The organism is Azospirillum sp. UENF 211521 (assembly GCF_058780535.1).
Window position 1 is genome coordinate 1,076,683 of the sequence record NZ_JBSNCF010000002.1, and the last position, 55,228, is coordinate 1,131,910.

A 55,228-nucleotide genomic window follows, 5' to 3' on the forward strand; every position below is an offset into this window, starting at 1 on the left:
GCGAGGACTGGCCGATCGACGGCACCACCGGCTACGAGTTCGCCAACCTGATGGGCGGCCTGTTCGTCGACCCGAAGGGGGAGGAGGCGTTCACCCGCCTCTACGCCGACTTCACCGGGCGGCGCGAGAGCTTCGACGAGGTGGTGCGGACGAGCAAGATCCGCATCATGGAAAGCGAGATGGCCAGCGAGCTGCACGTGCTGGCCCGGCAGGCCTCGCGCATCGCCCGCGCCAACCCTCGCACCGCCGACTTCACCGCCAACATCCTGCATCAGGCGCTGAAGGAGACCATCGCCCGCTTCCCGGTCTACCGCACCTATGTGGACTGGCGCGGCGTCAGCGAGCTGGACCGGCGGAGCATCGACTGGGCGATCACCCAGGCGCGCAAGGCCGATCCGAACACCGACGGCTCCGCCTACGACTTCCTGCACAGGCTGCTGACCACCGATCTGGTGGCCCAGCCGCGCAGCGGCTACAGCCGCCAGCAGGTGCTGCGCTTCGCCATGCGCTTCCAGCAGTACAGCGGCCCGGTGATGGCCAAGGGGCTGGAGGACACCGCCTTCTACCGCTACAACCGGCTGGCCGCGCTGAACGAGGTGGGTGGGCACCCGGAGCATTTCGGGGTCGGCACCACCAACTTCCACCACGCCAACGCCGAGCGGGCGGAACGCTGGCCCCACGCCATGCTGGGCAGCACCACCCACGACACCAAGCGCGGCGAGGACACCCGCGCCCGCCTCTACGCCCTGTCGGAGATGCCGGAGGAGTGGGAGCGGCAGATCCAGACCTGGAGCCGCCTGCTGCGCGCCCGCCGCGGCGACGTGGAGGGCACCGCCCCGCCCGACCGCAACGACGAGTATCTGTTCTACCAGCTCCTCGTCGGCGCCTGGCCGGCGGAGCTGACCGGCGCGGACCCCGCCAGCCTCGACCCGCAGGCGATGACGGAGTTCGCGGAGCGCCTCGCCGGCGCCATGACCAAGTCGATGCGCGAGGCCAAGGTGCACAGCACCTGGGCCGCCCCCGACGAAGCGTACGAAAGCGCCATGACCAGCTTCGTCCACGACGCGCTGGACGTGTCGCGCAGCACCGCCTTCTTCGACGCCTTCCTGCCCTTCCAGGCACGGCTCGCCCGCATCGGCATGGTCAACGGGCTGACCCAGACCCTGCTGAAGCTGACCAGCCCCGGCGTGCCGGACATCTACCAGGGCTGCGAGCTGTGGAACTTCAGCCTCGTCGATCCCGACAATCGGCGCCCGGTGGACTACGACGCCCGCCGCCGCCTGCTCGACGAGGTCGAGGGGGCGGAGATCGGCAGCCTGCTGAACCGCTGGCAGGACGGCGCTGTGAAGCTGTCGCTGACCCGGCGCGCCCTGGCCCTGCGGACGGCCATGCCCGACCTCTTCGCCAAGGGCGAGTACCTGCCGCTGGAAGCGACGGGTGAGCGGGCGGAGCATGTGGTGGCCTTCGCCCGACGCCTCGGCGACGACACCGTCGTGGTCGCCGCCCCGCGTCTGGTGGGCGCGCTGGGCGAGACCCCGGAGTGGGGCGACACCTCCGTCCCGCTGCCGCGCGGGCAGCGCTGGCGCAACGCGCTGACCGACGGGACGCTGGAGGCCGCCGACGCGGTGACCGCCGCCGACCTGTTCCGGGACTTCCCCGTCGCCCTGCTGGTGCGGGAGGGGTGAGTTCCATGGACCGCAACCCACCGCCGCGCCGGACGCTCGTTCCCATCGAACAGCGGCTGATCGGGGAACACCCCGGCAAGCCCGCCGTCTTCGGGACCGTGCTGTCCGGCGACCCTCAGGAAACTTTCCTGAACCTCTACGACGGCGGCGGGGGGCGGTTCTCCTGCGGGGTCTGGCAATGCACCCCCGGGACCATCGCCATGGCCGACTGGCCCTACGAGGAGTTCTGCGTGCTGCTGGCCGGGCGGGTGGTCATCACCCCCCGGGACGGCGCGCCGCAGGAGCATGCGGAGGGTGACGCCTTCGTCATTCCCAGGGGCTTCACCGGCGTCTGGGAGGTGCAGGAGACGATCCGCAAATATTACGCGATCGAGAAACCGCTCGGCCCCCGCGCCGCCGTGAAGCGGATGCTGCGCGCCCCGCTGTCGCTGGCCCGGCGGCTGTTGCGGCGGGGCGAGCCGGCCCTGGCCCGCGGCGGTTTTTAAAAAGAGCCCCCTTGACGGGGTTGCCTCACAAAATACCCGATTTCTTCGCTCGGGATTGATCGAATCCCTTCGCCACGCGTTATTCCGATGGACAGGTGCCCGAACCGGCAAACGAGAGGCACCTCATCGGACCATTCCTGCACGACGACCTGCACCACGGGACGCGACCACAGACGGACGGGAGACAAGTCATGAGCGATCATCGCCAGTGGGTCGAGCTGGACCCCAGCAACGGCTCCGAAACCACCAAGCCGCAGGACGGTCAGTCCGTCGCGGCACCTGCGCAGAATTCCGCCCAGCCGGCGGAAGCCCCCGCGCCGAGCGGTCCGGAAGGCACTCCGGACCGCTGACGGTCACTGCGCAAGGTCACGGATTCGAAACAGCGGAAAAACGGCAGGGCGGGGCCTCAGGGTCTCAGCCCTGCCGCCGCATGGGCTGCTGCACGGGTTGCGGCGACGATTGGGGTGCCGATCCCGGAGCGGCGGACAGGCGCTCGGGCCGCCCGAACAGTTCGAGCGCCGGCGGGATGGAGGACGGGCGCAGGCCCGCCAGGATTTCCCCGACGGCGCCGACCGCGTCGACCAGAGCGTCGGGCATCACCGGCTTGCGCAGCAGGCCGACCGCGAAATCGCGCGCCTCCTCGCCGCGGTGGTCGAAACCGGTGATCAGCAGGGAGGGGATGTTGTGTTCCTCCCACAGCTTGCGGGCCAGCGTCAGCCCGTTCTCACCTCCGGCCAGATAGACGTCCACCAGGGCAAGATCCGGCTGTTCCCGGACCCCCAGCCGCGTCGCCTTGGCGGCGTCGCGCAGGGGGCCGACGACCGTGTATCCGGCATTCTCCATCACGGCCTTGATGGCGGGCCCGATCAACGGATCGTCTTCGACGACGAGCAACTTCACGGCATCTGTTCCTTGTTGGCGGACGGCGCGGACCGACGTGGCCCGCAGCGCCCATGTTTGTCGATGCGGTGCATCAATCAAGGGGCTGATTGCGCGCAATGAGCGAACCGGTGCGGGACCGAACGGGCAGTGCCATCCGGAGATGCGAACCCGCCGCCCTCTTTGCGTGTTGGAGACAGTCCAAGCGTGATGCAACCTCCGTGGGAGTCCTGCATGAAGTTCATCGAATTTACCGACCACACCGGGGCGCCGGTTCTGATCAACGCCACGGGCGTCCTGTACCTGCGCGGCACCGAAGGGGAGCGGACCGAGATCACCTTCGCCGGGCGCTCCGAACCGCTGGTGGTCGCCGCCCCACTGGATGAGGTGGCCAGGACGCTGGAAGACGCCACGCCGATGCCGCCCGACCCCACCCTGGCGCTCGTCTCGTGACGGGCCGGCCCTACACGTCGTAGATCGGGCCGGGGGTGGCTTTGTTGGCGCCGCCGCGCTTCTGCTCCTCCTTCTCGGTCAGTTCGGCTTCGCCGCCCCGGTCGGGCTTGACCGTACCCTCCTGGGCCTCGTCGATCCGGTCGTCCTTGCGCTGGGGCTGGGTGGCGGGAGTCCGGTCGTCGCTCATGACGGTCCTCATGCTGATTGTCGGTTCACCGTATTCAACATTTCGAGGGCCGCGACGTTGCGCCCGTCGCCTGCCCCTTCCGGAGGGCTGATGCGCGCGCGGCGCGGGTTGCCTGGAGCCGCGCGCTCCATCACTTTTCGGGGCGCAGACAAACCGGAAGGACCGCCATGATCGACCTTCATTACTGGCCGACCCCCAACGGGCACAAGATCACCCTGTTCCTTGAGGAAGCCGGGCTGGACTACATCGTCCATCCCGTGGACATCTCGGCCGGGGACCAGTTCAAGCCGGACTTCCTGGCGATGTCCCCGAACAACCGCATGCCGGCGATCGTCGACCGCGCCCCGGCCGACGGCGGGGAGCCGGTGTCGGTCTTCGAATCGGGCGCGATCCTGACCTATCTGGCGGAGAAGACCGGCAAATTCCTGCCCGCCGACCTGCGGGGCCGCAAGACGGTTCTGGAGTGGCTGTTCTGGCAGGTGGGAGGCCTCGGCCCGATGGCCGGGCAGAACCACCATTTCGTGCAGTACGCGCCCGAACATATCCCTTACGCCATCGACCGCTATGTGAAGGAAACCAACCGGCTCTACGGCGTCCTGAACAAGCGTCTGGCCGGCCGCGCCTTCATCGCCGGGGACGAGCTGACCATCGCCGACATGGCCTGCTACCCGTGGATCGTCCCGCACGAGCGGCAGCGCCAGAACCTCGCCGACTTCCCCGAGTTGAAGCGCTGGTTCGAGGCCATCCAGGCGCGCCCGGCGACCGTCCGCGCCTATGAGAAGGGCGCGGAACTGGCCAAGCGTCCGTCGGTCACCGACGAGGGGAAGAAGATCCTGTTCGGCCAGACCGCCGCCAACGTCCAGAAGTAGGGTCCGGTCGGTATCCGCGAACCGGAGCGGGTCAAGGGCTCCGTGCCCTACTCGGAGTCCTTGACCTGGATGCGCCCCTCGACGGCCGGCGTGCCCGTTCCGTCGGCCCGGAGCAGCACCGTCTCGGCCGACGCGGGAAAGACGCCGGTCAGGGCGGTCACGACCACCTGATGGGTGACCAGCACGACCGGGCCGCCATCGGCCGGCAGCCCGGCCAGGAACCGGCGCAGCGTCGCGATCTGCGCCTCCTGCTCCTGCCGCCGCTCGAAGAAGGAGTTGAGCGCCGGAAGCTCCTGCACCGGCCCGGCGCCGAGAAGCCGGGCCGTCTCCAGGCAGCGGCACCACTGGCTCGAATGAACGGCGGTCGGCCGGCCAGCGGCGATCCTGCGCAGCAGGTCCCCGGTGCGGCGGGCCTGCTCGCGGCCGTTGGCGTCCAAATTGCGCTGGGTCGCGCAGTCGCGGAGCTGGAAGTTCGGCGGATCGCCGACTCCGGGCGCCTCCGCGTGCCTCATCAGGAGGATCAGCCCCTTCGGATCGATCCTGTCCGGAGGCGCCGCCCACCCCGGCGGAGCGGAGCGGACGATCGCCACGGCGGCGAGCGCGGCGACCAGCGACCTGCGGCGGACAACCCTCGGCATCGGACCACGGCGGTTGGTGACGGGACGACAGCGATATTGATCGCGCAGGCCGAAGGCCAAGCCCGCCTTACGGCCGGGTACGGCGCTCAACACCCGGCCAGCTGCCCCACCCCGTCACCGCCCGTTCCCACCGTGACCGTCCGGTCGTGATGCGCCGGCAGGCTGGACCGGTGGCCGACGCTGACCACCGTCGTGCCCGGCAGGCGCTCGGCCAGCAGCCCGTAGAGCCGCGCCTCCGTCGCCGGATCGCAGGCGGACGTCGCCTCGTCCAGGAACAGCCAGCCGGGCCGGTGCAGCAGGGCGCGGGCGAAGGCGACGCGCTGCTGCTCGCCGCCGGACAGGCGCTGCGCCCAATGGTCCTCCTCGTCCAGGCGTTCGGCGAAGGCGCTCATCCCCACGGCGTCCAGGGCGGCGCGCACCGCCTCCGCCTCGAAAGCCTCCGGCGCCGAGGGGTAGGCGACGGCGGCGCGCAGGCTGCCGATGGGCATGTAAGGCTTCTGCGGCAGGTGCATGGAGTCGCCCCCAACAGGCAGGCCGATGCGCCCGCGCCCGAACGGCCAGAGACCGGCCAGCGCGCGGAACAGCGTGCTCTTGCCCGAACCGGACGGGCCGTTGATCAGCACCCGCTCCCCCGGCCGGATCGTCAGGTCGGCGCGCAGCAGCGGCGCCCCGCCCCGCGGCAGAGCCAACTCCACCCCCTCCACCCGCAGGGCGCCGTCCGGCCCGACGGAGCGGTCGATCCGCGGGGTCGCCTGAGCCGACTGCCGGACCTCCCGCACCGCCTCGTGGAAGCCGACGAGGCGGCTGGTCGTGGCGTGCCAGTCGGTCAGATTCACATAGGCGTCGATGAACCAGGACAGGGCGCCCTGCACCTGCCCGAAGGCCTGCGCGGTCTGCATCAGGGCGCCCAGCGGAACCGCCCCGGAGAAGTAGCGCGGCGCGGCGACCAGCAGAGGAAAGATGATCGCCACCTGCTCATAGGCGGAAGTGAACCACACCAGCCGCTTCTGCGTGCGCATGATCGCCCACCAATTGTCCACCACGCGGGCGAAGCGGCGGGCGAAGCCGCGCTGCTCCTGCGTCTCGCCACCCTGCAGAGCCACACTCTCCGCGTTCTCGCGCAAGCGGACGAGCGCGAAGCGGAAGTCGGCCTCGTATTTCTGCTGGTCGAAGCTCAGTCGGGCGAGCGGGCGGCCGATCCGGTGGGTCAGCCACGTCCCGACCACCGCGTAGGCCAGCGCCACCCACACCATGTAGCCGGGGATCGTCAGCTCCACGCCGAACACAGCCACGGTCATCGTCCCCGACAGGCTCCACAGCATCGCCAGGAAGGACGCCAGCGTGACGAGGTTGGTCAGGAAGCCCAGCGACAGGCTCAGCGTCAATTGGACGAAGCCGCGCAGATCCTCGGCGATGCGCTGGTCCGGGTTGTCGGCCGGGGTGGCGGCGAACTGGAGCCGGTAATAGGTCCGCCCCTCCATCCAGTCGCCCAGGCAGCGCTCGGTCAGCCAGCGCCGCCAGCGGATCTGCAGCATCTGGTTCAGGTAGAGCCGGTAGACGGCGACCGCGATGTAGATCAGCGCCAGCCCGCCGAACAGCAGGAGTTGGTCGACGAAGGCGCCCTGGTCCTTGTCCTGGAGCGCGGTGAAGATGGCGCCGTTGACCTCGGTCAGCTCGACGGTGATGAACACCACGCCCAGATTCAGCGCGACGATGGCGGCCAGCAGCCCCCGCGCCGCCCAGCGCTCTTCCGACGACCAGTAGGGACGGGTCAGCGTCCAGACGTCCCGCAGGAAGCGGAACAGCGCGGCGGCACGAATCGAAGCGGCCTGAGTTGGATTGCCCTGGATCGGCATGGCGGGATGGTCCGGCAAGGAAGGAACCGCCCTTGCCGAATAGCACCGCGCCGCATGAAAAGCCTATGAATTCGCTGTCACCGTCCAGGCGCGGTTGCCCTAGCGGTCGGCGCGCAGGACGTCGCGGCTGGCCAGCACGGCGCCGCCCATGATCAGCGCGCAGGCGGCCCAGACGGTCCAGCCTCCCGCCGCCTGCCCGAACAGGATCAGCAGCAGCGTGGAGGCCAGCGGCGTGGCATAGGACAGCACGCCCAGCGCCCGGATGTCGCCGCGCTTCACCCCATGGTCCCACACGAAGAAGGCCGCGCCGACCGGGCCGATCCCCATGGCGAGCACCGCCAGCCACTCGCCGCCGGACGGCGCCACCGTCGTCTCGAACATCAAGTGCGACAGCCCGGCCAGCACCGCCGTGGAGAGGCAGAAGCCGCCGACCGCCTCGGTCGGGACATCGCCGAAGCGGCGCGACAGCACCGAATAGGACGCCCAGAGCACCGCCGCGGCCATCGCCGACAGGTAGCCCGGCGTGTCCCCGGCGTCGAGCGACAGGCCACGCCCGCTGCCGGTCACGATCAGCACCGTCCCGGCCAACCCGCACAGCGCGCCCATCACGTGGCCGCGCTTCAGCCGCTCCCCCGGCAGCAGGGCGGAGAACAGGACGATCAGCAGCGGCCAGAGATAGTTCAGCAGGTTGACCTCGACCGCCGCCCCAGGAGCGAGGCGGAAGGCCAGGAAATAGAAGAAATGGTAGCCGAACAGCCCAGCGACGCCGAGCAGCCAGACCCGCCAGGGCTGGCGCAGCACGCCGATCACGTCCTTGCCCCACGCCGCGCCCGCCGCCGTCCCGACGATGAAGGCGACGCCGAAGGACATCGCCACCAGTTGGAACGGCGGGATGGTTCCCGACAGCGCGGTCAGCAGCGCCAGCGTGGACCACATCACGATGGCCAGACCGCCAATGGCGGTGGCGCGGCGGACGGCCGCCGGAGCGGGCGCCGCGGCGGTCGGACGGCTCTGGGCCGGAGAATTCTGGGCCGGAAGGCTATCGGTCGACATGGCGAACGCTTAGCGCAAAGAAGGACGCTGGGCAATTGACCTGTCCGGCACCGAACCTGTGCGTGTATCCTGCCGTCCCTCCGTCCGCATCGTCCACTCCCCCGACCACGGTTTTCCCCTCTTGCCCACCGAAGCCCTTCTCGCCGTCCTGGCCGGCGCCCTCCTCCATGCCGGCTGGAACACCGCGCTGAAGGCCGGCGGCGGCAGCGCGTCCGACGCCGTCCTGGTCGTCGCCGGGTCCGCCTTCATCGCCCTGCTGATGCTTCCCGTAGTTCCGGCGCCGTCGCTCGCCAGCGCGCCCTATCTCTGCGTGACGGCGGTGCTGCACGTCGCCTACTTCCGGCTGCTCGCCGCCGCCTACCGCAGCGGGGCGATGAGCCACGCCTATCCGCTGATGCGCGGCACGCCGCCGCTGCTCGTGGCGATGTGCAGCGGCGTGCTGCTGGGCGAGGGGCTGTCGACCGGCGCCTGGATGGGAACGCTGCTGGTCTGCGGCGGAATCCTCGGGCTGACCCTGCTGGGGCGGGGATCGGGCCCATCGGGCGCGTCAAGCTCGTGGCGGGGCACCGCCTGCGCACTCGCCAACGCGCTGGTGATCGCCGCCTATACGGTGGTGGACGGCATCGGCGTGCGGCTGTCCGGGTCGGCGGCCGGCTACACGCTGTGGTGCTTCCTGCTGTTGAGCGTGCCCATGGTGGGCGGGGCTCTGCTGCGCGACGCCCGGGGGTTCCTGAGCCACGCCCGCCGGCGCTGGATGGTCGCGCTGGCCGGCGGGGCGGCCAGCATCGCCTCCTACGGGCTCGCGCTCTGGGCGATGACCCTGGCGCCGGTCGCCGTGGTGGCGGCACTGCGCGAAACCTCGATCCTGTTCGCCATGGCGCTGGCCGCGCTGGTGCTCAAGGAGCGGGTCGGCCCGGTGCGCCTCGCCTCCGGCGTGGTCATCGTGCTTGGCGCCGCATCGCTGCGCCTCGCCGCCTGATGGTCGTCAGACGGTGGCCCTATTGGCGGATGGCGAGGAAGTTCTGGTACGCAAAGATCTCGTCGAATTCGGAATAGCCGGACAGCCGGTACAGCCCGTCCTTGACGATCTTGCAGACGGCGAAGCCGTGCAACCGGCTCCAGAAGTCGCGCAGGAAGGTGCGGGAGTCGAGATTGCAGCCACCGAACTCGAATTGGACAAAGTCCACGGCGCGCCGCTCCAGCAGGCCGCGCGCGCCGTCCAGAACGGCGATCTCGTGCCCCTCCACGTCGATCTTGAGGAAATGGATGCGGTCGACGCCGGCCTCCGCGCAGAACCCGTCCAGGGTCGCGAGACGAACGGCTTCGCCGCTTCCACCCTCCTGAATTTCCCGGATCGCGCGGTCGTGGAGGGACGCCAGGGTCGAGCCGGGCTTGTCGGCGCGCAGGGTCGCCGCGCCCGCCCGGTCGGACAGGCCGAGGTTCACGGGCCGGCACCGGCCGGGATAACGCGCGGCCGTCCCTTGCAGCGCGCGGAAGGCCGTCGGCGACGGTTCGAAGGACCAGACGGTCGCGGCCGGGAAGCGGTCGAGCGCCGCCGCCGTGTAGACGCCGACGTTGGCGCCGGCGTCGACGATCACGACGTCTGAGTCCGCGACGCCGCGCCGCGACAGCTCGCCCTGGATGTAGCGGAGGACACCGGCCTCACCCGTGGCCTGGATGTCGGCGTCGTTGACCAGACCCATCCCTTCAGGGCCTGCCGATGGATCGCCCGGAAGAAATCCTGCTGGCCGGCCTTTCCCTGATGCTCCGCGACATAGTCGGCGACGGCGCGGAACAGCTCTTCAGGCGTCATGGCGGTGTGGTCTCCGGAACCGGCGGACCGGCAGTGTAGCGGCCGCCGGCCTCTCGCGCCTCAGAAAAGCCCGTTCAGCAGAGACCCGCGCCCGCTGTAGCCGCTGCTTCCCCCGGTGAGGATGCCCAGCGCCCCGGAACTGGTCGTCGTGCCACCGGTCAGCAGGGAGGTCAGGCGCTGGAGCTGCGGCGTCTGCTGGAGCGGGTTGTCGCCCTTGGCCGGCTGCTTGGCGATGGTGTCGTAGTCCTTGCTGTAGTCGCCCATGCGGAGCTGGAGGCCGTAGTTCTTCTCCTCCTTGGCCGCCACGCCCTTGTCGCGCGAGACGCGCAGCGTGTAGTCGCCACGGTCGAGCGACAGGGTGCCCGCCTCGAACTTCTTGTAGGTGTCGTAGGTGGCGCCGGCCTCGCTGTTGCTGTCGGCGACGATCTTTCCCTGCTTGTCCATCAGCTGGACGCGCACGCCGGTGTCGCCGACACGGCCGAGGGCGACCTCGCCGGGCGTCGCCAGGTTGAATTTGTAGAAGTCCGCCGGATCGTTGGCGGCCAGCGTGCTCAGCACGTTGAGGCGGCTGGTGTCCTTGATCAGCGTGCCGACGTTGGTGGCGAAAGGCGCGGCGTTCAGGGCCGACTTGCGGACGGTCTGCTCATACTCCTGGACATTGCCGCTGGGCTTGGCGTCGGTCGCCTGCTTGGCCTGCTCCTGGACGCGCTTCATCGCCGCGTCGATGGACGTCTGGATGCTCTGCGCCAAGCCGCTGATGTCGCTCATTCCAACCATGGCACGCCTCTCCGACCGGCATTCTTCGTGTTTGTCGGGCCGGTCCTTGCAGACGGCGGGCCAAAAGGCTTTTCATGATTTTCAAAGGGTTGAGCTGCTGCCCCCGCCGAGGGGGCCGGCAAGATCCGCACCCCGTCCGGCAGGAATTGCCGGGGTCACGCTTCGACCAGCGCGAATTTGTCGACGTCCACCATCCCGCGATCGGTGATCTTCAGGTGCGGGATCACCGGCAGCGGCAGGAAGGCCAGTTGCAGGAAGGGCTCGGCCAGCGGGCAGCCCATCTCCTTCACCGAGGCGCGCAGGCTGCGCAGATGGCGCTCCACCGTCTCGAAGGGCTCCAGGCTCATCAGCCCGGCCAGCGGCAGGGCCAGTTCACCCACGACCTTGCCATTGCGCACCGCGACGAAGCCGCCCTGAAGCTCGATCAGGCGGTTGACGGCGATCGCCATGTCCTCGTCCGACGCCCCGACCACGCAGATGTTGTGGCTGTCGTGTCCGACCGAGGAGGCCAGCGCGCCCTCGCGGAACTGGAAGCCGCTGGCGAAGCCGCGCCCGACATTCTGGTTGGAGCCGTGGCGGGCGAAGACGCAGATCTTCAGGATGTCACGGTCGGGGTCGGCCACCAGCTTGCCGTCCCTGGCCGGCACCTCCAGCCGCAGATGGGCGGTGATGATCTTGCCGGGCAGAACCCCGATCACCGACTGGACGGAGCCGCGGGCGGGCACCGCGAAATCCGCCGCCGTCACCGGATGGAGCTTGACCGAGCGCAGCCCCACCGGGCTGACCGCCGGACGCCCGGCGAAGGTTTCCGGGGTCACCACCCGCCCGTTGCGGATGACCCGGTTGACCGCACAGTCCTCCAGATCGTCCAGCAGGACGAGATCGGCGCGCTGCCCCGGCGCGATCAGCCCGCGGTCGAACAGGCCGAAGCCGCGCGCCGCCGACCATGTGGCGGCGCGGTAGACATGGGCCATCGGGGCGCCGAGCCGGATCGCGCTGCGGATCAGATGGTCCATGTGCCCCTCCTCGGCGATGTCGAGGGGGTTGCGGTCGTCGGTGCAGAAGCCGAGGAAGGGCGAGGTTTCCGGCTGGATCACCGGGGCCAGCGCGTGCACGTCCTTCGACACCGACCCGTCGCGGATCAGCACCTGCATGCCCTTGCGCAGCTTCTCCATCGCCTCCGGGGCGCTGGTCGTCTCGTGGCAGTTGCGGATGCCGCAGGACAGATAGGCGTTCAGCTCCCGCCCGCTGAGCAGCGGGGCGTGGCCGTCGATGTGGCGCCCGTCGAAGGCGGCCAGCTTGTCGAGCACCCCGTCCACCTTGTGGAAGACGCCGGGGAAGTTCATGAACTCCGCCAGCCCCAGCACCTTCGGGTGGTCCTTGTGGCGCAACAGGTCCGCCGCCTCCAGCCGCGCGCCGGAGGTTTCCAGCTCGGTTGCCGGCACGCAGGAGGACAGCTGCACCCGCAGGTCCAGCGCCGTGCCCTCGGCGCAGTCGAGGAAGTAGCGGAGCCCCTTCTCGCCCAGCACGTTGCAGATCTCATGCGGGTCGCAGATGGCCGTGGTGGTGCCGCGCGGCAGAACGCAGCGGTTGAACTCCATCGGCGTGACGCAGGTGGATTCGCAATGGACGTGGGTGTCGATGAATCCCGGCACGACGGTCAGTCCGGAGCCGTCGATCTCCTCCGCCCCGTCGTACGATTCATAGGTGCCGACGATCCGGTCGCCGCACAGGGCGATGTCGCCCGCGGCGGTCTCACCGGTGACGACGTTGAGGAATTGGGTGTTCTTGATGACCAGATCGGCCTTGGTCTCGCCCAGGGCCTGACCGATGCGCGTCTTCAGTTCGTCCCGGGTCACCGCCATCGCTCCGCCTCGTCCTGCCCGTTCCACGTTATCTTTAGGTAAACGGCCGGACGGGGCCCTTCAATCGGATTTTCCGTAACGCCGAACCGCGCGGTCAGTCGACCGGACGACTCGCCAGTTCGATCGCCGGCCCGGTGCCGCGGTAGTCCGGGTAGTTCCAGTAGCTGCGCGGCTCCAGCCGGTAGGCCGGAAAGCCGAGGCCCAGCGAATAGACCGGCCCGCTTACGCCGTAGCCGACCGCGTAGCCGTTCCCTTGCGGAGCGTCGCCGTTTCCACAGCCGGCCAGAGCCAGAAGAAGAGCGGCAAGGGAAAATCGCGTGATCGTTCCGATGAGGGCTGCGATGGGTTTCATGATGCGCCACCCCGGTCCGACGCGTTGCGCCTCTTCAAAGACAAACACACCGGAGCCTTTACTATTCCGCTGAAAATTTGTTCGTTAGAAAAACAATATGCGTTTCGTCCAGTACTGACCAAAAGTTGAGCTGGCCCATTAGCTGGCGCGGCAACGTGTCATGGAACGATTTAACGCTTCGGAAACCAATGGGTGCCTCATTATCAAAGGACGCAGAGGCGGCAAAAGACCGCCGTAATAGGGACGTCCAGGCATGCTGAAAACGCTTAGAAATCTAAGGATCGGACCGAAGGTCTATCTTCTCGTCGGGCTGCAGGCGGCGGTGGCCGCGGTGACCGGCCTGATGGGGCTGGCCGCCATGCAGGATCTGTCCGGCAAGTCCGAGTCCATCGAACGGGCGTCGGACCGCCAGGTGTTGGGCGAGCAGCTCAACGGCCTCGTCCTGGCCGTCGTCATGGACTCGCGCGGCGTCTACATGGCCCGCGACCGCGCCGAGGTGGACAAGTTCGGCAAGCCCCTGCTGGACAATCTGAACACCCTCGGCGAGCGGCTCGGCACCCTGAAGCGCCTCACCCCGGCGGAGGGACAGGCCACGCTGACCCCGGTGGCGACGAAGGCCGAGGAGTTCATCCGCTTCCGCACCGAAACGGTCCGCCTCGCCCGCGAGAAGAGCCCGGCGGACGCCCGGGCCTACGGCGACAACGACGCCAACCGCAGCAACCGGCAGGCGCTCAACGCCGCGATCCAGACGCTCAGCGCCGATCAGGACGCCATGATCGACCGCCTGCACGACGAATTGGAGTCGGCCCGGAGCCACTGGACCACCCTGATGCTCGCCATCGGCGTCGGCGGCGTGCTCTTCGGCATCCTGCTGGCCGTCCTGGTCGCCCGCGACATGATCGCGCGCCCCATCGCCCGCATGACCGCGGCGATGAAGACCATCGCCGCCGGCAACACCGGGGCCGAGGTGCCCGGCACCGGCCAGGGCGACGAGGTCGGCGACATGGCCGAGGCCGTGCTGGTCTTCCGCGACGGGCTGCGCCGCGCCAACGACTTGGCCGAGCAGGAGCGCCGCGAGATCGACGTGCGCCGCCAGCGCCAGGAGCGGCTGGAGACCCTGACACACGGCTTCACCCAGAAGATCGAGGGGCTGTGCCGCACCCTGAACGGCGAGGCCGACAGCATCCGCAGCAGCGCCGAATCGCTGACCCATTCGGCCGCCGACGCCTCGCGCCGCAGCTCGACCGTCGCCGCGGCGGCGGAGCAGGCCACCGGCAACGTCCAGACCGTGGCCGCCGCGACCGAGGAGCTGTCCACCTCCATCGGCTCGATCAGCCAGCGCCTCGGCGAGGCCGCCCGCATCGCCAGCGAGGCGGAGCGGGAGGCCCAGCGCACCAACAGCACCATCCAGGGCCTCGCCCAGGCGGCGGAGAAGATCGGCGCGGTGGTCAACCTCATCACCGAGATCGCCAGCCAGACCAACCTGCTGGCGCTGAACGCGACCATCGAGGCGGCGCGGGCCGGCGAGGCCGGCAAGGGCTTCGCCGTGGTCGCGCAGGAGGTGAAGAGCCTCGCCAACCAGACCGCCCGCGCCACGGAGGAGATCTCCGCCCAGATCGTCGCCATCCAGAACGAGACCCAGCAGGCGGTCGGCGCGATCAGCGGCATCGTCGGCACCATCGAGCGGATCAGCGACATCAGCACCAACGTCGCCGCCGCGGTGGAGCAGCAGGGTTCCGCCACCCAGGAAATCGCCCGCAACGTGCAGGAGGCCGCGATCGGCACGCAGGAAGTCTCCTCGACCATCTCCGGCGTGTCGCAGTCGGCCGACCACACCGGCGAGGCGGCCGGCGGCCTGCTGAGCGCCGCCAAGGGCCTGTCGGTGCACGCGCGCACCCTGCAGAGCGACGTGGACGACTTCACCCGCCAGATGAAGGCGGTCTGACCCTTCCCCTCCTCCCCGGATTTCATGCCGGGGAGGAGGCTTTTCCCGACGCATCCTTTCCACGAATGCGCCCAGGGCGTTCGAAGCTTACCCGCAAGTTACCCCATTTGATGTAGATCAATGCCGCGCCCGCATCGAAACTGGTGCAATGCCGGCGAGCGTTTCGCGCCCAAATACCCCTACAATCGATAGGGATTACGCCGTGCCGTGGGTTTCCCGCTTCGGGTTTCCCAGGACGCGCCGTGGCGTGCTGCGCATCCGGCGTCCGGCAACCGGGCGGCCAGCGGATCAATGCAAAAGGGTCTTTGGGGGAAATCATGCCCGACGGACATGTGGATCTCGACGCCGAGCACATCGGCGATCTCGACGAGTATGAGGGTGCGCTGGCCGGCCTGTCCCGCCGGGAATTCCTCGCCTACTGCACGGGCGTGGCCGCCACGCTGGGCCTCTCCCCCGCCTTCGGCGTGAAGATCGCCAACGCCGCCGTGGCAGCACCACGCCCGACGGTGATCTGGCTGTCGGGCCAGGCCTGCACCGGCTGCACCGAATCGCTGCTGCGCACCCACCACCCGTCGCTCGAGACGCTGATCCTCGACACCATCTCGCTGGACTACAACGAGACGCTGATGACCGGTTCCGGCCACCAGGCCGAGAACTGGAAGCAGCAGGCGATGAAGGACAATTGGGGCAAGTACCTGATGGTCACCGACGGCTCCATCCCGACGAAGGACGGGGGCGTCTACTGCAAGGTCGCCGGCAAGACCTACAAGGACGCCGTGCTGGAGTGCGCCAAGGGGGCGGCTGCGGTCATCTCCATGGGGTCCTGCTCCTCCTGGGGCGGCTGGCCGTCGACTGGCGTCAACCCCACGGGCGCCGTCGGGCTGAACGAGATCATCAAGGACAAGCCGGTCGTCTCCGTCCCCGGCTGCCCGCCCAACCCCTACAATTTCCTGTCGCTGGTCCTGCATTTCGTCGCCTTCGGCAAGCTGCCGGAGCTGGACGACAAGATGCGCCCGAAGTTCGCCTTCGGCCGGCTGATTCACGAGAACTGCGAGCGCCGCCCGCATTTCGACGCCGGGCGCTTCGCCATGGAGTTCGGCGACTACGGCCACCGCCAGGGCTACTGCCTCTACAAGCTCGGCTGCAAGGGGCCGGAGACCTACGCGAACTGTCCGTCCATCGGCTTCAACGACGTCGGCCAGGGCACCTGGCCGGTGGGCACCGGGCATCCCTGCTTCGGCTGCACCGAGAAGGGCGTCGGCTTCACCAAGAGCATCCACGAGCTGGCCTCGCTGAAGTCGGTGGCGCCGCCCAACACCTACCCGGCGGTCGCCGTCGAGAAGGGCGAGGGCATGTCGGCCGGGGCCGCGGCGGTGGTCGCCGGCATCGCCGGCGCGGCGGTCGGCGCCGGCGCAGTCATCTCCAGCCGGCTCGGCAAGCAGGACGCGAAGACCGAATCCTCCTCCACCGCCGCCGAGTGAGGTGACGCCATGTCGAAAAGCATGATGTCAAAGAACAAGACATCGGTCTCGCGGCGCGGCTTCCTGCGCAACGCGGTCAAGGGCAGCGCTGCGGCGGCCGCGGCCGCCTGCACCACCGTGGTCGCCGCCCCGCCGGAGGCCAACGCGCTGCAGCGCCCGCCCAAGCCGCTGCCGCCCGACGCGGTCGGCCTGCTCTACGACAGCACGCTGTGCATCGGCTGCAAGGCCTGCGTGACCGCCTGCAAGGAGGTCAACCACATGCCGCCCGACGTCGGCCCGGCCCAGCAGGGCTGGAACGCCGGCGGCGGTGACAAGCCGATCTACGACAGCCCGGTGGAGCTGTCGGCCAGGACGCTGAACGTCATCAAGGCCTACAGCCACGGCACCGGCGCCACCAAGGACGCGGCGGAGAACGGCTTCGCCTTCATCAAGCGGCAGTGCCTGCACTGCGCCGATCCGTCCTGCGTGTCGGTCTGCCCGGTGTCGGCAATGACCAAGGACGCCAAGACCGGCATCGTGAACCACGACCCGAGCGCCTGCATCGGCTGCCGCTACTGCGTGCTGTCCTGCCCGTTCGGCGTGCCGAAGTACGACTACAACGACGCCTTCGGCGAAATCAAAAAGTGCCAGCTCTGCAAGCAGCAGCTCGCCAAGAACGAGCTTCCGGGCTGCGCCGACGTCTGCCCGACCGGGGCGACCCTGTTCGGCCGCACGGAGGACCTCAAGGCGGAGGCCAAGCGCCGCACCGCGCTGAAGGTGGGCGAGCACACCCACTACCCGCGCGGCGACATCGCCGGCAAGGTCGGCGGCCCGCGCTCCGGCCATGAGAAGCTCGTCGAGGCGGCCTATCAGACGCACATCTACGGCGAGAAGGAGCTGGGCGGCACCCAGTGCCTCGCGGTGTCCGCCGTGCCGTTCGACAAGCTGAACCTGCCCACCAACGTGCCGGAGAACGGCTATCCGACCCTGTCGGAAGGCATCCAGCACACGCTCTACGCGGGCATGATCGCCCCCGCCACGGTGTTCGCCGGTCTCGCCTATCTGGCGCACCGCAACACCAAGAACCACACCGACGAGTGAGGGGGCCACGCCATGTCTTCGCACGCTCATGAGCATCAACCGCTTGGCGGACGGGTCCTCACCCTTCCTTTCCTGATCTGCGCCGCGCTGGTCGCCGTCGCCGGCGTCATCCTGTTCCAGCGCTACACCCAGGGTCTGGGGGCGGCGTCGAACCTGAACGACGGCTATCCCTGGGGCATCTGGGTGGCCATCGACGTGGTGATCGGCTCGGCCTTCGGCTGCGCCGGCTACGTCATCGCGCTGCTCTGCTACATCCTGAACCGCGGCGAGTACCACCCGCTGGTCCGCCCGGCGGTGCTGGCCAGCCTGTTCGGCTACGGCCTCGCCGGTCTGGCGGTGCTGGTCGATCTCGGCCGCTACTGGAACTTCTACCACATGATGCTGCCGTGGTACGCGCAGCCCAACTCCGTGATGCTGGAGGTCGGCCTGTGCGTGGCGACCTACACGCTGGTGCTGGTGGTGGAGTTCGCCCCGGCCTTCCTGGAGCGGTTCGGCATCGAGGGGCTGCGCGCCAAGCTGAACAAGGTGCTGTGGGTTTTCATCGCGCTGGGCGTCCTGCTTCCGACGATGCACCAGTCGTCGCTCGGCACCATGATGGTCATCGTCGGGCACAAGCTGTCGCCGCTGTGGCAGTCGCAGATGCTACCGGTCTTCTTCCTGCTGACCGCCATCCTGATGGGCTTCGCCATCGTGGTCTGGGAATCGGTGATGGCCTCGCTGAACTTCCGCCGCCCGATGGAGACGCCGGTGCTGTCGAAGCTGGCCGGGCTGATGCTGGTCGTCGCCTCGCTGTTCGTCGTGCTGCGCTTCGTCGACCTGATCGTCCGCGGCCAGATCGGCCAGATCTTCGGCGGGCCGCAGTCTGGCTGGTTCGTGGCGGAGATGGCGCTGATGATCTCCGGCCTTGCGCTGCTGATCCCCAAGGCCAACCGCAACCGGTCGCGGGCGCTGTTCCTGTCGGCCTCGCTCCTGCTGGCGGCGGGCATCCTCTACCGCCTGAACGTCTATCTCATCGGCTTCACGCCGGCGGTCGGTCCTTGGCACTACTTCCCCTCGGTCAAGGAAATCATGGTCACCGTCGGCGTCTTCGCGCTGGAGATCGCACTGTATCTCCTCTTCGTGAAGAAGCTGCCCGTCATGCACGCCGTCCATCCCGAGCACGGCTGAGTTTAGGAGAGTTTCATTATGGCTCAGCGAGTTGTTGTAGATCCGGTCACCCGCATCGAGGGTCACCTGCGGGTCGATTGTGAAGTGGACGGCGGCAAGGTCACCAACGCCTGGGCGTCGGGCCAGATGTGGCGCGGCATCGAGCTGATCCTCCAGGGCAAGGACCCGCGCGACGCCTGGGTCTTCGCCCAGCGCATCTGCGGCGTCTGCACCACGGTGCACGCCATCACCTCCGTCCGCGCGGTGGAGAACGCGCTGAAGCTGGAGGTGCCGCTCAACGCCCAGTACATCCGCAACATGATCCAGGGCGCCCACAACGTCCACGATCACATCGTCCATTTCTATCACCTGTCCGCGCTCGACTTCGTGGACATCGTCTCGGCGCTGAAGGCCGACCCGGCGGCGACCGCGAAGCTGGCCCAGTCGATCTCCGGCTGGCCGAAGAACAGCACGCAGGAATTCGCCACCGCGCAGAAGAAGCTGCAGGCCTTCATCAATTCCGGCCAGCTCGGCATCTTCGGCTCGGGCTACTGGGGCCATCCGGCGATGAAGCTGACGCCGGAAGCCAACCTGATGGCGGCGTCCCACTACCTCCAGGCGCTCGACTACCAGCGGCGCATGAACAAGGTGGTGGCGATCCTCGGCTCCAAGACCCCGCACATCCAGAACATGGCGGTGGGCGGCGTCACCAACCCGATCAACATGGACAGCCAGTCCACCCTGACGCTCGAAAAGCTGATGTACATCAAGCAGCTGATCGACGAGGTGGGCGACTTCATCACCCAGGTCTACATCCCCGACGTGGCGGCCATCGGGGCCTTCTACGCCGACTGGACGCAGTATGGCCGCGGCGTGGTGAACTACCTGTCCATCCCGGACATGCCGCTGGACACCAAGGGCACCACCTTCGCCCTGCCCGCCGGCTACATCGACGGCGGGGACCTCACCAAGTTCACCCCGATCAAGGACTTCCACGACCCCTACTTCGAGAAGGGCGTGAAGGAAAGCGTGAAGCATTCCTGGTACCAGGGCGGCAAGGGTCCCCTGCACCCCTACGACGGCGAGACGATCCCGAACTTCACCGACTGGCAGGACGACGGCAAGTACAGCTGGATCAAGTCGCCGACCTTCTACGACAAGCGCGCCCAGGTCGGCCCGCTGGCCAACGTGCTGGGCATGTACGCCTCGGGCCACCAGCGCACGCAGTTCTGGGTCAACGCGGTGCTCGACGCGGTGTCGGGCCATCTCGGCAGCAAGGTCGGCGTCGACGCGCTGCACTCCACCATCGGCCGCCACGCCGCCCGCGCGGTGCGCTGCGTGGTCCTGCACGAGGAGTTGCAGAACCAGTGGAAACTGCTGATGGAGAACATCGCGAAGGGCGACACCAAGACCTTCAACAAGCCGGTGTTCCCGAAGGGCGAGATCCGCGGCTTCGGCTTCCACGAGGCGCCGCGCGGCATGCTCTCGCACTGGGTCGTGATCGAGAACGGCAAGATCAAGAACTACCAGGCGGTCGTGCCGACCACCTGGAACGCCGGCCCGCGCGACGAGGACGGGAACATTTCGGCCTACGAGGCGGCCCTGATCGACAACCCGGTGGCGGTGGCCGACCAGCCGCTGGAGATCATCCGCACCCTGCACAGCTTCGACCCGTGCCTGGCCTGCGCCGTGCACCTGACCGACACGGAAACGAAGTCGCACTATCAGGTGAAGGTCGTTTGATCCAAGCCTTCTGACCGGCCGAAAGCCCCTCTTCCCCGCGGAGGAGGGGCTTTTCGCGTCCCCCACGCCGGGTGATTGATCCAGTTCACGGCGCCCGGCGCCGGTCCCGTTTCATCCTGCTGTTTCAAAATCCCTTCTGTTTCAAAATCGTCGAACGGAGCGCATGTCCCATGTCCATCCTCGTCCTCGGCCTCGGCAACATCCTCCTGATGGACGAAGGGGTGGGCGTGCGCGCCATGGAGGCGTTCGACGCCGCCTGGAGCGTGCCCGATCACGTCAGCGTCGTCGACGGCGGCACCTGCGGCATGGACATGCTGGACCTGATCGCCAGCCACAAGCACCTGATCGCGGTGGACGCGGTGAAGACCGGCGCGCCGCCGGCCAGCCTGACCGTGCTGCGCGGCGATGAGGTTCCGGCCTATTTCAAGGGCAAGCTGTCGCCTCACCAACTCGGCCTCAGCGACCTGCTGGCCTCGCTGCGCCTGCAGGACGAGGCGCCGGAGAGCGTGACGGTGGTCGGCTGCGTGCCGATGGCACTGGGCACCGGCCTGATGATGTCGCCGGAGATCGAGGCGGTGATCCCGCAGATGGTGACGATGATCGTCGAGGAACTGGCCCGCCTCGGCGTGACCGCCACGCCCCGAAACTGAGCGTGGCGGCGCCGTTCACATCACGTCAGCGGTCGGCGCGGATCGGCCCGAACTCCACCGGGACCCAGGCGTAGCCCTTACCCTCGGTCCGGACATGGCCGATGCCGGGGAAAGGCAGATGGGCGCCAGCCACCCACAGCTTCTGCGCCGCGGCGTCGGCGAAGAGCTTCTTGCGGGAGGCGACGGCCTGCTCCTTGTCGGCGTCGAACTCGATGACGACCTCCGGGCGGGCGAACTGCACGGAGTGGCTGTGCACGACGTCGCCCCACATCAGGATGCTGCGCTCCCCCGATGTGAACAGATAGCCGCTGTGGCCGGGCGTGTGGCCATAGGCCGCCACCGATTCCACGCCGGGAACCAGGCTGTCACCGGGCTGGTAGGGCTTCAGCTTGCCCGCCGCCGCGTAGGGCGCCACCGCCGCGCGGGCCATGGCGAAGAAGGGCTGGCTGTCCGCCGGAGCCTTGGCCGCCACCTCCTCGCTCAGCCAGAAGTCGGCGTCGGCCTTGGCGACCTGGACCGTCGCATTGGGGAACAGCATGGCGCCGTCCGGACGCAGCAGGCCGTTGGCGTGGTCCGGGTGCAGGTGGGTCAGCAGCACCGTGTCGACCTGTTCCGGGTTGTAGCCGGCGGCGCGGATGTTGTCGGCGATGAAGCCCAGCGCCGGACCGAAGGCCTTGGCCGTTCCGGTGTCCACCAGGACGAGGTTCGCGCCGGTGTGCACGAGGAAGGCGTTCACCGCCGTCTGGACACCCGGCGTGTCGGCCAGGAACATCCGGGCGAGCAGGCTCTGGATGTCGTCCGCGCTGGCGCCGCTGAGGATCTTGCGATCGAGGTCGATGAAGCCGTCATACAGCGCGGTGACCTCGAAATCGCCGATGGCCATGCGGTAGAAACCCGGCGCCTGGGTCCGCTGCTGGCCCGGCACCTCCGCCAGGGCCGGCGCCGCCGGCACCAGGGCGGCGCCGACGGGAAGGGCGACGGTCAGGGCAAGCAGGGCGTTGCGCAGAGAGGCGAAGATCGGCGGTGTCATCGGCGTGGTTCCCCTTCAGGACGGTCGGCGCCCAGCATGGCCGTCCCGAACGCGCCGGGGAAGTGTCCCGGGAGAGATGCGCCAACCTATTGGAATAATTGTGAAATTCTGCGACTGGCACACACGCGCAAGCGGCCCGGTGGAGTATCCCGCGGAGCCTTGACGCCGAATCGGGCCGCTCAGCGGTCGCTGCGGATCGGGCCGAACTCCACGGGAACCCAGGCGTAGCCGTCCCCTTCGGTGCGGACATGGCCAATGCCGGGGAAGGGCAGATGGGCGCCGCCCACCCACAGCTTCTGCGCCGCCGCCTCGGCCAGCAGCCGTCGGCGCGAGGCGATGGTCTCGTCCTTGTCGACGTCGAACTCGATGACGACCTCCGGACGGGCGAACTGAAGGGCGTGGCTGTGCACGGTGTCTCCCCACAGCAGGATGCTCTGCTCCTTCGAGCGGAACAGGTAGCCGCTGTGCCCCGGTGTATGGCCGTAAGCTGCCACCGACTCCACGCCGGGCAGGAGGCCGTCGCCGGGCTGGTAGGGCTTCAGCTTGCCCGCCGCCTCGTAGGGGGCCACCGCCGCGCGGGCCATGGCGAAGAAGGGTTTGAGCGGAGCCGGGGCCTTGGCCACCGCCTCCCCGCCCAGCCAGAAATCGAATTCGGCCTTGGCGACCCGAACCTCGGCGTTGGGAAACAGGATGGTTCCGTCCGGGCGCAGCAGGCCGTTGGCGTGGTCCGGATGCAGATGGGTCATCAGGACGGTGTCGATCTGGTCCGGGCTGTAGCCGGCGGCGCGGATGTTGTCGGCGATGAAGCCGAGCGTCGGCCCCAGCGACTTGGCCGCTCCGGCGTCCACCAGGACCAGATTCGCGCCGGTGTGCACCAGATAGGCGTTCACCGCCGTCTGGATTTCCGGCCGCTCCGCCAGGAACATGCGGTCGAGCAGGCCGATGATGTCCTCGGATTTGGCGCCGACGAAATACTTGCGGTCGCGGTCGATGAAGCCATCGAACAGCGCGGTGATCTCGAAATCGCCGATGGCCATGCGGTAGAAGCCCGGCGCCTGGGTCCGCTGCTGTCCCGGCACCTCCGCCAGCGCCGGGGCCGCCGGAAGCAGGGCGGCGCCGACAGGAAGGGCGAGGGCCAGCGCGCGGAGGGCTTTGCGCAGGGTGGCAAAGGTTGGCGGGATCATCGGCAACGCACGACTCCTGATTGGAATTCCGCCAAAACCGGCAACCAAATATAGGAGCGGCGGCAAAACAGAGCAGCAGGAAAAAAGCGTATTTTCGTTAAATTTTCCAAAACCCATAAAAAAAGGCCCGGCGAACCGCGTCGCCGAGCCTTCCCATGGGAATGGCCGCCCAGCCACCCCCTCTCATTTTTTCGACGATCAGCCCAGCGCGAGCAGCGCCACGCCGGCCAGACCGACCACGGCACCCGTGCCGCGCAGCGCCAGGGCGCCCTTGCGGCCCTCGACCAGACGACGCAGCGACAGGGCGGCGCCGATGCCGGCACCGTGCAGCAGGGCGGTGGACAGGGCGAAGCCCAGGCCGTAGAGCAGCGGCTGCGCCGCCTCCGGCATCTCGGCGCCGTGGGCGTGGCCGTGGAACACGGCGAACAGGGCGACGACGCCGGCGGAGGCCAGCAGCGGCAGGCGGGACTGCAGGGCGATCAGGGCGCCCAGGGCGACCACGGACAGGACGATGCCAAGCTCCACCTGCGGCAGGTCGATGCCGGCCAGCCCCAGCAGGCCGCCGCCGATCATCGCACCGACGAAAGCCGCCGGCAGCGCCCACAGGGCCTTGCCGCCGCGCTGCGCGGCCCACAGGCCGACGGCGACCATCGCCAGCAGGTGATCCCAGCCGCCGACCGGGTGCAGGAAACCATGGACGAGGCCGGCGTCGTGGGCGCCGAAGGTGTGGGCGAGCGCCGCGTTGGGCAGAGCGGCCAGAACTGCCGCCGCGGTGGCCGACGCGAGAGCGAAACGTTTCATCCGTAAAAACCCCTGCTGTATCGTTGAGCGGCGCACGACCGACCCCTACCCCATCGCGCGCGAAGCGGTCGCCACTGTAGCAGAACCGCTCCGATTGGAAATGGCGGAGCGCAATGAAACTACGCCGGACCGCATGTTTGACGCACATCAATGTGCGGTTTCACCCCCCGGTCAAGATGACGCAGTTGCACTGATCGTTTCACGCCGGCCGCCTCGCGACGACCGGGTTCCCCGGGTGAGGGCGCGCGCATGTGTCTCGGCATTCCGATGCGGGTCCTGGAGACCGACGGCTTCACCGCGCGCTGCGCCGGCCGCGGCGAGGAACGGCGCGTCAACGTCATGCTGATCGATGAGGTGCCGGAAGGCGGCTGGGTGCTGGTCCATCTCGACCGCGCCGTCCGCGCTCTGGAAACGGAGGAGGTGGAGCCGCTGAACCGTGCGCTCGACGCCATTCTGCTGGCCGCGCGCGGGGAGAATGTGGACCACCTGTTCACCGACCTCATCGAAAAGGCCAGCGCATGACCTCCGGCGCCCCCGAGGCGGGCTTCGCCGCCGACGCGCGCCCCTCCTGCGGGGCCTGCGGCGCCGTCTACGACCCGACGGCGGGCGATCCGGGACGGGAGGTGCCGCCAGGAACACCCTTCGGCGGGTTGCCGGACTATTGGCGCTGCACGGGTTGCGGCGGCCCCCAGCACGGCTTCACCGTCGTCGCGCCGCCGGGCGGCGACGCCATGGCGGCGCGGGTCGCCGCCCTGACCGCCAGCTACCGCCTGATCGCGGAGCGCGACATGGCCGACGTTCCCATCTGCAACGCCGCACTGGCGGTGGAGGCGGTGGGCTTCCGCGCCCATGGGCCGGGCTGGATCGGCTGCGTCATCGCCCCCTGGTTCCTGAACGCCGTGCTGATCCCGCGCGATCCCGCCCTGTGGGCGGACCGGCGCGACGGCGACAAGACGGAGATCGCCCTGCCCTCCGGCGCCTACCGCTTCACCGCGGCGCGGGTGGGCGTCCTGGGAACGCTGGCGGTGATCCCGCTCGCCTCGGCGATGAACGTGTTTGTCGACCAGGGAGAGGCCCGCGCCGCCGCCGTCCTGGGGCTCGACCATCTGATGCGGGAGCCACACCCGGCGCCGCAGACCGAGCCGCCACCGGCAAAGGCTGAGGACGCGGCGAGGCCCGCCTTGTCCCGCCGCTCCCTGTTCGGGGGGGGGCGGCGATGAGCGGCACGGGCGCCGGGCTGGAAGGCACTGGGCTGGAGGGCAGCGTGTCGGTGCGGCTGACGGCCGCCGCCGGGCGGGTGCGCGCCGTGTCGGTGCAGGTCCGCCGCCCCGCCGCCGCCCGCGCCCTGTGCGGACGCACGCCCGACGAGGCGATGCGCCTCGTGCCGCTGCTGTTCAGCCTGTGCGGCACCGCCCAGTCGCTGGCCGCGGTGGGGGCGTTGGAGGACGCGCTCGGCCTCGACGCCCGGCCGCACGCCGCCGCACGCGCCCTGCTGGCCGACGCGGAAGCCGCGACGAACCACGCGTGGCAGATCCTGATGGACTGGCCGGCGCGGCTGGGCGAGGCGCCGCAGCCCAGGGAACTGGCGGGCCTGCGCGCCGCGGCGGCGGCGATTCATCCCGCGCTCTACCCGGCCCGCGACGGGCTGCGTCCGGGCGGTGGCTCCCTGCAACCCGACCGTGCCGCCCTGGCCGCCGCTGTCGCGGCCCTGCGCGACGGGCTGGAGCGCGCCGTCTTCGCCGCCCCTCCCCCCGCCGACGCCGTGGAGTTGGAGCGCTGGACCGTCGTCGGTGCAACCCCGGCGGCGCGGCTGATGCGGCTCCTGCTGGCGCCGGGCATGGCGGGCTTCGGCGCCTGCGGCGTGCCGGCGCTGGAGCCGCATCCGGCCCGCTGGTTCGGCGAGCGGCTGGCCGCCGACGCGGCCTTTTCCGAAACCCCCCGACAGGACGGCGCCCCAGCCCACACCGGCCCGCTGGCCCGCCAAGGTGCGCACCCTCTGGTCGCCGGGCTGCTGTCGGCCCACGGCTCCGGCCTCGCCGCCCACGCCGCCGCCCGGCTCGCGGAGTTGGCGGAGTTGGCGGGGAGGCTGGCGTCCTGGGCCGACCGCCTGGAAGACGCCGAACCGGTTCAGGACCCCTGCGGCGGACTGCCCGGCGCGGGAAGCGGCGCCGTCGAGACGGCCCGCGGGCGCCTCGCCCACTGGCTGCGGCTTGAAAACGGCCGCGTCGCCGATTGCCGCATCGTCGCGCCGACCGAATGGAACTTCGCCGCGGACGGGCCGCTGGCCCAGGGCTTGGCCGGCGCCGCGTCCGACGCGGGTCTGGCCGAGCGCGCCGGCCTGCTGGTGGCCGCGCTCGACCCCTGCGTGGCCTCCTCCATTACGATCCAGGACGAGGACTGACCCATGCACGAGCTGGCGCTCAGCCAGGGCATCATCGACGTGATCCGCGATCAGGCGGCGGCCCGGGGATTCACCAGGGTGAAGACGGTGCGGCTGGTCATCGGGACCCTGTCGCATGTCGAACCGCAGGCCATCGCCTTCGGCTTCGACGCGGTCAGCCGCGGCACCATCGCGGAGGGTGCGGTACTGGACATCGAACGCCCGCCGGGTCAGGCCTTCTGCCTGTCCTGCGAGAAGCCGGTCCCGCTGCCCGAGCGGTCGGACCCCTGCCCCGAGTGCGACGGCCACCAGCTCATGGTGACCGGCGGCGAGGAAATGCGCGTCAAGGAATTGGAGGTGGAGTGATGTGCACGGTCTGCGGTTGCGCCAATGGCGAAACGAAAATCGAGGCCGGCCATGGGCACGGCCATCATCACCACCATGGTCACGACGATCATCATCACGACCATGATCATGACCACCACCATGATCATCACAGCCACGAGCATGTCGGACCGGACGGCAAGGTCTACCGCCACACCCACGGCGACGATCATGGGCATCATCGCGGGCACAGGCACGGGCACGAGCATGGCCACGACCATGGGCATGACCACGGCACCATCGACCTCGGCCGCGGCCCGGCGGGAACCGAGGTGCCGGGCATGTCCCAGACCCGGCTGATCGCCATCGAACAGGACATTCTCGCCAAGAACGACAGCTTCGCCGCGGTGAACCGCCAGTTCTTCGCGGCGAAGGGCGTGTTCGTGCTGAACCTGATGTCCAGCCCCGGGTCGGGCAAGACGACCCTGCTGACCCGCACGCTGACCGACCTGAAGGGCCGCTTCCCGATGGCGGTGATCGAGGGCGACCAGCAAACCAGCTTCGACGCCGACCGCATCCGCGCCACCGGCACGCCGGCCATCCAGGTCAACACCGGCAAGGGCTGCCATCTCGACGCCCAGATGGTCACCCAGGCGGTCGGGCGCCTGCCGGTGGCGACGGGCAGCGTGCTGTTCATCGAGAATGTCGGCAACCTCGTCTGCCCGGCCGGCTTCGACCTCGGCGAGGCGCACAAGGTCGTCGTGCTCTCGGTAACGGAGGGGGAGGACAAGCCCCTGAAATACCCGGCGATGTTCGCCGGCGCCGACCTGCTGCTGGTCAACAAGGTGGACCTGCTGCCGCACCTGACCTTCGATGTGGCGCGCATGATCGCCTACGCACGGCAACTCAAGCCCAACCTGCGCGTGATCGAGGTGTCCGCGACCACCGGCCAGGGGCTTGAGGACTGGTACGGCTGGATCGAGGAGGGGCTTGCGAAGGCGGTCGCCGCGCGGTGAGGCGGTTGCGGGTTCGGGTCCGCGGGCAGGTGCAGGGGGTCGGCTTCCGGCCCTTCCTGTATGGCTTGGCGCACCGCCTCGCCCTGACCGGCTGGGTGCTCAACGACGGGGACGGCGTGCTGGCGGAAGTGCAGGGCGATGCCCTTGAGCGCTTTCTGACCGCGCTCGCGGAAAAGGCCCCGCCGTTGGCGCGGATCGACGCGGTCGAAACGAACGAGGTTCCCTCCCAACCCGGAGAAACGGGCTTCGCCATCCTGGCCTCGCAGCGCGGGGCGGTGACCACCGGGATCGCCCCCGATGCCGCCGTCTGCCCGGCCTGTCTGGCCGAACTGTTCGACCCGGCGGACCGGCGCTACCGCTATCCGTTCCTCAACTGCACCCATTGCGGACCGCGCTTCACCATCACGCGCGCCCTGCCCTACGACCGGCCGCAGACCGCCATGGCGGGCTTTCCCCTCTGCCCGGACTGCGCCGCCGAATACGCCGACCCCGCCGATCGCCGCTTCCACGCCCAGCCGACCGCCTGCCCGGCCTGCGGTCCGCGCCTGTCCCACCCCATCGAGGAGGTGCTGGACGCGCTGCGCGGCGGCCGGATCGTCGCCATCAAGGGGCTGGGCGGCTTCCATCTCGCCTGTGACGCGTTCGACGCGGCGGCGGTGGAACGGCTGCGCGCCCGCAAGCAGCGCAACGGCAAGCCCTTCGCCCTGATGGTTGCCAACACCGCGTCCGCCGATCGGTTTGGGGCGGTCGGAGCGGCGGAGCGGGCACTGTTGGAGGGGGTGGCCCGGCCGGTGGTGCTGTTGCGGCGGCGGGACGACGCCCCCACCCTTCCCGACGCCATCGCCCCCGGTCTCGCCTGGTTGGGCATGATGCTGCCCTACACGCCGATCCATCATCTGCTGTTCCACGAGGCCGCCGGACGGCCCGACGGCACGGCTTGGCTGGAGCGGCCGCAGGACCTCACCCTGGTCATGACCTCCGCCAACCCCAGTGGCGAACCGCTCGCCATCGGCAACGCCGAAGCGCGGCGACGGCTGGACGGCATCGCCGACCTGATCGTCGACCACGACCGCGACATCCTGATCCGCGCCGACGACAGCGTGATGCGGGTGGTGGCGGGGGCGCCGGCTTTCCTGCGGCGGGGGCGCGGCCATGCGCCGGCCTCCATCCGCCTGCCGCGCTCCGGCCCGCCGGTGCTGGCGGTCGGCGCGCACCAGAAGGCCACCGTCTGTCTGACCCGCGGCAACGAAGCCTTCCTCAGCCAGCACATCGGCGATCTCGACAACGCCGCGACCCTGGAATTCCTGGAGGAGAGCGTCGCCCATCTGCGCCGCATCCTGGCGGTGGAGCCGGTGGCCGTCGCCCACGACCTCCACCCCGATTTCCAGAGCACCCGCTTCGCCGAATCGCTCGGCCTGCCGACGCTGCCGATGCAGCACCACCACGCCCACATCGCGGCGGTGCTGGCCGAACAGGGCGAGGCCGGGCCGCCGCTTGGCCCGACGCTCGGACTGGCGCTGGACGGCTTCGGGCTGGGGGCGGACGGCGGGTCCTGGGGCGGAGAAATGCTGCTGGTGGACGGCACCGGCTTCACCCGCCTCGGCCATCTGGCGCCGCTGGCCCAGCCGGGCGGCGACGTGGCGGCGCGCCAGCCCTGGCGCATGGCGGCGGCGGCGCTGGCCCGCATGGGCCGCGGCGCGGAGATCGCGGAGCGCTTCGCCGGCTGCGGCCCGGCGGACGGCGTGCGGCGGATGATCGAGGCCGGTATCAACGCACCGCCCACCAGTTCCTGCGGGCGCTGGTTCGACGCCGCCTGCGGGCTGCTGGGAGTCCGTGCCTTCAGCCCCGGAGGCGCCGGCTTCGAGGGCGAAGCGCCGATGGCCCTGGAGTCGTTGGTCCGCCGCCCCACGGTGCTGGAGGACGGCTGGCGGATCGACGGCGGCGTTCTGGACCTCACCCCCCTTCTGGAAAGTTTGTTGCAGATCAATGCGCGGGAGGGGGCGGAGCGGTTCCATGGAACCCTCGCCGCGGCGCTGGTCGCGTGGGCCATGCCCGAGCTGGCGGCGCGCGGGCTCGACCGCGTCGTCCTGTCCGGCGGCTGCCTGATGAACGCCGTCCTGGCCGAAGGGCTGAGCGCCGGGTTCGCGGCGCGCGGCGTCACCGCCCTGCTGCCCCGCCGGGCGCCGGCCAATGACGGCGGGCTCAGCCTGGGACAGGCCTGGATCGCCGTGCAGAGTTTGCTTCAGGAAGGACCGCCCCCATGTGCCTCGCCGTTCCCGCCCGCGTGATCGAGCTTCTGGAAGAGGCCCGCGCCACCGTCAGCCTGGGCGGGGTGAAGGTCGCCTGTTCCCTGGCGCTGGTCGAGGGGGTGGCGGTGGGCGACTACGTCATCGTGCATGTCGGCTACGCCCTGTCCAAGCTCGACCCGGAGGAGGCGGAGCGCACGCTCGCCCTGCTCGCCGAAACCGGCACCCTGACTCCCGCCGCCTGATCCGCCGCCCGACCTTGTGGACCCCGCCATGACCGACCGCCGTCTCTTCACCCGCAAGCTCGACCTCGCCCGCGGCGCCGTGGACATGAGCCACGGGTCGGGCGGCAAGGCCATGGCCCAGCTGGTGCGGGAGCTGTTCGCCGCCGCCTTCGCCAACCCGCTGCTCGACCAGGGCAACGATCAGGCGGCCTTCGACGCGCCCGCCGGGCGCATGGTGGTGACGACCGACGGTTTCGTCGTCTCGCCCCTGTTCTTTCCCGGCGGCGACATCGGGTCGCTGGCCGTGCACGGCACGGTGAACGACGTCGCCATGGCCGGGGCCGTGCCCCTCTACCTGACCGCCGGCTTCATCCTGGAGGAAGGCTTCCCGCTGGCCGACCTGAAGCGGCTGGTCGACAGCATGGCCCGCGCCGCGCGCGAGGCCGGCGTGTCCATCGTCACCGGCGACACCAAGGTGGTGGAGCGCGGCAAGGGCGACGGCGTCTTCATCACCACCACCGGCATCGGCGTGGTGCCCCCCGGCGTCGCCCCGTCCGGCGAGCGGGCGCGGCCCGGCGACGCGATCCTGGTCAGCGGCACCATGGGCGACCACGGCGTCGCCATCATGTCCACCCGCGAGAATCTCAGCTTCGAGACCGACATCCGCTCGGACAGCGCGGCATTGCACGGGCTGGTCGCCGGCATGGTCGCGGCGGTGCCGGACGTGCACGTCCTGCGCGACCCGACCCGCGGCGGTCTGGCGACGACCCTGAACGAGATCGCCCACCAGTCGGGGGTCGGCATGCTGCTGCGCGAGGCCGACATCCCGCTGCGGGCGGAGGTCGCGGCGGCCTGCGAACTGCTCGGGCTCGACCCGCTCTACGTCGCCAACGAGGGCAAGCTGATCGCCATCTGCGCGGCGGAGGACGCCGACCGCCTGCTGGCGGCCATGCGCGCCCATCCGCTGGGGGCCGAAGCGGCCGTCGTCGGCACGGTGGTCGAGGATTCCCACCGCTTCGTGCAGATGGAGACGCGCTTCGGCGGCAAGCGCATCGTCGACTGGCTGTCCGGCGAGCAGCTTCCCCGCATCTGCTGAGCCCGCGCTTCCACCGGAAGTGGCACCCCGTTGGCCCCGCCATCGCCGGCCGGCGTACCGCGATGGAACTGCGGCGGATCATCCCGGCCGGGGGACCCCGGACGCGCCTCACGCGTTGCCTCCCCCGGAAGGCGGTCGTGTTTCCGCCAGCCGAATTGTGAGTACGGGGGATCGATGGGTATTCCGCAGTCCATCCAGTTGGGTGCTGCACCGCTGGAACCGGCGACGCTCGCCGGCACGGCGTCCGCCGCGGAACTGGTCGCGCGCTTGCCGGCCATGGAACCGCTGCACCGCAACCGGGTGAAACGGGCCTTCGACCTCGTCGGTGCGGTCGGGCTGATTCTGTTCTTCGGGCCGCTGATGCTGATCGTCGGGCTGCTCATCACCTTGGACGGCGGCCCCGCGGTGTTCGGCCATCGGCGCATCGGGACCGAGGGCCGGGACTTCACCTGCTTGAAATTCCGCTCGATGGTCGTCAACGCGCCGGAGGTCTTCGAGAAGCACATCGAGTCCGACCCGGAGGCCCGCGCCGAGTGGGAGGCCACGCGCAAGCTGCGCAACGATCCCCGCATCACCTGGATCGGCCGCTTCCTGCGCCGCACCAGCCTGGACGAGTTGCCGCAGCTCTTCAACGTCCTGACCGGCGACATGAGCTTGGTCGGCCCGCGCCCCATCGTGCAGGAGGAGGTGGCGCGCTATCACGTCTGTTTCCCCTTCTACACGCTCTGCCGCCCCGGCCTGACCGGGCTGTGGCAGGTCAGCGGCCGCAACGACGTGGACTATGGTCAGCGCGTCCAGCTCGACACCGCTTATCTGCTGGGTTGGAGCTTCTGGGGCGATTTCCGCATCCTGCTGCGGACGGTCGGCGTGATGCTCAGCGGAAAAGGTGCCTATTAAGGCGTAGAATCCCCGCGCCGGCCCTCTCCCCCGCCCGGAGAGTGGCGGCGCGACGGGTGGAGACATATATCCTATCCTGAGCGGGGCGACGGGTCCCGCGGCACCAGGGGGCAGGATTTGAGATTGCCCGGTCAACGTGCTAGGTTGCGAATGGACGACCGGCGGGACCGGCCGGAAGGCCATGTTCCGCTGCACAGACGCACACATGCACCGGCCTTGGGCGTCCGGCAGGCGAAACCCCTGGTACAATAAGGCTTGCAGTCGCGTTGATGGCTTTGATTCCACCGGCCGGGCCGGTCAGTCAAGAGGGGCGCAGGATGGCGAAACTGCTGGCGGCGCTGTTGCTGCTGATGGTGGCGATGGGACCCGCCTGCGCGGTGGTGCCCGCCTCCCGTGCCGACACCAGCATCGCGCTGGACCATTACCGGCAGGAGTTCGCGAAGGCCAAGGGCACCTCCTCCCTCCCGTCCCCGGCGGACCGCAACTACCTCCTCTTCTCCGACGTCCTGCGCCGCGTGCTGGCCGAGCATGTGAAGCCGGGCACGCCGCAGGCGCTGGTCGAAAAGGCCGTCGCCGGCCTCCAGAAGAAGAAGAAAGAGGAGCCGGGGGCCACCGACCGGGTCCTGACCGAGGCGGCGCTGGATGCGATGCTGACCTCGCTCGACCCCTATTCGGCCTTCCTCGATTCGGAGCATTTCCGCTACATGCGGGAGCAGACCCAGGGGGAGTTCGGCGGGCTTGGGATCGAGGTGACGATGGACGACGACAGCGGCCTGATCCGCGTCGTGTCCCCCATCGACGGCTCCCCCGCCGCCCGCGCCGGGCTGCGCACCGGCGACCTGATCGCCCGGATCGACGAGGCCCAGGTCAAGGGCATGAATCTGCGCGATGCGGTGGCCCGCATGCGCGGTCCGGTCGGCACCTCCGTCGCCCTGACCATGCGCCGCAACGGCGGGACCAACGGAAACGGCGGCCCCGACGCTCCGTTCCGCGTGTCGCTGACCCGCGCCATCGTGAAGATCCAGCCCGTCCGCTACCGGCTGGAGGGCGACGTCGCCTACATCCGCATCGCCGCCTTCAACCAGCAGACCTCCCACGCGCTGGACGAGGCGGTGGAGGAAATGCGCCGGCAGGCCCACGGCCGGCTGGCCGGCGCGGTGCTGGACCTGCGCAACAACCCCGGCGGCCTGCTCGATCAGGCGGTGAACGTCGCCGACCGCTTCCTAGAGGCGGTGGACATCGTGTCGGTGCGTGGCCGTGATCCGGACGAGAACCGCCGCTACACCGGCACGCCGGGCGACCTGCTGGCCGGGCTGCCCATCGTCCTGCTGATCAACAGCGGGTCGGCCTCGGCGTCGGAGATCGTCGCGGGCGCCCTGCAGGACCACAGCCGGGCGCTGCTGTTCGGCACGCGCAGCTACGGCAAGGGATCGGTGCAGACCATCTCGTCGCTGTCCGGCGACATCGGCATCCGCCTGACCACGGCGCGTTACTTCCGCCCGTCGGGCGGGCTGGTCGACTGCTTCGGCGTGTCGCCGAACCTGGAGATCAAGCCGGCCAACGACAACAGCGAGGAAACGCATCCGGACCCGGCGACCTGCGACCCGCACGCCACCCCGCCGCCGCCGCCGCGCGCTTGGCGGATCGAGGACCTCTGCCCGGACGTCGCCGCCGCCCCGTCGAAGCCGGACGCCGACCGCCCGCTGGACTGCGCCGTCGCGGCCATCCGCACCCGCCTGATGGGCACGCTGATCGGGCGGCCGTAAAAACCGTCCTTTTCCCAGGATCAGGCAAAGCGGGATCAAACAAAAAAGCCCGCCGTTCCATTGGAACGGCGGGCTTTTTCTTTGTGCCCCGCGCACCGTTTCAGACCCTATGGGTGGATCGTGACGGTGATGGGAATGGTGCTGCTTCCGCGACCGGGTGTGTGGGGATGGGTCCGCCCCGCCCCCTCACAGCCGGCTGTTCGACGTCAGACCACTTCGACGCGCTGCGCTTCCGGACCCTTGACGCCCTGGCGGACGGTCACCCGCACCTGCTCGCCGTCGGCGAGCACGTCCAGGCCCGAACGCTCCAGAGCGCGGATGTGGACGAAGATGTCCTTGCCGCCGGTCGACGGGGCAATGAAGCCGAAGCCCTTCGACACGTTGAACCACTTCACGGTGCCGTCGACCGTCTCCTCGGCGCCGCCGGCGCCACCGCCGTAGCTGCTGCCGCCGCCGTAGCCGCCGCCGTAGCTGTCGCTGCGCGGAGCGCGCGCCGCCGGGCGCGGGGACTCGCTGGCGGTCGAGGTGTCGACGTCGTGGATGGTGGCGACCTGCGGGCCCTTCGGGCCGCGGGACAGGTCACAGGTGATGGTGGCACCTTCGGGCAGGCTGTCGTGTCCGCAGAACTGCAGAACCGTGGAATGCAGGAAGGCATCCGGCGAGCCGTCTTCGGGCGTGACGAAGCCGAAGCCCTTGGTCGCGTTGAACCACTTGACGGTGGCGCGGATGTTGCGCTGGGTGATCTCGGGAGCGCGGAAGCTGTTGCGCTGCGGACGGTCGAACATACGTGGTCTCATCTGTCGTGATAGGCCATGCCCCAACCGGCGGAACATGGCCCCCCGAAGATGATCCGTTCCGCCGCGCTTTTCAATTGAGAACGCGCGTGGCGGAAAGAAAGATTCGGCCAAAACCCGGCCGAACGCCGCCCGGCGGTCACCGGGCGACCAAAAATATCGCAATTGCTGCGAGAATCGGCGGATTGCCGGTCAAGAACAGCCCCTCAAGACCGCATCTGGAGCGGGCCGTCAGGCCGCTCCGCAGCACTTCTTGTACTTCTTGCCGCTGCCGCAGGTGCAGGGATCGTTCCGGCCGACCTTGGGGCCGCTGCGCGGGCGGGCGCCCAGCGTGCCGTCCACATAGTACCAGCGGCCGTCACGCTTGGCGAAGCGGCTGGTCTCGTGGTGCTTCTGCGGCTTGCCGTTCATGGTGAAGTGGGCGACGAACTCGACCACGCCCTCCTCGTCCTCCGCCCGGCCGGCCTCGGTGGCGCGGACTTCCAGGCCGGTCCACTGGCTGTTGGCGGCCCAGGTCTCGATCTCCTTGCGGTCGAAGTCCTCGCGGGTCTCCGGCAGCAGCGTCTCCTGGAGATAGTCGATCTTCCCGCAGGCGAAGGCCGAATAGCGCGACCGCATCAGCGCTTCGGCGGTGGGCGCCGGCGCGCTGCCGTCCAGATAGGGGCCGCAGCAGGCGTCCAGGGGCTTGCCGGAACGGCAGGGGCATTCGGTGGTGGCGGTGGTGGTCATGACTTCCGGCCTCTCGATTTGAGGGCGCCATGCATAGCGCAGCCGGCGCGCCCCGCCAAGCCTCACGGCCAACCCCTTGACCACGTGGATTGATCTCGCGACGGGGCGACGCGAATTGGCCGCCGCAAATTCGCCTGAACCGGAGCGGTATTCGCGCTAATCTCCATGGAACGCGGGCGGCCGGCCCGGAGCGATGGAACCGGTGATGACCAGACGCGGACCCGACCTTCCCACGCGGCGCATCGCCGCCGACACCGTGCTGATCCGCCAGGGCGAGGCCGGGGACTGCGCATGGCTGATCCAGTCGGGCGAGCTTGAGGTCCTGCTGGACGGCCCGGATGGCCCGCGCCGCCTGGGCACCGTCGGCGCCAACGCCATCGTCGGCGAGATGGCGCTGCTGGACGACGGGCTGCGCAGCGCCACGGTGCGCGCCCTCACCGCGGTCGAGGCGGTGGAACTGTCGCGCGACACCTTCCGCGCGCTGCGCGGGCGCTGCCCGCCGCTGGCCTCCTACCTGCTGGAGAGCCTCGTCGCCGCAATCCGCCGCAGCTATGGCCTGTGCCAGCCGGAACGGCAGGAGGGGGGGGCCGCGATCCGCTCCTCCGATTCCTTCGCCACGGTGGCGGACCGCCGCATGTTCCGCAACGGCCACAGTTTCTTCCGCCAGGGGGATGAGGGAACGGCGGCTTACCTGATCCAGTCCGGCTCGGTCGGTGTTCGTCGCGACGGGACCGACCTCGGCGTGCTGGGGCCGGGGCGCATCTTCGGGGAATTGGCCCTCCTCGCCCACCGGCCGCGCGCCGCCACGGTCGTTGCGCTGGAGGCCACGGTCTGCGAAATCATCCGCAAGGACCAGTTCGCCAAAGCCATCGAGACGATGCCGCCCATCCTGCGCTCGCTGACGCGCATCTACATCGAGCAGCTGTCCGGCGGACGGCTCCTGCCCCACCACGCCGAACCCGCAAGAACCGACTCCCCATGACGTCCAAGACCACCACCAAAGCCGTCCGCGTCAAAGTCCCCCGCCCGCAGCCCGATCTGTCCTTCGAAATCGCCTTGGGCCAGGGGCGGCTGGTCTGCGGCATCGACGAGGTCGGGCGCGGCCCGCTCGCCGGCCCGGTGGTCACCGCCGCCGTTGTGCTGCCGGCCGGCGGCCTGCCCGACGCGCTGGCCCGCGCCATCAACGACAGCAAGGCGCTGAGCCTGCGCGCCCGCGAGGCGCTGGAGCCGGAGATCCGCGCCCACGCCCTGGCCGTCGCGCTCGCCGAGGCGTCCGCGGCGGAGATCGACGCGCTCAACATCCACAGGGCCACGCTGCTGGCCATGAAGCGCGCCTACGAGGCGCTGCCCGGCGAGCCGCCCGCGGTCGCGCTGATCGACGGCAAGTTCAAGCCCGCCCTGTCCTGCCTGATGGAGGCCATCGTCAAGGGCGACGGGCGCAGCCAGTCGATCGCCGCCGCCTCCATCGTCGCCAAGGTGGCGCGCGACCGCGCGATGATGCGGCTGGCCGAGCTTCACCCGGAATACGGCTGGGACCGCAACGCCGGCTACCCGACGCCGGAGCATCTGGAGGCGCTGCGCCGCCACGGCGTGACGCCCCACCACCGAGTCACTTTTGCACCAGTCCGCGCCCAAATCGAACGGGCCGGCTGACCGCCGCGATTCCGGCGCAAGAAATCAGTTGACGGCGACTCGACGGCGAATCATTGTCCCAACGACTGATTCGCTGTTTTGGTTTCGTCAATGCTCCCCCTGAACAAAATTCTCGTGGGCGATTGCATCGCCCTCATGAATGAAATGCCGGCTGAATCGGTGGACCTTGTCTTTGCCGATCCGCCTTATAACCTCCAGCTGGGGGGCGAACTCTTGCGCCCGAACCACTCGCGTGTTGACGGAGTGGAAGAAGACTGGGACAAGTTCGAAGATTTCGAGACCTACGACCGCTTCACGCGGGACTGGCTCGCCGCGGCCCGCCGCATCCTGAAGCCCGAGGGTTCGTTGTGGGTGATCGGCAGCTACCACAACATCTTCCGTGTCGGCGCCACGCTGCAGAATCTGGGCTTCTGGATTCTGAACGACATCGTGTGGCGCAAGACCAACCCGATGCCAAACTTCCGCGGCACGCGGTTCGCCAACGCGCATGAGACCATGATCTGGGCCTCGCGCGAGAAGGACGCCCGCTACCGCTTCAACTACGACGCCATGAAGGCGCTGAACGACGATCTGCAGATGCGCAGCGACTGGCTGCTGCCGATCTGCAACGGCGCGGAGCGTCTGCGCGACGAGGACGGCCGCAAGGCCCACCCGACGCAGAAGCCGGAATCGCTTCTGTACCGCGTCATCCTGTCTTCCTCCCGCCCCGGCGACACGGTGCTGGACCCCTTCTTCGGCACCGGCACCACGGGTGCGGTGGCGAAGCGGCTCGGCCGCAACTGGATCGGGCTGGAGCGCGACGCGACCTACGCCAAGGCGGCCACCGCCCGCATCGAGGCGGTGGAGGAGGCGCCCGACGCCGCCGTCCTCGACACGCCGCCGAAGCGGTCGGCCCCGCGCATCCCCTTCGGTTGGGTGGTGGAGCGCGGCCTGCTGCGCCCGGGCACGTCGCTGTTCGACCTGCGCCGCCGGGTGGTCGCCCGCGTGCGCGCCGACGGCACGCTGATCGGGGCCGGCCCGCGCGGCGAGCATCGCGGCTCCATCCATCAGGTGGGCGCCGCCATGGCCGGGCTGCCGGCCTGCAACGGCTGGACCTTCTGGCACTATGAGGACGGCGGCGACCTGCGTCCCATCGACGTGCTGCGCGAGCGCATCCGGTCCGAAGGGTCCGCCTGACGCCTCCCGCCGGATGCGGCACGGGGCGGCCGTGGACGCCGCCCCGATCCCGCCAATCCGGCATTGAAGCCCTTCACCGATCGCCGCCCGCATGCCTTGGCAGGACGGGGACGGCGTGATAGGCGTGTGCGCCATGAACAAGCTCTTCGCCACCGTCACCGCTCCGGCGCCCCGCTCGGCCCCGGCGGCGCTTTCCACCCGTTGCTTCGTGCGCGATCTGGTCATGGATGCGCTGATCGGCGTCTATGCCCACGAACGGATCAAGCCGCAGCGCATCCGCCTGAGCCTCGACCTGGACGTCGCCGCCCCCGGCGTCACCGGCGAGGACATGGCGGCGGTGGTGAAAGGGCTGGTCAGCCAGGGTCACGTCACCCTGATCGAGACGCTGGCCGAACGGATCGCCGAACGCTGCCTGTCCGACGAGCGGATCGCCAGCGTCAAGGTGCGGGTGGAAAAGCTGGACGTGTTCCCGGACGCCGCCAGCGTCGGCGTCGAGATCGAGCGCGCCCGGGCCTGACCGGTCAGGCGGGCACCGTCTCCGCCACCGCGACGCGGCCGGCGGCGATGGCCGACGGCGCCATGGGTGACGCGGTCAGCGGCAGATGGATGGTGAAGCGGCAGCCGGCCTCCGGCTGCGACGCCACGGCGATGCGCCCGCCAAGAATTTCCGTGACGATGTTGTGGACGATGTGCAGGCCGAGCCCGCTGCCGCCTTCGGCGCGGCGCGTGGTGAAGAAGGGCTCGAAGATGCGCCCGATGTGGTCGGGCGGAACGCCGCGGCCGTCGTCGGCGATGTCCAGCACGACGCCCGCGGCACCGGCGGAGAACGGACCGTCGGCGCGCACCGCGATGGCGATGGTGCCCGGCACGCCGGGCCGGAAGGCGTGCAGCAGCGCGTTGATCACCAGATTGGACACCACCTGCGACAGGGCTCCGGGATAGCTGTCCATCATCAGCCCGTCCGGACACTCCAGCGTGACCCGATGCCCGCCGCCTTTCATCTGCGGGGCGAGGCTGCCCAGCACGCCCTCCAGATAGCCGCGCAGTTCGAAGGGCCGCCGCGCTTCCGACGTCTGGTCGACGGCCACCTGCTTGAAACTCTGCACCAGCGTGCAGGCCCGCTCCAGGTTGCCGAGAATCAGGGAAGCGCCTTCATCGACCCGGTCCACGAACTCTTCCAGTTCCCGGCGGCGCAACGGTCCGCCGGCCGCGTCGGCCTTGAACTGCCGCGCCTGCTCGGACAGATGGCTGGCGGCGGTCACGCCGATTCCCACGGGCGTGCTGATCTCGTGGGCCACGCCGGCGACCAGCGCCCCCAGCGACGCCAGCTTCTCCGCCTGGACGAGAACTCCTCTGGGCCTGACGGAGGTCGCGGCGTGTGCGGTCCGCCTCCTCCATCGCGGCCAGCAGTGCCTTTTCGGCGTATTTGCGCGCGGAGATGTCGCGAAGAGCCAGGAACAGCGCCTCGACTCCGTCGTGATCCATCGCCATCGCCGACAGCGCTCCCCAAAAGGGGCGCCCCTCCGCGGTTCTCAGGCGCGCCTCGGCGTCCGGGCGCCGCCCGGTGCGCAACAGAGCGTCGGCAATCCCCTCCCAATCGGCCGCGGCCTCCAGGAAATCCGGCAGCGTGCGTTCCAGCAGAGCGGAGACGCTGGTCTCCAGAAGCTCCGCGGCGGGGCCGTTCGCGAACAGGATGCGGCCGTCGCCGCTCCGCGCGATGACGATGGGGAAAGGCGAGGATCGCAGAATGGCGTTCAGCCGCCCCTCGCTCGCCTGCAAAGCCGCATTCTGATGGCGCAACGCGACCATCATTCCGGCAAACCGCCCCACCGCGGTGCCGAGGCCCTCGACCTCCTGCAGCGCCGCGGGCGGCAGGGCCACCGCCTGCGGCTGTTCCGGCAAGGCGCACAGCGCGTCGCCGACCCGCAGCACCGGACCCACCACATGGCGGCGCAGCAGCGCCATCACGATCGCCACCAGCAGGACGCCCGCGGCGAGCCCGGCCATCCCGACCCACAAGCCACGCCGGCCGTCCGCGACGATGCGGTCAGTCATCAGCAGACCCGGCGCGGCGGCATCGCCGGACAGGCCGTCGGCCAGCGTTCTCAGGTGGCGATAGGCGGGATCGCCGTCCTGCGGGACCTGGGCCAGAACGGACAGACGCCCGCGCTGCAGGTCGACCACCGCGCGCGCCGCCGTAAAGCGATCCAGAAGGATGGCGAGGCGGTTGGGCTGGACCGCCGGTCCGGTCCTCATGCTGGACAGGCTGTCCAGCAGGGCCTGCTGGTTGCGCAGCAGCCCGACGATGTCGCCGTCGACCAGCGCGAGCCGCTCCGGCGTTTCGCTGGCCGTGGCCTGCCCGTAAAGCTGGCGCAAATGGAACAGGTTGCTGAGAAAGGCATAGTCCTGGACCGCCTTGTCGGGCTCGGCCAGCAGCGCGGTGGCGCCGGACAGCGCATCGTCCACCCCGGCCAGATGCTCACGGATGCTGGCGGACAGCGCGTCGAGCAGATCGGCATGGTGGTTGTCGCGCCGCAAGGCGTTCAGCGCGCTTTCGAATCCCTGCAGGACGCCGGCATCCGGCCGTTGGGCGAACCGGGTGACCAGCGCCTCCGCCTCGTCCAGGGCGGCGACGCGGCGGGCCCGGTCGCGGCTGTTGAGGACGACCTCGGCCAGCCGCTCCAGGTCTGCGGCGGCCAGGGCGCCCCGGTGCCGGGCGTCGAGGAGCGGCAGGGTGGTGGTCCGCGCCTCCTCGGCGATCCCGATGATGCCGAGAAAGGTCGATCCGACCGCCGCGGTCAGCGCCCCCAGCGCCAGGACCGCAACGATGGCCAGCGCCATCGCCACATGCTGCAGGCTCGGCTTCCACGCGCGGCGGCCGGCCGCCGAGGGAAGGACGGGTGTCGATGGAAGATCGGAAGGGGACACCACAGTCTGGGCAACGGCCTTCCCGGCGACCGCGGCACCGGCCGCCGCCACGATGTCCGCAACCGCGATGTCGCCCGGCCCCGCCGACTTCCGATCGTCCATCCCACCGTTCCGCAACACGAATCAGGATGCAGGGAATGCCCGAAAACATCCGGAGCGGACACAATCCCCATCCCTCTGCACGCAAGGGTAAGGTAGCCCCTCCCGGCCTCATTTCACCAGACGATTTTCCAAAATTCGGGGCCGCCGGGCGACGGCGCTCAAAAGTTGGCTGCGGTGATAACTGAACCCGGCGCAGGAAGAATGGCGATCTCCTGGATGAGTTTCTGGCGGAGCGCTTCGACGAAACTGCCGCGGTCCATCGCCGTCTTCACGAAGCAATTCATGCCGCCGACGATATTCTCCTGGTAATACTCTTCCAGCCAGGGAAATTCGTCGAGAATGGCCAGGGCGTTGATGGTGATTCCCTGCCGCTCGACCCGGTCGCGGACGCCCGCGGGGTCCGGGCCGCTGTTGGAGAAGCCGTTCGACACGATGTCGATGACCTTGCGTCCGGCGTCGAAGCCGTTGCCGGCGAACAGCTTCGCCGATCCCTCGATGGCGCTGCCCAGCGCCGTGGAATCGCCCTGGAAACCGCGCGGCGCCTTGTCGATCCGGTCCGCGAAGGCGGTCACCTCCTCCGCGTTGGTCAGGGCCGTCCAGGGCACCAGGACACGCAGGCTGTGCGGGCCTGAGAAGACCACCAGGGTCGCCGCGGCGCCACCCGCGACGACCGCGTCGCGGACGTCCGGATCGCGGAAGGCCGCGGCATGACCTTGCAGTTGAAATTCCAGGTCCCCGTCGGTGATGGAAGCCGACCCGTCGACGGCCAGGACCAGTTCCAGGGCGACGCGGCGCCCGGCGGGAACCGGGGCTGGCCCTTTCTTCGCCTTGGGTTCCGCCCGCTGGGACGGCTCCGCCCGCAAGGACCCGGCAAGCCACGCGCCGGCCAGGAAGGCCGGCAGCGCCAAAATCGTCCGCCGCCTCATCTCGCTCCGTCCACCGTCCGTTTTCGCGTGCCGTTTACGCGTGCGCCCCGTCTATGCGTGAGCCAGGGCGTGACGCACCACCTTCATCATGACGGAAGGGAGGGCCTGCCCGCCCAGCCGGTCCACCGGAACCCACAGCCCCTCGGCCATCCGCCAGCCGTCGCCGGCCTTGGCCGCGACGACCTCAAGTTCGAGGTGAAAATGGCTGAAAGTATGGCGGACCACGCCCGGCAGCCGGCGCCAGGACACGTCCAGCGGGGCCGCCGCCGCGATTTCCGCCTCGGTCGGCGCGTGGCCGGCCCAGGGGGTGGAGGGCACCTCGGTCATACCGCCCAGCAGTCCCTCCTCCGCCCGGCGGCGCAGCAGCACGGCTCCCTCCGGGTTCAGAAGCCAGAAGGCGACGCCGCGCCGGGTCGGCTTGTCCGCCTTGGCGGCCTTGCGGGGAAGCTGCTCCTGGATGCCGGCGGCGCGGGCGGCGCACCAGTCCGACCAGGGGCAGAGCATGCATTTCGGCTTGCGCGGCGTGCAGACCGTGGCGCCGAGATCCATCATCGCCTGGGCGTAGTCGCCGGGCCGCTCGTCCGGCGTCAGGAGGGCGGCCAGCGCGCGCAGCTTGGGCTTCACGCCGGGGAGCGGTTCCTCGACGGCGAACACGCGGGAGACCACCCGCTCCACATTGCCGTCCACCACCGTCGCCTTGTGGCCGAAGGCGATGGCGGTGATCGCCGCCGCGGTGTAGGCGCCGACGCCCGGCAACTCCAGCAGAGCCGCCTCCTTGTCGGGGAAGCGCCCCGCCCGCTCCGTCGCCACCACCTGCGCGCATTTGTGCAGGTTGCGCGCCCGCGCGTAGTAGCCGAGGCCGGCCCAGGCCACCAGAACGTCGTCCAGCGGCGCCGCCGCGAGGTCGCGCACCGTCGCCCAGCGCTCCGTGAAGGCGCGGAAGTAAGGCGCGGCGGCGGGCACCGTGGTCTGCTGCAGCATGATCTCCGACAGCCAGACCCGGTAGGGGTCGGCGACCTCCCCCGGCTTGGCGCGCCAGGGCAGGTCGCGGCGGTTGTGATCGTACCAGGAGAGCAGCCGTTGGGCGGCGTCCCTGGGGGCGCTCTTTGGGGCGGTGTGGGGAGGCGTCTTCATGGCGGCAAGACATAGGGCGAACCCAGACACCGATAAAGGGCCGCCGATAAAGGCCTGCCGAGAAAGGGGCACCCGCGGGGGCGCTGGCGAAGTCCGGCCCGCTTGCGCTAGGGTGCGCGGACGATCACCAGGAAGCCCAGACCAGGAAGCCTTGACATGAACGGACCGCGGCGTATCGGCCAGACCGTCCCCGAGGTGGCCGGAAAGGCGCTGGGCAAGCGCGGGCTGGCCTTCGGCTCGCTCATCAACGACTGGCCGTCCATCGTCGGCCACCAGCTGAGCCTGCGCACCGCCCCCGACAAGCTGAGCTTTCCCCGCGGCAAGCGGGAGGACGCCGTCCTGCACATCCGCGCCATGGGCGCCATCGCGCTGGAGCTTCAGCATCTGGAACCGCAGATCGTGGAACGGATCAACAGCTTCTTCGGCTACCGCGCGGTGGCGAAGATCAAGCTGATCCACGCCGCCCCGCTGACCATCCAGAAGCCGACGGTGCGCCCGCGCGACCTGACCATGGACGAGGAGCTGTCGGTGATGACCACCACCGCGACGGTGGAGGACGAGGAATTGCGGGCCACGTTGGAGCGCTTCGGACGCTCGCTGCTGGCCCGCCCGCGTCCGGCGCCCCGGCGCCGCTAGCCATCACGCCATCCCCTCGTGCGCGGGAGCCGGCTCGGGCTGGGCCATACTCTTGCCGCAAAAGGGGAGTTTCGATTATACCATCAACATCTGGTAGGGATGAGGCCAAAGTGAACCGCAACCTTTTGGGCATCGTTGCTCTGATCGCGGTCGGCATGACGCTGATCATCGGGCTCGCCGTTGCCGGCTCCCGGCCGTCGAACGGGCAGACTCTGCCGGTGCAGCCGCCCGTGCAAATAGCGCAGGCCCCGGCGGCCTCGACCGCCGACCTGCTGGCCGACCGGGTGCTCGGCAACCCCAACGCGCCGGTGACGATCCTCGACTATTCGTCGATGACCTGCCCGCACTGCGCCGCCTTCCACACCGAGACGCTGCCGAAGATCAAGGAAGCCTACATCGACACCGGCAAGGCGAAGCTGATCTTCCGCGACTTCCCCTTCGATCAGGCGGCGCTGCGCGCCTCCATGCTGGCCCGCTGCGCCCCGGCGGAGCGCTACTACCCGCTGCTCGACGTGCTGTTCAAGAGCCAGGGCCAGTGGAGCCGCGCCGCCGACCCGGTCAAGGCGCTGGCCCAGTACGGCAAGCTCGCCGGCATGAGCGAACAGGTCATCAACGCCTGCATGGCCAACCAGGCGCTGGCCGACGGCATCCTGCAGAGCCGGCTGGTCGGCCAGGACAAGTACAAGGTGGAGGCCACCCCGACCTTCGTCCTCAACGAGGGCGCGGCCACCATCAGCGGCGCGCAGTCCTTCGAGACCTTCGCCGCCGCCATCGACAAGCTGGTGAAGTAAGGACCGGGCAGAAGGCTTCGATCCCGTGCACTTCACGCGCCTCCGCCTGTCCGGCTTCAAGTCGTTCGTCGACGCCACCGATCTGGTGATCGAGCCGGGCATGACCGGCATCGTCGGCCCCAACGGCTGCGGCAAGTCGAATCTGGTGGAGGCGCTGCGCTGGGTGATGGGGGAAACCTCCGCCAAGCGGATGCGCGGCGACGACATGGACGACGTCATCTTCGGCGGCACGGCCAATCGTCCGGCGCGCAATCTGGGCGAGGTCGCCCTCCTCATCGACAACCGCACGCGCACCGCCCCCGCCGGCTTCAACGAGCACGACGAACTGGAGGTGACGCGCCGGATCGAGCGCGGCAACGGCTCCGACTACCGCATCAACGGCAAGCTGGTGCGCGCCCGCGACGTCCAGCTCCTCTTCGCCGACAACGCCTCGGGCGCCGCCTCCCCGGCGCTGGTCAGCCAGGGCAAGGTCGGCCAGATCATCAACGCCAAGCCGCAGGACCGCCGCATGCTGCTGGAGGAGGCGGCGGGCATCACCGGCCTGCACTCACGCCGGCACGAGGCGGAACTGCGGCTGAAGGCGGCCGAAGCCAACCTCATGCGCCTCGATGACGTGATTGGGGCCATGGACACCCAGCTTCAGAGCCTGAAGAAGCAGGCGCGGCAGGCCGCCCGCTACCGCAACCTCTCCGAACAGATCCGCAAGGCGGAGGCGGTGCTCTGGCACCTGCGCTGGATCGCCCATGAAGGCGAGCTGGCGCGCGCCCGCGGCGCCTTCGCCAAGGCCGAGGGCGCGGTGCGGGAGTTGATGCTGGCGGTCACCCAGCTGACCACCCGCCGCACCGACGACGCCGCCGGGCTGCCGGAAAAGCGTCAGGCGGAAGCGGCCGCGGCTGCCGGCCTGCAACGGCTGGTCATCGCCAAGGAACAGCTCGACGCCGAGGAAAAGCGGGTCGCCGAACAGCAGCGCGCCCTGCTCTCCCGCCTGCAGCAGATCGCCGGCGACCTCGGCCGCGAGGAGGCTCTGGCCGCCGATGCCGGCGACGCCCTGGCCCGGCTTGAGGCCGAGCGCGACCGGCTTCTCGAAGCCCAGGCCGACGAGGAGATGCTGGAGGAGGCCGCGCGCGACGCGCTGGCCGATGCACGGGAGGCGGTGGACGCGCTCGACCGCGAGCTGACCCGCCTGACCGAGCAGACCGCCGCCGACGAGGCCCGCCGCGCCGCCACCCAGCGGCAGGTCGCTGATTTTGAAACACGGGCCTCCGGGCTCGCCAAGCGCCTCGCCGAACAGCAGGCGCAGCGCGACGCGCTGGAGCGCGAGACCGCCGCCCGCGCCGACGTGGCCGAGTCCGAACTGGCCGTCGAGCTGGCCGAACAGCGGCTGGAGGACGCCCGCGAGGCCGCCGAACGGGCCGAGCGCGCCAAGACCGACGCCGAACCCGCCCAGGCCCGCGCCCGCGAGGCCCTGCAAACCGCCGAATCCGCCCGCGCCAAGCTGAAGGCGGAGGAGAAGGCGCTGGCCGAGCTGCTCTCCGCCGGGGCGGGCGACCTGTTCCCGCCGCTGGTCGACGCGGTGACCGTCGCCCCCGGCTACGAGGGCGCCCTGGCGGCAGCGCTGGGCGACGCGCTGACCGCTCCGCTGGACGAGGCCGCCCCGGTCCATTGGCGCCCCCTGCCGCCCTACCCGGCCGCCGCCGTCCTGCCCGCCGGGGCCGAGCCGCTGGCCGCCCGCGTCCAGGGACCGGATGCCGCCGCCCGCGCCCTGTCGCACATCGGCGTTGTCGCCGACGACGCGGCGGGCGCGGCCCTGGCCGCCGGCCTCGCCCCCGGCCAGACCCTGGTCAGCCGCGACGGCGGGGCATGGCGCTGGGACGGGCTGACCGTCCAGGCGGGCGCGCCGACCGCCGCCGCCGTCCGCCTGAAGCAGCGCAACCGCCTGAACGAGCTGCGCGGCGAGTTGGACCTCGCCGACGAGCGGCTGGAGGTCGCCCGCGACGCCCTGGACGAGGCCAGGCGCGCCGTCGAGGAGGCCGCCCAGGCCGACCGCCGCGCCCGCGACGCGGTGCGCGACGCCTTCGCCGGGGTGACCGCCGCCCGCGACCGCCACGCCAAGCTGGCCCGCGAGGCCGACGCCGCCGCGTCGAAGTTGGCGGCGCTGCTGGAGGGCATCGCGCGGCTGGACACCGACCGGCAGGAGGCCGAGGCCGCTCTGGAGGAGGCGCGGGAGCTGCTGGACGCTCTGCCCGACCCGCGCGAGGGCCGCGACGCCGTCAACGACCGCCGTGCTACGCTCGCCGAGCATCGCGCCGTCCTGGCCGAGAAGCAGAACGCGCTGGACCGCCTGACCCGCGAGGCGCAGTCCCGCCGCCAACGCTTGGCCGCCATCCAGCAGGATGTCGCCTCCTGGGGCACCCGTTCCGCCGGAGCGGGCGGGCGCGTGGCCGAGTTGAGGGAGCGCGCCGCCGCCGCCGAAACCGACCTCGCACAATTGCAAAGCCGTCCGGCGGCGATCGAGGCCGACCGTCAGGCGCTGCTCGGCCGGATCAGCGAGGCCGAGCGCGCCCGCAAGCGCGCCGCCGATGCCCTGGCCGAAGCCGAGAACCGGCTGGCCGAGACCGAAAAACTGCTGAAGCAGGCCGAATCCGGCCTGGCCGACGCCCGCGAGGCCCGCGCCCACGCCGAGGCCGCCGTCTCCACCGCGCTGCAGAACGGCCAGACCCTGACGGAGCGCATCGCCGAGCGGCTGAACTGCCGCCCGGAACAGACCCGCGCCGCCGCCGACCTTCCCCCAGACGAGGCGATGCCCGACGTGGCCATCGTGGAATTGCGCCTCGACAAGCTGACCCGTGAGCGGGAGAACATGGGGCCGGTCAATCTGCGCGCCGAGATCGAGGCGGCGGAGCTGGAAACGCAGATCGGCACGCTGCAGACCGAGCGCGAGGATCTGGTCAGCGCCATCGCCCGCCTGCGCCAGGGCATCGCCAGCCTGAACCGCGAGGCGCGGGAGCGTCTGGTCGCCTCCTTCGACACGGTGAACCGCAACTTCCAGGAGCTGTTCATCCGCCTGTTCGGCGGCGGCAAGGCGCATCTGGAGCTGGTCAACGCCGAAGACCCGCTGCAGGCCGGATTGGAGATCTACGCCAGCCCGCCGGGCAAGAAGCTGCAGGTGCTGTCGCTGCTGTCCGGCGGCGAGCAGGCCCTGACCGCGCTGTCGCTGCTGTTCGCCGTCTTCCGCTCCAACCCCGCGCCGATCTGCGTGCTGGACGAGGTCGACGCACCGCTCGACGAGGCCAATGTCGGCCGCTTTTGCGATCTGGTCGAGGACATCGCCCGGGAGGGCAACACCCGCTTCCTCATCATCACCCACCACCGCCTGACCATGGCCCGGGTGGACCGGCTGTTCGGCGTGACCATGGTCGAACGCGGCGTCTCGCAACTGGTCAGCGTGGACCTGCAGAAGGCCGAGGAGCTGCGCGGGGCGGCCTGACGGGCGCCGTTGCGCCAGCCATGCCGCTTTCGCGGCTTCATTCGGCTTTTCCCAACGCCTAAGATGCGTGTCGGACCATCGGGCCGGCACAGCTACCGGCAAGGGAGAGTGGACGTGGAACGGGTGGATTTCCTGATCGTCGGCGGCGGCATGGCCGGCGCCTCGGCGGCCTATGAGCTGGCGGCGCATGGCAGCGTCATCGTGCTGGAGCGCGAGAGCCAACCCGGCTACCACTCCACCGGCCGCTCCGCGGCGCTCTACACACAGACCTACGGGCATCCGGTGGTCCGCGCGCTGACGGTGGCGAGCTGGGATTTCTACACCAACCCGCCGCAGGGCTTTTCGGAACATCCTCTGCTGACTCCGCGCGGCGTCCTGCTGATCGGACGCGCCGACCAGACCGCGGCGCTCGACCGCGACTTCGCCGAGGGCCGCCGGCTGACCCCGACCGTCGAGCGCCTCGACCGCGCCCAGACGCTGGCCCGCGCGCCCTTCCTGAACGCCGATTCCGTGGCGGGCGCGGTGTGGGAGCCGGCGGCGATGGACATGGACGTCCATGCCATTCACGGCGGTTATCTGCGCGGGCTGAAGGCGCGTGGCGGCCGGCTGGTGACCGACGCCGGGGTGACCGCGCTGGAGCGGCGCGACGGGCTGTGGATCGCCACCACCCCGGCGGGCGCGTTCGCCGCCCCGGTGCTGGTCAACGCCGCGGGCGCCTGGGCCGACGTCCTGGCGGCAATGGCCGGCGTGAGCCCCGTCGGGCTGGTGCCGAAGCGGCGCACCGCCATCACCTTCGATCCGGTGTTCGCCGATCCGGCCGACGCGGCGGGACTCGCCGGCTGGCCGATGACCATCGATGTGGACGAGCAGTTCTACATGAAGCCGGAATCCGGCCGGCTGCTGCTCTCCCCCGCCGACGAGACGCCGGTGGAGCCCTGCGACGTGCAACCGGAGGAGATGGACATCGCCGTCGCCATCGACCGCATGGAACAGGCGGTGCGCTTCTCTGTTCGACGGATCACGCACAAATGGGCGGGCCTGCGCAGTTTCGTCGCCGACAAGGTGATGGTGGTGGGCTACGACGAGTCCGCGGACGGCTTCTTCTGGCTGGCCGGCCAGGGCGGCTACGGCATCCAGACGGCGCCGGCCATGGGCCGCACCGCCGCCGCGCTGGCCACCGGACGCGGCCTGCCGCCGGAGGTCGCGGCGCTCGGCGTGCGTGTGGAGGATCTGGCGCCGGCCCGGCTGCGGCGCCCCTGACGGGAGACACGGCGATGCGCGGAACGACGACGAGGACCGGTTTCGGTGCGCTTCTTCTGGTTGGCGGCCTTCTGGGCGGCTGCGCCAATCCGGCCGCCGACCAGGCGATGGTGGCGCAGAACGCGCTGATCGGCATGCCGAAGCAGACGCTGCTGTCCTGTGCCGGCGTTCCCGAACGGCAGGCCACCGCCGGGGACCTGGAATTTTTCACCTACCGCAGCAACCGGCTGTATTCCTACCCGTCCTGGGGCGGTTACGGCGGCTACTGGGGCTATCCCTACGGCGGATGGGGCGGCTACGGCTACGACGTGAGCAGCGTCGACTGCGAGGCGACCTTCACGCTGCGCCACGGCGCGGTGGAGCGCATCGTCTATGGCGGGTCGTCCAGCGGCGGAAGCCGACTCGGCCAGTGCTACGTGATCGTACAGAACTGCCTGGGGCAAGTCCCTTCCCAGTCTCCACAACCGTCCATGGCCCCAGCGCGGTAAGAGTTCCAGTCCATGCGACAACTCGTCGCTGTTGCAGAGCCGCCTCACTATGACGTTTTGGTTGAGGCGGCATAGCAACCCTAGAAAAACTCTGGTAATACATCTCCAGGCATTAAGCCAAAAAAACGACATCAGCTAATTCTGCCCTGGAGCGAATCCCATGACTTTCCTGAAGCGCGCCGCCGCCGCCCTGCTGGCGACCACGGCTCTTGCCGCCGTTTCCTCCCCGTCGCTGGCCCAGGATTTCAAGGGCAAGTCCGCCGGTGACATCCTGGTGCGCGCGCGCGCCCTGGCCGTGATCCCGCAGGAGTCGGGCGACCTGATCCACCAGGGTGCCACCAACATCGGCGAGCCGCGGATCAACAACGACTACATCCCGGAACTCGACTTCTCCTACTTCTTCACGGACAACATCGCCGTCGAGCTGATCGCCGGCACCAGCCGCCACACCGTCAAGGGCTCGATCCTGCCGGGCCTCGGCGGTTCCGTGGACGTGGGCAAGGTGTCGCTGCTGCCGCCGACCCTGACGGCGCAGTACCACTTCTTCCCGAAGGAGCGCGTCAGCCCGTATGTCGGCGCCGGCGTGAACTACACCCTGTTCTACCGCGAGGACGCCGCCAACAAGGCGAACGGGATCGGCCTGCGCATCGTCGACACCGACTATGAGAACCGCTTCGGCTGGGCCCTGCAGGCCGGTGTGGACGTCGCCCTGACCGGCAACTGGTCGCTGAACCTCGACGTGAAGAAGATCTTCCTGAAGACCGACGTCACGGCGCAGACCAACCTGGGCACCACCGTCCGTTCGGACGTCAAGATCGACCCGTGGCTGGTCGGCCTGGGCATCGGCTACCGCTTCTGATCGGCGCCTCCGGGGCCTCCCATGGGGGCCCCGCGAGGACAGGGCATCAGGCCGGTTACTCCGAAAGGAGTATCTGGCCTGTTCCTTTTTGCGACTTCCTCAAGCGACGTCGGTGGGTGAGCATTCCCTTTCGTGAATCCGCGCGGGAGGAAGCACAACCATGCACATTGCCGCCGTCTTGAAGAGGAAGGGCACGGAGATCATCACCGCCAATCCGGACGACCGGATCGACGCGGTCGCCCGCAAGCTCGCCCACCACAAAATCGGCGCCGTCCTGGTGATGCGGGAGGATGGCCGCCCCGCCGGAATCCTGTCGGAACGCGACATCGTGCGCGCCGTGGCCGCGGATGGCGCCGCCGCCCTGGAGCGCCCCGTCGGCGATCTGATGACCCGGGACCTCGTCACCGGAAGCCCGGCCGACACGGTGTCCCAGATCATGGGCGTCATGACGCAGCGCCGCATCCGCCATCTGCCGATCCTGGAGGACGGCGAACTCGTCGGGCTGGTCAGCATCGGCGACATCGTGAAGGCGCGGCTGGACGACGCGGAACTGGAGGTCGAATCCCTGCGCGGCTACGTCGCCGGGATGGGCTGAGCCGCCCCGCCGCCCCACGAACGAAAACGCCCGCGGATGTTTCCGCGGGCGTTCTCAAAGGTCGGACAGCCCTTCGAGCGGTCCGGTCAGGCGGTCTGGTCGGTCAGGCGGAGTGCGACTGCGGGAAGGCCATGGCGGCCTGGGTGCGGTTGCGCACGCCCAGCGACTTGAAGATCGCCGTCATGTGAATCTTCACCGTGCCTTCGGACAGGCCCAGTTCGTGGGCGATCTGCTTGTTGGACTTGCCTTCGCGCAGGCGGTCCAGAACCTCGCGCTGACGCTGGGTCAGCAGATGATCGAGCTGCGGGTCGCTGGGCGGGATGGCGCCGACGCGCACCTCGGTTTCCCCAGAACTCGCGCAGCACGGTCGGCGGCACATAGACGCCGCCGGAGAAGATAAGGTCCAGCGCGCTCAGCATGATCTTCACGCTGGACGATTTCGGGATGTAGCCTGCGGCGCCGTGCTCCAGCGCGTCACGCACGTCGTGATGCGCTTCGGACGCCGAGACGACGACGACCTTGGAGTCGGGCTGCTTTCCCCGCAGGTCTTGGATGCCGGAGAAGCCGGGCCAACCGGGCATGCGCAGATCGGTCAGGACGAGGTCGTAAGTCTCACCCTTGCCAGCCTTTTCCAGAAGCTCATCAAAGTTGCTGGCTTCCTCAAAGCTGGCGCCCTCCTTCAGCTGCTCCAGCAGCCTGCGCAATCCCTCCCGGAAAAGCACATGGTCGTCTCCGATCAGGATTTTCATCTGGTGGTGCCCCCGTACTCAGTGCTTTCAATGGTCCGAACGTACAGCCCTGACACAAGGCCAGTGTTCCGACCCTCAGTTTCGGAAAAAATGCAGGTCATTTTCAAGCATCATATGACCCAATTCCAAAAGGTATAGAAAGTCCTTATGCAGGGTAATGTCACATCAGATGTACCACGATTCGGTGGGGTTGGACAACCCGAATTTAACCTTTGTCTCATTGAAGGCTCTGAGCAATGGCATTGCCGCGCTACAGCAATATCCATTTCGCTCATCAGCCGCCCATGACGAAAGTGAGCACGAATGTATCAAGCCGTAAGCCTGTTCATGATAAAGGACCGTCCTTTTCGTACTTTCTATCTTTCGCATCTCTGGAAGCGAAAAAGCCGGAACCGATGCAGCTTACACCGATCCCGGCCCAAAGACATAGACCCCGTAAGGCTGATCCTCAGAAGGCGGCCTCCTCCATCTCCATCAGGGTTTTGGACCCGGCCATGATGGTGATGAACAGGGCGTTGGTCTGCGGCAGCAGTTTCGCCGTGTAGAAACGGGCCGTCCTGATCTTGGCTTCGAGGAAGGCCGCGTTGCCCTCCCCCGCCGCCAGTTTGGCCCGGGCGGCCTTGACCATCCGCAGCCACATCCAGCCGAGCGCCACCAGACCGAACAGCCGCAGATAGTCGGTCGCCGCGGCCCCGGCCTCCTCCGGGTCCTTCAGCCCCTTTTGCGCGATGATGGCGGTCGCCTGCTGCAGCTTGGCGAAGGCTTTGGCGAGGGGCAGGACGAACTCGGCCAACTCCTCGTTCTCCATGTCGGCCTCGATCTCGGCGCCGACGGGGTGGAAGAAGCGGCGCAGCAGCCGGCCCATGTCCTGCGGCAGCTTGCGTCCCACAAGGTCCAGCGCCTGGATGCCGTTGGTGCCCTCGTAGATCTGGCAGATCCGGGCGTCGCGGACATACTGCTCCACCCCGGTTTCCCAGATGAAGCCATGCCCGCCATGCACCTGCACGGCGATGTTGGCCGACTCGAAGCCGATGTCGGTGAACAGCGCCTTGACGATCGGCGTCATCAGCTGGACGAACTCGTCCGCCTCCTTGCGCGTCTTTTCGTCCGCGTGCTTCTCCGCCACGTCCAGCTTGTAGCCGACCAGCGCGCCGAGCGCGCGGGCGCCCTCGGTGTAGGCGCGGGCGGTCAGCAGGTTCCGCCGCACGTCGGGATGCACGATGATCGGGTCGGCGGGCTTGTCGGGGTGCGCCGTGCCCTTCAGCGAGCGGCCCTGGAGCCGTTCCCGGGCGTAGGCCACCGCGTTTTGATAGCTGACCTCGGCCACCCCCAGCCCTTGGATGCCGACGGCGAGGCGGGCCGCGTTCATCATCACGAACATCGCCCGCATGCCCTTGTGCGGCTCGCCGACCAGCCAGCCGGTGGCGTCCTCAAAGTTCATCACGCAGGTCGCCGAGGCCTTGATGCCCATCTTGTGCTCAATGGAGCCGCAGGCGACACCGTTGCGCGGGCCGACCGTGCCGTCCCCGTTGGGCAGGAACTTCGGCACCAGGAACAGGCTGATGCCGCGCGTCCCGGCCGGTGCGTCGGGCAGGCGCGCCAGCACCAGATGCAGGATGTTCTCGGTCAGGTCATGCTCGCCGGCGGAGATGAAGATCTTCGTGCCGGTGATTCTGTGGCTGCCGTCCTCCTGGGGGACCGCCCTGGTGCGGATCAGCCCCAGGTCGGTGCCGCAATGCGGCTCGGTCAGGCACATGGTGCCCGCCCAGGTGCCGTCGACCAGCCGACCGAGGAAGCGCTGCTTCAGCTCCTCCGACCCATAGGTGGAGAGCGCGTTGTAGGCGCCCAGCGACAGGCCGGGATACATACCGAAGCTGAGGTTGGCGGAGCAGATGAACTCCTCCAGCATGGTGTTGACCAGCTTGGGCAGCCCCTGCCCACCATAGGCCGGGTCGCAGGACAGCCCTTGCCAGCCCGCCTCGATGTACGTGCCATACGCCTCTTTGAAACCCTTGGGCGTGCGCACCACGCCGTTCTCGAAGGTGCAGCCCTCGCCGTCGCCCGACTGGTTCAGCGGGAACAGCACCTCTTTGCACAGCTTGGCGCCCTCCTCCAGGACCTGGGCGATCAGGTCGGGGGTGGCGTCCTCGTAACCCGGCAGTTCGGCCAGCTTGCCCGCCCCGACGATCTCGTCGAGGACGAAGCGGACATCCTCCAGCGGAGCCTTGTAGATCGGCATTGCTCAGTCCTCCCCCATCAGTTCCGCAGCGGCTTGCCGGTGGTCAGCATATGCTCCACCCGGTCGATGGTGCCCTCGGTCCGCACCAGTTCCATGAAGGCCCGGCGTTCCAGCGCCAGCATCTGGTCCTCGGTCACCGGCTGGGTGACGTCGGCCTTCGGCCCGCCGGTCAGGATGCCGGCCAGCTTGCCGCAGACGACCATGTCGTGCGGCGTCGCCTTGCCCTGGAGCGCGAAGCCTTCGAGGAACAGCTCCAGCGCCGCCCGCCCGTTGGGGCCGGGGAGCGTGTAGGTGACCTTTTCCGGCGGGGTGTAGTCGACGGCCAGTTCCAGCGCCTTGGCCTTGGCGTCGGCCAGCAGGCGGTCGCGGTTCATGGTGATGCCGTCGCTCGCGCGCAGGTACAGCAGGTCCTTGGCTTCCGCCGCCGACTTGGCGACCTTGGCCAAGCTGATGGTCTCGAAGGCCCCGGCGATGGGCGGCATCGGCCCCTTCGGGGTCCGCGGGTTGGCGGCGTGGCGGGCCAGCATCTCGGTGCAGCCGCCCCAGCCGGGGATCAGCCCGACGCCGACCTCGACCAGCCCCATATAGGTCTCGGCGTGGGCCTGGACGTGGTCGGAATGCAGCAGGATCTCACAGCCGCCGCCCAGCGCCATGCCGCTGGGCGCCGACACCACCGGGAAGGGTGCGTGTTTCAGGGCGCGGTAGGCGCGCTGCCCGCCCTCCACCAGCTCCTCGATCTGCGGCCACAGCCCGACGTTCAG

Annotated in this window: 53 protein-coding genes and 1 pseudogene (2 of these 54 running past the window's edge); 33 read left to right on the top strand and 21 right to left on the bottom strand. The window is 69.5% G+C overall.

Annotated elements, in window-relative coordinates; genetic code table 11:
- The 3 genes from treY to ACWPN5_RS21675 form a co-directional block, all read left to right on the top strand.
- On the top strand, positions 1–1,685 hold the 3' portion of the coding sequence (gene treY / locus ACWPN5_RS21665; protein ID WP_492297299.1) for a malto-oligosyltrehalose synthase. 1,084 nt of this gene lie to the left of the window's left edge; the window shows 1,685 of its 2,769 coding nt (coding positions 1,085–2,769); the start codon falls outside the window, past its left edge; the stop codon is at positions 1,683–1,685.
- Positions 1,686–1,690: 5 nt separating this feature from the next.
- Positions 1,691–2,170 carry a cupin domain-containing protein gene (locus tag ACWPN5_RS21670; RefSeq protein WP_492297301.1) on the top strand — a complete coding sequence of 160 codons (480 nt, stop codon included), beginning with the start codon at positions 1,691–1,693 and terminating at the stop codon, positions 2,168–2,170.
- Positions 2,171–2,361: 191 nt separating this feature from the next.
- Positions 2,362–2,520 (top strand): hypothetical protein, encoded by a 159-nt coding sequence (locus tag ACWPN5_RS21675; protein ID WP_186465949.1) that lies wholly within the window; start codon positions 2,362–2,364, stop codon positions 2,518–2,520.
- Positions 2,521–2,584: 64 nt separating this feature from the next.
- Here ACWPN5_RS21675 and ACWPN5_RS21680 read toward each other — a convergent pair whose 3' ends face one another.
- Positions 2,585–3,070, bottom strand: a complete 486-nt coding sequence (locus tag ACWPN5_RS21680) for a response regulator (RefSeq protein WP_145680915.1) — start codon at positions 3,068–3,070, stop codon at positions 2,585–2,587.
- A 213-nt stretch (positions 3,071–3,283) separates the two neighbouring features.
- On the opposite strand from ACWPN5_RS21680, the gene ACWPN5_RS21685 reads away from it, so the two are divergent.
- A complete protein-coding gene (locus ACWPN5_RS21685; RefSeq protein WP_145680916.1) occupies positions 3,284–3,502 on the top strand; it encodes a hypothetical protein in 219 nt (72 codons plus the stop codon).
- Positions 3,503–3,512: 10 nt separating this feature from the next.
- Here the strand turns inward: ACWPN5_RS21685 and ACWPN5_RS21690 are convergent, their stop codons facing one another.
- A complete protein-coding gene (locus tag ACWPN5_RS21690; RefSeq protein WP_186465950.1) occupies positions 3,513–3,689 on the bottom strand; it encodes a hypothetical protein in 177 nt (58 codons plus the stop codon).
- A 167-nt stretch (positions 3,690–3,856) separates the two neighbouring features.
- Here ACWPN5_RS21690 and ACWPN5_RS21695 point away from each other — a divergent pair, with 167 nt between their 5' ends.
- The gene (locus tag ACWPN5_RS21695) at positions 3,857–4,558 is read left to right on the top strand and encodes a glutathione binding-like protein (protein WP_492297304.1); all 702 of its coding nucleotides are present in this window, start codon (positions 3,857–3,859) and stop codon (positions 4,556–4,558) included.
- A gap of 47 nt (positions 4,559–4,605) precedes the next feature.
- On the opposite strand, the gene ACWPN5_RS21700 is transcribed toward ACWPN5_RS21695, so the two are convergent.
- From ACWPN5_RS21700 to yddG, 3 genes are all read right to left on the bottom strand, one after another.
- Positions 4,606–5,196, bottom strand: a complete 591-nt coding sequence (locus ACWPN5_RS21700; RefSeq protein ID WP_200477377.1) for a histidine phosphatase family protein — start codon at positions 5,194–5,196, stop codon at positions 4,606–4,608.
- Between the two features lie 86 nt (positions 5,197–5,282).
- Positions 5,283–7,070, bottom strand: a complete 1,788-nt coding sequence (locus ACWPN5_RS21705) for an ABC transporter ATP-binding protein/permease (protein ID WP_492297306.1) — start codon at positions 7,068–7,070, stop codon at positions 5,283–5,285.
- Between the two features lie 81 nt (positions 7,071–7,151).
- Complete coding sequence (gene yddG / locus ACWPN5_RS21710; RefSeq protein WP_492297308.1) at positions 7,152–8,105, bottom strand: aromatic amino acid exporter YddG; 954 nt, start codon at positions 8,103–8,105, stop codon at positions 7,152–7,154.
- Between the two features lie 121 nt (positions 8,106–8,226).
- Between yddG and ACWPN5_RS21715 the strand changes: the two genes are divergently transcribed.
- Entirely contained in the window at positions 8,227–9,084 is an 858-nt protein-coding gene (locus tag ACWPN5_RS21715; RefSeq protein ID WP_492297310.1) for an EamA family transporter, read from the top strand.
- 19 nt (positions 9,085–9,103) lie between these two features.
- Here the strand turns inward: ACWPN5_RS21715 and ACWPN5_RS21720 are convergent, their stop codons facing one another.
- The 4 genes from ACWPN5_RS21720 to ACWPN5_RS21735 all read right to left on the bottom strand — a co-directional run bounded on the left by ACWPN5_RS21720 (position 9,104) and on the right by ACWPN5_RS21735 (position 12,912).
- Positions 9,104–9,808, bottom strand: coding sequence for an FkbM family methyltransferase (locus tag ACWPN5_RS21720; RefSeq protein ID WP_492297312.1), 705 nt, complete (start codon positions 9,806–9,808; stop codon positions 9,104–9,106).
- A gap of 170 nt (positions 9,809–9,978) precedes the next feature.
- A complete protein-coding gene (locus tag ACWPN5_RS21725) occupies positions 9,979–10,686 on the bottom strand; it encodes a hypothetical protein (protein WP_244947752.1) in 708 nt (235 codons plus the stop codon).
- A 164-nt stretch (positions 10,687–10,850) separates the two neighbouring features.
- A complete protein-coding gene (gene ade / locus ACWPN5_RS21730) occupies positions 10,851–12,560 on the bottom strand; it encodes an adenine deaminase (RefSeq protein WP_492297314.1) in 1,710 nt (569 codons plus the stop codon).
- Between the two features lie 94 nt (positions 12,561–12,654).
- Positions 12,655–12,912, bottom strand: a complete 258-nt coding sequence (locus tag ACWPN5_RS21735; protein WP_492297316.1) for a hypothetical protein — start codon at positions 12,910–12,912, stop codon at positions 12,655–12,657.
- Positions 12,913–13,165: 253 nt separating this feature from the next.
- On the opposite strand from ACWPN5_RS21735, the gene ACWPN5_RS21740 reads away from it, so the two are divergent.
- The 6 genes from ACWPN5_RS21740 (at position 13,166) to ACWPN5_RS21765 (ending at position 20,957) form a co-directional block, all read left to right on the top strand.
- The gene (locus tag ACWPN5_RS21740; protein ID WP_492297317.1) at positions 13,166–14,857 is read left to right on the top strand and encodes a methyl-accepting chemotaxis protein; all 1,692 of its coding nucleotides are present in this window, start codon (positions 13,166–13,168) and stop codon (positions 14,855–14,857) included.
- A gap of 317 nt (positions 14,858–15,174) precedes the next feature.
- Positions 15,175–16,338: a hydrogenase small subunit gene (locus tag ACWPN5_RS21745; RefSeq protein ID WP_200477383.1), complete on the top strand. Its 1,164-nt coding sequence runs from the start codon at positions 15,175–15,177 to the stop codon at positions 16,336–16,338.
- A gap of 21 nt (positions 16,339–16,359) precedes the next feature.
- Complete coding sequence (gene hybA, locus ACWPN5_RS21750) at positions 16,360–17,418, top strand: hydrogenase 2 operon protein HybA (protein WP_492297319.1); 1,059 nt, start codon at positions 16,360–16,362, stop codon at positions 17,416–17,418.
- A gap of 12 nt (positions 17,419–17,430) precedes the next feature.
- Positions 17,431–18,585 carry a Ni/Fe-hydrogenase cytochrome b subunit gene (gene hybB / locus ACWPN5_RS21755; RefSeq protein ID WP_492297321.1) on the top strand — a complete coding sequence of 385 codons (1,155 nt, stop codon included), beginning with the start codon at positions 17,431–17,433 and terminating at the stop codon, positions 18,583–18,585.
- A gap of 18 nt (positions 18,586–18,603) precedes the next feature.
- Positions 18,604–20,307 (top strand): nickel-dependent hydrogenase large subunit, encoded by a 1,704-nt coding sequence (locus tag ACWPN5_RS21760; RefSeq protein WP_035678657.1) that lies wholly within the window; start codon positions 18,604–18,606, stop codon positions 20,305–20,307.
- A gap of 170 nt (positions 20,308–20,477) precedes the next feature.
- On the top strand, positions 20,478–20,957 hold the full coding sequence (locus ACWPN5_RS21765; RefSeq protein ID WP_145680929.1) for a HyaD/HybD family hydrogenase maturation endopeptidase: 480 nt from the start codon (positions 20,478–20,480) through the stop codon (positions 20,955–20,957).
- 25 nt (positions 20,958–20,982) lie between these two features.
- Here ACWPN5_RS21765 and ACWPN5_RS21770 read toward each other — a convergent pair whose 3' ends face one another.
- The 3 genes from ACWPN5_RS21770 to ACWPN5_RS21780 form a co-directional block, all read right to left on the bottom strand.
- The gene (locus ACWPN5_RS21770; RefSeq protein WP_200477386.1) at positions 20,983–21,987 is read right to left on the bottom strand and encodes an MBL fold metallo-hydrolase; all 1,005 of its coding nucleotides are present in this window, start codon (positions 21,985–21,987) and stop codon (positions 20,983–20,985) included.
- A gap of 179 nt (positions 21,988–22,166) precedes the next feature.
- Positions 22,167–23,171, bottom strand: a complete 1,005-nt coding sequence (locus ACWPN5_RS21775; RefSeq protein ID WP_200477387.1) for an MBL fold metallo-hydrolase — start codon at positions 23,169–23,171, stop codon at positions 22,167–22,169.
- A 198-nt stretch (positions 23,172–23,369) separates the two neighbouring features.
- Positions 23,370–23,972, bottom strand: coding sequence for a HupE/UreJ family protein (locus ACWPN5_RS21780; RefSeq protein ID WP_492297324.1), 603 nt, complete (start codon positions 23,970–23,972; stop codon positions 23,370–23,372).
- 249 nt (positions 23,973–24,221) lie between these two features.
- On the opposite strand from ACWPN5_RS21780, the gene ACWPN5_RS21785 reads away from it, so the two are divergent.
- From ACWPN5_RS21785 to ACWPN5_RS21830, 10 genes are all read left to right on the top strand, one after another.
- Positions 24,222–24,494, top strand: a complete 273-nt coding sequence (locus ACWPN5_RS21785) for a HypC/HybG/HupF family hydrogenase formation chaperone (protein WP_200477389.1) — start codon at positions 24,222–24,224, stop codon at positions 24,492–24,494.
- Entirely contained in the window at positions 24,491–25,192 is a 702-nt protein-coding gene (gene hybE, locus ACWPN5_RS21790) for a [NiFe]-hydrogenase assembly chaperone HybE (RefSeq protein WP_492297325.1), read from the top strand. The genes ACWPN5_RS21785 and hybE overlap by 4 nt, the downstream gene beginning before the upstream one ends.
- Positions 25,189–26,373 (top strand): nickel-dependent hydrogenase large subunit, encoded by a 1,185-nt coding sequence (locus tag ACWPN5_RS21795; RefSeq protein WP_492297327.1) that lies wholly within the window; start codon positions 25,189–25,191, stop codon positions 26,371–26,373. Before hybE ends, ACWPN5_RS21795 begins: the two co-directional genes overlap by 4 nt.
- Positions 26,374–26,376: 3 nt before the next feature.
- Positions 26,377–26,718 carry a hydrogenase maturation nickel metallochaperone HypA gene (hypA, locus tag ACWPN5_RS21800; RefSeq protein WP_200477392.1) on the top strand — a complete coding sequence of 114 codons (342 nt, stop codon included), beginning with the start codon at positions 26,377–26,379 and terminating at the stop codon, positions 26,716–26,718.
- Positions 26,718–27,692, top strand: a complete 975-nt coding sequence (gene hypB / locus ACWPN5_RS21805) for a hydrogenase nickel incorporation protein HypB (protein ID WP_492298013.1) — start codon at positions 26,718–26,720, stop codon at positions 27,690–27,692. The genes hypA and hypB overlap by 1 nt, the downstream gene beginning before the upstream one ends.
- A complete protein-coding gene (gene hypF, locus ACWPN5_RS21810) occupies positions 27,689–29,980 on the top strand; it encodes a carbamoyltransferase HypF (RefSeq protein WP_492297329.1) in 2,292 nt (763 codons plus the stop codon). The genes hypB and hypF overlap by 4 nt, the downstream gene beginning before the upstream one ends.
- Positions 29,953–30,183, top strand: coding sequence for a HypC/HybG/HupF family hydrogenase formation chaperone (locus ACWPN5_RS21815; protein ID WP_492297331.1), 231 nt, complete (start codon positions 29,953–29,955; stop codon positions 30,181–30,183). The genes hypF and ACWPN5_RS21815 overlap by 28 nt, the downstream gene beginning before the upstream one ends.
- 28 nt (positions 30,184–30,211) lie before the next feature.
- The gene (gene hypE / locus ACWPN5_RS21820) at positions 30,212–31,258 is read left to right on the top strand and encodes a hydrogenase expression/formation protein HypE (RefSeq protein WP_145680948.1); all 1,047 of its coding nucleotides are present in this window, start codon (positions 30,212–30,214) and stop codon (positions 31,256–31,258) included.
- A gap of 174 nt (positions 31,259–31,432) precedes the next feature.
- Positions 31,433–32,155: a sugar transferase gene (locus tag ACWPN5_RS21825; RefSeq protein ID WP_145680950.1), complete on the top strand. Its 723-nt coding sequence runs from the start codon at positions 31,433–31,435 to the stop codon at positions 32,153–32,155.
- Positions 32,156–32,472: 317 nt separating this feature from the next.
- Entirely contained in the window at positions 32,473–33,921 is a 1,449-nt protein-coding gene (locus ACWPN5_RS21830; protein WP_145672587.1) for a S41 family peptidase, read from the top strand.
- A 206-nt stretch (positions 33,922–34,127) separates the two neighbouring features.
- Here the strand turns inward: ACWPN5_RS21830 and ACWPN5_RS21835 are convergent, their stop codons facing one another.
- Positions 34,128–34,706 carry a cold-shock protein gene (locus tag ACWPN5_RS21835; protein WP_014198362.1) on the bottom strand — a complete coding sequence of 193 codons (579 nt, stop codon included), beginning with the start codon at positions 34,704–34,706 and terminating at the stop codon, positions 34,128–34,130.
- 240 nt (positions 34,707–34,946) lie between these two features.
- The gene (locus ACWPN5_RS21840; protein WP_145680951.1) at positions 34,947–35,444 is read right to left on the bottom strand and encodes a YchJ family protein; all 498 of its coding nucleotides are present in this window, start codon (positions 35,442–35,444) and stop codon (positions 34,947–34,949) included.
- Positions 35,445–35,649: 205 nt separating this feature from the next.
- Here ACWPN5_RS21840 and ACWPN5_RS21845 point away from each other — a divergent pair, with 205 nt between their 5' ends.
- From ACWPN5_RS21845 to ACWPN5_RS21860, 4 genes are all read left to right on the top strand, one after another.
- Positions 35,650–36,426, top strand: a complete 777-nt coding sequence (locus tag ACWPN5_RS21845) for a cyclic nucleotide-binding domain-containing protein (RefSeq protein ID WP_247888104.1) — start codon at positions 35,650–35,652, stop codon at positions 36,424–36,426.
- A complete protein-coding gene (rnhB, locus tag ACWPN5_RS21850; protein ID WP_492297334.1) occupies positions 36,423–37,097 on the top strand; it encodes a ribonuclease HII in 675 nt (224 codons plus the stop codon). The genes ACWPN5_RS21845 and rnhB overlap by 4 nt, the downstream gene beginning before the upstream one ends.
- Positions 37,098–37,187: 90 nt before the next feature.
- Positions 37,188–38,273, top strand: coding sequence for a site-specific DNA-methyltransferase (locus ACWPN5_RS21855; RefSeq protein ID WP_145680954.1), 1,086 nt, complete (start codon positions 37,188–37,190; stop codon positions 38,271–38,273).
- A 133-nt stretch (positions 38,274–38,406) separates the two neighbouring features.
- Positions 38,407–38,790, top strand: coding sequence for a dihydroneopterin aldolase (locus ACWPN5_RS21860; RefSeq protein ID WP_246653798.1), 384 nt, complete (start codon positions 38,407–38,409; stop codon positions 38,788–38,790).
- A gap of 4 nt (positions 38,791–38,794) precedes the next feature.
- Here ACWPN5_RS21860 and ACWPN5_RS21865 read toward each other — a convergent pair whose 3' ends face one another.
- The 4 genes from ACWPN5_RS21865 to mutY all read right to left on the bottom strand — a co-directional run bounded on the left by ACWPN5_RS21865 (position 38,795) and on the right by mutY (position 43,363).
- Complete coding sequence (locus ACWPN5_RS21865; RefSeq protein WP_492297337.1) at positions 38,795–39,535, bottom strand: sensor histidine kinase; 741 nt, start codon at positions 39,533–39,535, stop codon at positions 38,795–38,797.
- Positions 39,426–41,303, bottom strand: coding sequence for a PAS domain S-box protein (locus tag ACWPN5_RS21870; protein ID WP_492297338.1), 1,878 nt, complete (start codon positions 41,301–41,303; stop codon positions 39,426–39,428). Before ACWPN5_RS21870 ends, ACWPN5_RS21865 begins: the two co-directional genes overlap by 110 nt.
- A 158-nt stretch (positions 41,304–41,461) precedes the next feature.
- Entirely contained in the window at positions 41,462–42,229 is a 768-nt protein-coding gene (locus ACWPN5_RS21875) for a DUF1194 domain-containing protein (protein ID WP_492297340.1), read from the bottom strand.
- 51 nt (positions 42,230–42,280) lie between these two features.
- Positions 42,281–43,363, bottom strand: a complete 1,083-nt coding sequence (gene mutY, locus ACWPN5_RS21880) for an A/G-specific adenine glycosylase (RefSeq protein ID WP_492297342.1) — start codon at positions 43,361–43,363, stop codon at positions 42,281–42,283.
- Positions 43,364–43,519: 156 nt separating this feature from the next.
- Between mutY and ACWPN5_RS21885 the strand changes: the two genes are divergently transcribed.
- The 7 genes from ACWPN5_RS21885 to ACWPN5_RS21915 all read left to right on the top strand — a co-directional run bounded on the left by ACWPN5_RS21885 (position 43,520) and on the right by ACWPN5_RS21915 (position 51,479).
- Complete coding sequence (locus ACWPN5_RS21885; protein ID WP_014198352.1) at positions 43,520–43,999, top strand: DUF721 domain-containing protein; 480 nt, start codon at positions 43,520–43,522, stop codon at positions 43,997–43,999.
- 110 nt (positions 44,000–44,109) lie between these two features.
- On the top strand, positions 44,110–44,790 hold the full coding sequence (locus ACWPN5_RS21890) for a DsbA family protein (protein WP_492297343.1): 681 nt from the start codon (positions 44,110–44,112) through the stop codon (positions 44,788–44,790).
- 25 nt (positions 44,791–44,815) lie between these two features.
- Positions 44,816–48,277: a chromosome segregation SMC family protein gene (locus tag ACWPN5_RS21895; protein WP_492297345.1), complete on the top strand. Its 3,462-nt coding sequence runs from the start codon at positions 44,816–44,818 to the stop codon at positions 48,275–48,277.
- 114 nt (positions 48,278–48,391) lie between these two features.
- Complete coding sequence (locus tag ACWPN5_RS21900; RefSeq protein ID WP_492297347.1) at positions 48,392–49,537, top strand: NAD(P)/FAD-dependent oxidoreductase; 1,146 nt, start codon at positions 48,392–48,394, stop codon at positions 49,535–49,537.
- 14 nt (positions 49,538–49,551) lie between these two features.
- On the top strand, positions 49,552–50,025 hold the full coding sequence (locus ACWPN5_RS21905) for a hypothetical protein (protein ID WP_145680962.1): 474 nt from the start codon (positions 49,552–49,554) through the stop codon (positions 50,023–50,025).
- A gap of 160 nt (positions 50,026–50,185) precedes the next feature.
- Complete coding sequence (locus ACWPN5_RS21910; protein WP_145680963.1) at positions 50,186–50,884, top strand: OmpW/AlkL family protein; 699 nt, start codon at positions 50,186–50,188, stop codon at positions 50,882–50,884.
- A 160-nt stretch (positions 50,885–51,044) separates the two neighbouring features.
- On the top strand, positions 51,045–51,479 hold the full coding sequence (locus ACWPN5_RS21915) for a CBS domain-containing protein (protein ID WP_492297350.1): 435 nt from the start codon (positions 51,045–51,047) through the stop codon (positions 51,477–51,479).
- Between the two features lie 103 nt (positions 51,480–51,582).
- Here the strand turns inward: ACWPN5_RS21915 and ACWPN5_RS21920 are convergent.
- The 3 genes and pseudogenes from ACWPN5_RS21920 to ACWPN5_RS21930 all read right to left on the bottom strand — a co-directional run.
- A pseudogene (locus tag ACWPN5_RS21920) lies at positions 51,583–52,228 on the bottom strand (response regulator).
- A 448-nt stretch (positions 52,229–52,676) separates the two neighbouring features.
- On the bottom strand, positions 52,677–54,467 hold the full coding sequence (locus ACWPN5_RS21925) for an acyl-CoA dehydrogenase C-terminal domain-containing protein (protein WP_492297351.1): 1,791 nt from the start codon (positions 54,465–54,467) through the stop codon (positions 52,677–52,679).
- A gap of 17 nt (positions 54,468–54,484) precedes the next feature.
- Positions 54,485–55,228 carry the 3' end of a 3-hydroxyacyl-CoA dehydrogenase/enoyl-CoA hydratase family protein gene (locus ACWPN5_RS21930; RefSeq protein ID WP_492297353.1) on the bottom strand. It continues 1,590 nt past the right edge of the window, so the window shows 744 of its 2,334 coding nt (coding positions 1,591–2,334); the start codon falls outside the window, past its right edge; it ends in the stop codon at positions 54,485–54,487.

What these genes read in the sequence shown, in the direction of transcription:
- ACWPN5_RS21735 (WP_492297316.1), bottom strand. Translation starts at nt 12,912, where the DNA reads ATGAAACCCATCGCAGCCCTCATCGGAACGATCACGCGATTTTCCCTT.
- ade (WP_492297314.1), bottom strand. Translation starts at nt 12,560, where the DNA reads ATGGCGGTGACCCGGGACGAACTGAAGACGCGCATCGGTCAGGCCCTG.
- ACWPN5_RS21765 (WP_145680929.1), top strand. Translation starts at nt 20,478, where the DNA reads ATGTCCATCCTCGTCCTCGGCCTCGGCAACATCCTCCTGATGGACGAA.
- ACWPN5_RS21695 (WP_492297304.1), top strand. Translation starts at nt 3,857, where the DNA reads ATGATCGACCTTCATTACTGGCCGACCCCCAACGGGCACAAGATCACC.
- ACWPN5_RS21840 (WP_145680951.1), bottom strand. Translation starts at nt 35,444, where the DNA reads ATGACCACCACCGCCACCACCGAATGCCCCTGCCGTTCCGGCAAGCCC.
- ACWPN5_RS21770 (WP_200477386.1), bottom strand. Translation starts at nt 21,987, where the DNA reads ATGACACCGCCGATCTTCGCCTCTCTGCGCAACGCCCTGCTTGCCCTG.
- ACWPN5_RS21670 (WP_492297301.1), top strand. Translation starts at nt 1,691, where the DNA reads ATGGACCGCAACCCACCGCCGCGCCGGACGCTCGTTCCCATCGAACAG.
- ACWPN5_RS21845 (WP_247888104.1), top strand. Translation starts at nt 35,650, where the DNA reads ATGACCAGACGCGGACCCGACCTTCCCACGCGGCGCATCGCCGCCGAC.
- hybE (WP_492297325.1), top strand. Translation starts at nt 24,491, where the DNA reads ATGACCTCCGGCGCCCCCGAGGCGGGCTTCGCCGCCGACGCGCGCCCC.
- ACWPN5_RS21725 (WP_244947752.1), bottom strand. Translation starts at nt 10,686, where the DNA reads ATGAGCGACATCAGCGGCTTGGCGCAGAGCATCCAGACGTCCATCGAC.
- ACWPN5_RS21775 (WP_200477387.1), bottom strand. Translation starts at nt 23,171, where the DNA reads ATGATCCCGCCAACCTTTGCCACCCTGCGCAAAGCCCTCCGCGCGCTG.
- hypB (WP_492298013.1), top strand. Translation starts at nt 26,718, where the DNA reads ATGTGCACGGTCTGCGGTTGCGCCAATGGCGAAACGAAAATCGAGGCC.
- ACWPN5_RS21925 (WP_492297351.1), bottom strand. Translation starts at nt 54,467, where the DNA reads ATGCCGATCTACAAGGCTCCGCTGGAGGATGTCCGCTTCGTCCTCGAC.
- ACWPN5_RS21910 (WP_145680963.1), top strand. Translation starts at nt 50,186, where the DNA reads ATGACTTTCCTGAAGCGCGCCGCCGCCGCCCTGCTGGCGACCACGGCT.
- ACWPN5_RS21785 (WP_200477389.1), top strand. Translation starts at nt 24,222, where the DNA reads ATGTGTCTCGGCATTCCGATGCGGGTCCTGGAGACCGACGGCTTCACC.
- ACWPN5_RS21675 (WP_186465949.1), top strand. Translation starts at nt 2,362, where the DNA reads ATGAGCGATCATCGCCAGTGGGTCGAGCTGGACCCCAGCAACGGCTCC.
- hybB (WP_492297321.1), top strand. Translation starts at nt 17,431, where the DNA reads ATGTCTTCGCACGCTCATGAGCATCAACCGCTTGGCGGACGGGTCCTC.
- ACWPN5_RS21690 (WP_186465950.1), bottom strand. Translation starts at nt 3,689, where the DNA reads ATGAGCGACGACCGGACTCCCGCCACCCAGCCCCAGCGCAAGGACGAC.
- yddG (WP_492297308.1), bottom strand. Translation starts at nt 8,105, where the DNA reads ATGTCGACCGATAGCCTTCCGGCCCAGAATTCTCCGGCCCAGAGCCGT.
- hybA (WP_492297319.1), top strand. Translation starts at nt 16,360, where the DNA reads ATGATGTCAAAGAACAAGACATCGGTCTCGCGGCGCGGCTTCCTGCGC.
- ACWPN5_RS21825 (WP_145680950.1), top strand. Translation starts at nt 31,433, where the DNA reads ATGGGTATTCCGCAGTCCATCCAGTTGGGTGCTGCACCGCTGGAACCG.
- ACWPN5_RS21760 (WP_035678657.1), top strand. Translation starts at nt 18,604, where the DNA reads ATGGCTCAGCGAGTTGTTGTAGATCCGGTCACCCGCATCGAGGGTCAC.
- hypA (WP_200477392.1), top strand. Translation starts at nt 26,377, where the DNA reads ATGCACGAGCTGGCGCTCAGCCAGGGCATCATCGACGTGATCCGCGAT.
- ACWPN5_RS21780 (WP_492297324.1), bottom strand. Translation starts at nt 23,972, where the DNA reads ATGAAACGTTTCGCTCTCGCGTCGGCCACCGCGGCGGCAGTTCTGGCC.
- ACWPN5_RS21855 (WP_145680954.1), top strand. Translation starts at nt 37,188, where the DNA reads ATGCTCCCCCTGAACAAAATTCTCGTGGGCGATTGCATCGCCCTCATG.
- ACWPN5_RS21885 (WP_014198352.1), top strand. Translation starts at nt 43,520, where the DNA reads ATGAACGGACCGCGGCGTATCGGCCAGACCGTCCCCGAGGTGGCCGGA.
- ACWPN5_RS21700 (WP_200477377.1), bottom strand. Translation starts at nt 5,196, where the DNA reads ATGCCGAGGGTTGTCCGCCGCAGGTCGCTGGTCGCCGCGCTCGCCGCC.
- mutY (WP_492297342.1), bottom strand. Translation starts at nt 43,363, where the DNA reads ATGAAGACGCCTCCCCACACCGCCCCAAAGAGCGCCCCCAGGGACGCC.
- ACWPN5_RS21740 (WP_492297317.1), top strand. Translation starts at nt 13,166, where the DNA reads ATGCTGAAAACGCTTAGAAATCTAAGGATCGGACCGAAGGTCTATCTT.
- hypE (WP_145680948.1), top strand. Translation starts at nt 30,212, where the DNA reads ATGACCGACCGCCGTCTCTTCACCCGCAAGCTCGACCTCGCCCGCGGC.
- ACWPN5_RS21720 (WP_492297312.1), bottom strand. Translation starts at nt 9,808, where the DNA reads ATGGGTCTGGTCAACGACGCCGACATCCAGGCCACGGGTGAGGCCGGT.
- ACWPN5_RS21815 (WP_492297331.1), top strand. Translation starts at nt 29,953, where the DNA reads ATGTGCCTCGCCGTTCCCGCCCGCGTGATCGAGCTTCTGGAAGAGGCC.
- ACWPN5_RS21830 (WP_145672587.1), top strand. Translation starts at nt 32,473, where the DNA reads ATGGCGAAACTGCTGGCGGCGCTGTTGCTGCTGATGGTGGCGATGGGA.
- ACWPN5_RS21905 (WP_145680962.1), top strand. Translation starts at nt 49,552, where the DNA reads ATGCGCGGAACGACGACGAGGACCGGTTTCGGTGCGCTTCTTCTGGTT.
- ACWPN5_RS21870 (WP_492297338.1), bottom strand. Translation starts at nt 41,303, where the DNA reads ATGGACGATCGGAAGTCGGCGGGGCCGGGCGACATCGCGGTTGCGGAC.
- ACWPN5_RS21685 (WP_145680916.1), top strand. Translation starts at nt 3,284, where the DNA reads ATGAAGTTCATCGAATTTACCGACCACACCGGGGCGCCGGTTCTGATC.
- rnhB (WP_492297334.1), top strand. Translation starts at nt 36,423, where the DNA reads ATGACGTCCAAGACCACCACCAAAGCCGTCCGCGTCAAAGTCCCCCGC.
- ACWPN5_RS21915 (WP_492297350.1), top strand. Translation starts at nt 51,045, where the DNA reads ATGCACATTGCCGCCGTCTTGAAGAGGAAGGGCACGGAGATCATCACC.
- ACWPN5_RS21795 (WP_492297327.1), top strand. Translation starts at nt 25,189, where the DNA reads ATGAGCGGCACGGGCGCCGGGCTGGAAGGCACTGGGCTGGAGGGCAGC.
- ACWPN5_RS21875 (WP_492297340.1), bottom strand. Translation starts at nt 42,229, where the DNA reads ATGAGGCGGCGGACGATTTTGGCGCTGCCGGCCTTCCTGGCCGGCGCG.
- ACWPN5_RS21860 (WP_246653798.1), top strand. Translation starts at nt 38,407, where the DNA reads ATGAACAAGCTCTTCGCCACCGTCACCGCTCCGGCGCCCCGCTCGGCC.
- ACWPN5_RS21835 (WP_014198362.1), bottom strand. Translation starts at nt 34,706, where the DNA reads ATGTTCGACCGTCCGCAGCGCAACAGCTTCCGCGCTCCCGAGATCACC.
- ACWPN5_RS21745 (WP_200477383.1), top strand. Translation starts at nt 15,175, where the DNA reads ATGCCCGACGGACATGTGGATCTCGACGCCGAGCACATCGGCGATCTC.